Here is a 57,671-nt window from a genome sequence, read left to right on the forward strand (position 1 = left end):
AATCTGCCCCTTTCACGGGCAATTATTTTTCATCCCACTACTAAAGACAGTGGGCTTTCAAATAATATTTATCGTAAAACTACCAAACTTAACTAAATGCAGTAAATTCACAGAATTTCATCTTTAATTGTTGTGCCTCTTCAACAAGCAGGTACTACCTTCTTTTGGATTGCTTTATTTTTTATTCACCTAACAGGCACTCGGTCTATGCACTTGATACAACCTTAAACACTATATAAGATTGCCAACATGACAAGTATACATAGCATTATCTACAGCTTATTTATTGAGAGACAAGGCGCACAAAACATTGTGGCTCATTTGGTAACTGAACACGGGCTGGAAAAAGCTCAAGCTACTCAAATAGTGACCGATACCTTAAAAGAAATTGCAGAGGTGAGTAGCCACGCAAACATTCGCCCAGTGCTTTATACCAGGATTATACAGGCAATGGAAGGCAAGCAAGACCATAAAGCACGGGTAAGGCATTTGCTCAAAGAATACGGGAGTTTTGCCAACAATGACGATGATATAGAAGACACTATCTCAGCAATCATGGCAGGACGTAATATATACAAAACAAAAAAAGAAGCTAACGAAAAGTTGGCGAATGTAGATGATGAAATCAAGGAGAAAGTACTTTTCTGGCGAAACAATGCCTTCCCAAATAATGAAATTGTTGAAAAGCTCATTAAAAAATACTCCCTGCCAGAGGATGAAGCCAAGCATATTGTAAAAACCATTCACTTGTATAAGAGCAACGAAGTACGTACTGAAGTAAAAGAAATGGAGAAAGCCGCTGAACACTCTAACAACAAATATATAGGGGCTATATTGATGGTGATGGGTGTGCTTATTACAATTTTCCTGTTTGTTTTTGACGAAGAAGGCGACTTTGAGGACTATATTATTTATGCCATTGGCTTGGCTATAGGTGGGTTTATTCAAATGATGGCAGGGTGGAATAAACGAGCATATAAAAACGATTAGACGCCTATAAATTTCATTTATTTTGTCAACCTTCCCATTATGCTTGCCGTTTATTCAAGTAAGAATAATTTATCGATCAAACACTAAAATATATGCAACCCAAACCTTCTCCCCTTCTTATCATACAACATTGTCTTACCATACATCATACACATTTGAGCATAGGTAATAATATTTGAAATAAGCATTTTCATCAAACTTTGTATAATTTAATATAAGTACAAGGCAGAGTTAAACATACCCTAATGAGTAGGTGTCACTATCTTATGATGCGTGAGTTATTCTTACTTGTAGCTTATGGCTAATTGCTCGCTGCTACTTACCTCACAAAACTTTATAAAAACATGGAAAAATTTCAGGAAATAAGTGACGACATCAGAAACAAGGTAATTGATTGGAAAAGCAATGCTTTTTCACATACCGAAATCATTGACAAACTAATGACTGTATACCAACTACCTGAGTCTAAGGCAACCCATATTGTCAATAATATCTATACCATGCACGCATTATTGGAAATGGCCACGCACTCAGGAGGTCAGGCTGAAAATAGCGCCCGTTTAATGGGCACCTAACTCCGCCACAATAATTAACGATACCCGGCTACGACTTACCCCTTCAAACTCAAAAGTTTGCAGGGGTATATTATATCCATACGTCAGGTGTGCCACCCCAAACAGGTTAAACCCCACTTCGGGTATAACCCGCATATCTTGCTCAATCAGGTTGGTATAGTAAGCATAGCTCAAGCGTGCAGTCAGTGGCACCCCTCTTATCCAGGCTACTTCATAACCAAGCTTTCCTCCAAGCACAAACTCTTTCCGAAAGTTAAACTCTGTGGTTAAGAAAGTACTACTTACTCTTTCGGGAACATTGAGCGTGATAAAATCATGGGAAGGTTTTATTTTCTTGGTAATAAGGCTTACCCCTACTTCGGCAAAACTATTGTATTGATACGTATACCCTCCTCTGATTCCCCACTGTGCCTGAGTTTGCTGGATGGTACATATAACAACTAAAGCTATGATGATGAGCCTGATAGATTTCATAGAACTTTTCTGGAACTTGATAACTAATGAATACAATTTGACTATATCGTTTGATGGGTAGTAGCGTGCAAGTATTCATCTAACATTTGTATAAGGGCTCTAGTGTTATTTCCTACTTGCTTTTTATGAATCTTAAGTTCATCAATTTGTACTACTGGCATGATGCGTGTATTGGAGCCGGTTTTGAATGCTTCGGAGGCCTCTTTGAGTTCTTCAAGGTAAATGTCACGTTCTTCTACCTCAAATTTAGTTTTTGCCAATTCGATGATAATTTTACGAATGACTCCCCTTAATATATTGCTTTTGGGTGTAACCAAAGTATTGCCTTTAAATATAAAAAAGTTATTGCGGGTACACTCACTAATATTACCGTCCAGATGGTACAATGCATCAGTAGCTTTTTGTATTTGCGCTGCTTTGGCTATTACCAAGGCACGCGAATAGTTGGTGGTTTTTATTTCGGGTAACTCTCGTTGATACTCGTGCGTAATGATTTTTACTCCCTCAGTATACCGTGTAGGTGATATTGGGCGAAGGTCTTCTATTCTAATTAAGAAATTGGGCGATTCGGATGCATGAAAACCGCTTTCAGAGTAGCCACCTGTCATCAATAGTCTCACACCTACATCCAAGGCTTTATCAGCTCGCCAAAAGAGCAATTCTTCTATTTTTTCTTTGATCGTGTCACGGTCTGTCTGAAAGTTTATATCAAACGATTTTACAGAGTTTTCAAACCTTGTTAAATAATCGTCTAAGTGGGCAAAAGTGGTACTGTAGGTACGAAAAAAATCAAACACACTATACCCTCGCAATATGCCCAAATCGTTTACTTTAAATCTTACTTCGTCCTCAGGGAGTATTTGTCCATTGAAATAACAATAATTGCTCATGATATTTTTTATTAGGTGATATGGCAGCGGGTGAGTGGCTACCGAAAAGCTCGCCACATTTTAGGAATAAAAATCCATTTATTATTTACATAAGTCAATCCATCATAACGCATACCTGAGCTACTGCCTGGCCTTACATACCTAAAAGTATAAATGCTAATTCCTCTGGTAAACTTATCTAAGATTTGAATGTATCCTCCGGCAAATCTATCTTTTTCGCTCTTTGACTCATTGCCTGGAACCAGTACACTGACCAATACATCAGTTTGCCCCTCTTTAGCCTTGATCATTTTCTCATTTGCATATTTTTTATGCAAGCTTTCGCTGTAATCATATAACTTTTGAGCGTCTGCTTTGGTCTTCATGATTGCCTGGCAGTCTGTCAGTGTAGCTTTTAGGCCGATCACAAGCGCATTGTTTTTTGCCTTATTTATATCTTCGGCTATTTGCCTGACTCCTGTTTTGGTATTGGCATAATTTAGCCCTTTTTGGACTCGGCAGGCATTCAAACCAGTTATTAAAATGATGAGAAATAAAGAGATTTTTTTCATTTTGCTTAGGCGATTTGCCCCTCCTCTTTTTTCTTTCCTACTGCCTGAATTATCAACACTGCCAGTGCCCAAAATACATTGCCTCCTATCAACAAAACCAACAAATGTTTCCAGCTGCTTTTTTGTTGCTCATAGGGCGACATCGCTGGTTGTAATAACAAATAGTTTTGGGACTTTTTGATCGAGGGATTTAGGGTCTTTACTGCCCCAGCAAAAGTATAACTACTAGGATACTCTCGATAGAACAGGGTTTTACGCTTGAGGCGTTTTTGAAACATCTCTTTATAGTTAGGCTCTATCCCTACATAATGTTTGCCTACAAATACATTTGGCAAAGTTTGAGATGTATTGGTTGCTACTAAAGGGGCTACGTAATAATGAAAACTTCCTTTTTTAGGATCTGATTTGTCAACCAATGAATCTTTGACCAATTGATAACCAATTTTTTGGGCATCTATGGTATAGCCTTTAAAGCTGAAATAATCATATTTATTCTTTGCTTTTAGGGCAGTGTTAACGTCTAACGATTGGGCGACACGGGCATTGGAAAGGGTGCTGTAGTCGTGGTAATAAAACCTAAACAATACTGCAAACACAATAGACCAAAAAAAAGCAAAAACCCCTACCTGTGGCTTGAGCTTTGCTTTGTAAGCTACATTGGCTATCAATGTACCCACCCCTAATGCCACTATCACAAACAACAGCCAAGACCAAATAAAAGAAACCTCTTGTGAGAATAACTCTATGAGGTATACTGTGCATAAAATAGCTACATTGAATACCAAAGTAACCATCAAAAATCCTGTCAATTTCTTCTGCATAAGTTTATACCAAGATTTTAGGTAATAGAACTTGTTTAAGGTTTTTTCAAATAATTCAAAATGGTTCTTTTACCCATATACTTCGTTGTGAAAATGCTCATTTAGCTAGGCTAAACTCCGCCTTCTACGCCTCGTCTATGTGAAAAATCACTCATTTTGCTCTCAATGCCAAAACCTTAAACAAGTTCATAAAGAAGTGGTTTTATACTATGCTTCAAAAGAGCAAAATAAACTCTTGTGATGTGCTTGACAAAACCGCCCCAAAAGTAATACATTTCTCAGTATAATCTATTGTACAGGATAGATGTTTTGTATTTAGGCAAGGTTTACTACTGCTTGATACACCCCTCTGACTACTTCAGTCATTTTGTCAAAATCCAGTGTATCTATCGTGTCAGTGGTTTCGTGGTAATGAGGATTGCGATAAAAGGAAGTGTTATTAATCATGACAGCAGGGTAGCCTTCGTTCCAGTAACTGGCGTGGTCTGAAAAAGTAATGCCAACCATTTGCGGAGGAGCATTGATGGCTTGTACATCAATGTTTGCGACTTGTTTCATACTAGTTTTTACCTCTTGTACCAAGGTCTCTTCTCCGGTTTTGCCTACCACTACAATAAAGTTCCCTACTGAAGGGTAAATAGCCGCCAGTTCGGGAATAGGAAATTGTTGTGAATTGGGTTTATCGCTGTAGTAACCAATCATTTCGAGGCAAATCATGGCTTTGATGTCTACTTTATTTTGACTCATAGACCGGGCATGTACAGCGCTGCCCTGCAAGGGAGTTTGAAAAAACGGAGGTTCTTCTAAGGTATAAGCTACCAAGTCTACCCGACAATTAAGAGAAGGCTGTAGTTGGTCAATCAACCGTCCTACTTCGAGCAACCCTGCCACTGCACTTGCATTATCATCGGCTCCTGGTTGGTCGCCACATACGTCGTAATGCGCACCCAATACAATACGGGTATTATACCCCACACCAAACGAAGCAATGAGGTTTTGATAGGTGTTTCCTTCTGCGTCGTAAGTTTGTACTTCTGTAAGGCAATCCCATTTCTTATACTCTTCGTGGATATAATGAGCAATGGCATTCAATGACTCAAGATTTTGGTAATTTCGTGGTGGGTAGACTGATGTCAGCTTTTGCACATCGGCATATAGCCGCTCTTTACTTACCGGGATAGCATGCATGCTCATATAGTAATGACGGATTATAAAAGTAAAAATAAAGTAACCGATGTTACGAAGTTTGCATTTAGGGAATTGATGGCTTAGCACTACGTGGCTCAAAAGTAAGCGTAAGCCTGTTTACTAATTTCTTGATATGTGATATAATCTGGGGAAAAAATAAATACAATCAACCTCCTTTAGAGGTAAAACCCACCACCATTAGAATAAGCCCCAATATGCTCAAACCAATGGCTCCATACAAAGACATTTTGGCGGAGTTTTCTGCTCCTTGTACAAGTTCTTCTTCAGATTTGGTAGACACAATAAACTCTTCGTCTTTTTTGGTAGGCTTTACTACTGCCAAATGTCCATGGCTTTCGGCTGCCTGCCCCAAAACGTATAATTTATGATTGTTGGGAATGATCTCTTCTATGTATCGATACCCAGTAGTGGTACCACGAATACCGTAGGGATCATAACCAGTGGGCGGTTCAGGTTGGTATTCGTCAAGCGAGGTAATGGTGTGTCTTTGGGCTTTATCCATTTCAACCAAAATACGTCCACTGCCATCGTCTAAATAAAAAGGAGCAAACCGTTCATTGTCAGATACAGTTTCTTGGTGATTGTGCACCACTTCACGTTCATAGTAGTTTCCCTCATCGTCTTGTTGTCGGACTATTTCCAACGTTTCATACTCGTGGATTACTCTGGCACGGTAATAAACTACCTCGGCGTTGGTATGTTCAGATTGAAGGGGACTATCAGAGCGTGACATCCCTGATAGTTCCACTATATTTCCTCTGTAATTACCGTCTAATCCATCGCCTAGCTGTTTGTAAATATCTACCACATCAGCCACCTTTGAAGTCTCATGGTATTTGATATTCAAAGCTTTACTCAATTGTCTTTTGCGGTTGAACCACAACGCTACTGCTATAGCGATCAGGACTACTCCAATAATTACTAAGGCCATAATCTTTGTGTTTTCTAAAATTAGTTGATGGTCAAAGATTTGTTCTCTTGAATCAAATCATCGTACTCATCTGCTGTTTTTGCAACCATTTGTACAGCTGCCTCAAACTCATTCAAGTCAAGGTTTTTACCAGCCAATGAATAGCTAAACGATACAGTTCCATCAAAAGCTAACCCAAATCCTCCGAAAGGAATGTTAGCATTTAAACGAAGTAACTCTTCGGTAAGCGAAGCATTGATTTCTATGTCTTCGGCAAGGTAAGAGTATACTTTTACCAATACATCGTCGCTATGCCAGGGTAGCACCTGAATAGTAACAGTAACAGTACCGAAAGTAAAGGTATAGAAATCATCAATTTGAACTATTTCATAATCATGAAACAGTTTTTCCATAAATCCTTCTACTACTTCTTTGGTTTTGTTAATGAGCTCTTCATTAACGCCAGTTTTTAAAACAGTGAATTTTGGCATAGTTTATTTAAATTTAAATATTTGTTCTATGTAAAATAATTAAGACTTAACCACCCTGATTTAGTTTAGCGCGCAAACGAGCCAGGTCATCATCAACAGCCGAGTTTTGCTCGAGCATTTTGAAGTCATCATCCAGTGAGGCATTCTCACCTTCAGCCAGCTCGGTAAAAGCTTGAGCTTCTGCTTCTTGCTTAAGGATTTTTTCTTCAAACTTGTCAAACTTAGAGAAACTACTGCTAAAATCAAGGCTGCCTACCTCTTTAGCAATTTGCTTTTGAGCCTTGGCTGCTTCACTTCTTGCCTGTAATGTAGACTCTTTCATCCTTGCTTCGTTTAGCTTAGACTTAAGCATATCTACCTGGCTTTTGAGCTTGCTGGTAGTAGAAGACGCCTGATCATACATGCCCTTGTATTGATTGGCTTGTCCTTCTGAGTCTGCTTTTTTAGCCAACGCCTTGCGGGCTAAGTCTTCATTGCCAGCGCTAAGCGCCTGCATTGCTTTTTGCTCCCATTGTTGCGCAGCCTTGGCGTGTTGTTTATAATCACGTTCCAGCTTTTTTTCCTGTGCCATTGCAGTGGCAAGACCAGATGTGGCTTTAGAAATAGATTCTTGCATTTCTACCACCATCAACTTGATCATCTTGGAAGGATCTTCAGCTTTGTCAAGTGCGTCGTTAATGTTTGCTTTAAAAATGTCAGAAATTCTACCAAAGATACCCATATATTGGTTTTTGATTTAAGGTGAATGGTAATAAATTAAAGTTGTTGTAATAATACAAAATATCTTGATGATTCTAAAAAATATAAAAAAATATTATGATTTTACATAAAACATTACATTCACTGTATTTTTCATACTCTAGAACACTGTTTTTGGGCAACTTATATTTCACGGTATGAAAATATATTTTTGTATTTGTGCAGGTAGTTTTTGGTCTTACTGTCAAAAAACAAGGGTAATAAATCAACATATATAGAGGCTATGCAAAAAGCAATGTCTATAAGTTATGAGAAAAACCTCATAAAAGTACAAAGTACCTGATTTCAGTTTTTTTTGCACTTTATTACTTAAAGTAAATCACACTATTACTTTTAAGCATAGAAAAACAAGGTTGAACGTGAAGGTTATATAACAAAAAAACTCTTGCCCTATACAGCACAAGAGTAATAAATATATAATTATCTGAAGAGTTTATGCTAACAATAACACCTTAGGCGCGTTTCAGCTGGCGTTGTCCTTGGTTTGTTTTGATTTGTTGGTTCAACGATTCCATCAAATATATTTTAACAGTTCCTTTTTTATCTAGTGTCTGGCGGTTTTTCCAAAGGTCAAGGAACACTTCAACAATACATTCATCAATGATGGCATCATTGCTAGTAAACCTACGACCATATTTGACCAGCAAGGGCACATTGAGTTGAAATATTTCTTTGACTGTATTTTTATCTCCTTCTATCAGTTTTTGCCAAAATAACTCATCATTTTTCATTTGCCTAGATATTTAAAAAAGTTTGTTTATTAATTAATAGGGTTTAGTTCTCTATAATTTTTTTAAAATGCTTATTACATAATTCGTAAAAACAATGAACAATGGCTAATATCAGGTGTTAGCATTTTGTTAGACTGAGCATAATCACCTTAAAAATGACCAGTTTTATGATAAAAAAAATCAATTGCCAAGTAATTCACTGACAATTGATTGGGTAGTTTATCTTCAAATAAATAGTACAACTTTATATCATCACTTTTCAGCTTATCTCAAATAAAACAATCACCAAACATTGTCTGGTGATTGATTACGCATAATATATTCGAGATTAAGTCATTTTTAGTACTTCAAAAAAGTTTTATGGAGCATCCGTTCTCCGTTTTGTATTTTTATATAGTATTTACCCAAAGGCAACTTCAATACGTTGAGGTTAAACTGGGTACCTTGTTTTTGCAAGCTCCCCTGATATATGGTTTGTCCTCTTTCGTTGTATACTATGGCTTTCACTTCGTTGATGTCTTCCTCGTTGAGTTTAATTTTAAGTACGCGTGCACTAGGGTTGGGGTACATCTGTAGATCAGCCTTCAACTCCTGGAGGTTATCCATCACCAATACAGGTACTTTTACAGCATCGCCTTTGGCTCCATTTGTATTATAAGGCACTGCACTCAAAACATGCTCACCAGGAGTGTTCCAACTTATAGTTACTTGGTTGCCCGCTTGCTTTACTATTTTACCACCTTCTACCTGCCACTGAACTTTAGCATCTTTGGCTACATCGGCAGTATAGGTTTGGGTATTGGTAGCTGATAGGCGCACTACAGTAGCACCCGACACACCAAAACCGGCTGGGCGCAAACGCGTATCATACAGAAATTGGCTGATACGTGGCAAAACATCTGTGTGCAAGTGCCCTAAGTTGAGTACGCTACCAAAAAAACTGGAAATATCTCCACCTTTTACATGCACAAAATGTCCACGTCTGTTGTAAGAATAAAACTTGCGAGGGGCTCCTCTGTCTCGTGCCCTGCCATCTACCATACTGCCACCATACGACACAGGCAAGTCAAACCCCACTACTAAGGGAGAAATAATTTTAAACGGTTGTTTTGCTCCATAAGACACTGCAAGATCATTACTACTATGAAACATAAGGGTTGGTACGTCGGTACTGCCTTCTATATGTTCCAGGTAGCCTAGCGCCCCTGCCAAAGATACCACTGCATTGGCTTTTCCATCTAAGTGTTTGTTGTCTCCTACACAATCAAGACAACCTTGATCGGGCAGGTTGTACGACTTTGATCTAAACCAGCCTTTCCAACGGTACCGGGTGCTACGTGTAGCGGCTGGACGCTCTGCATCACGATCTAAGTAAGCATTTTGTAAGGCAATAAAACCGCCTGCGCTATGCCCTGCCAGAAATATTTGGTCAGGGTCTATGCCCAACCTTTCGGCATTGGCACGAAAATAACGCACTGCCGAGCGACCATCTTGTACGCCACGATAAACGGCTCTTAGTGCCGCCCCTTCATCAAATACATTCATCCCCAAACGATAATCAATGGCAGCTGTGACATAGCCTCGCTTTGCCATGCTAATTGCCAAGTCTCTAATATCGCCATACTTGCGGTTGCCTATCACAAAACCACCACCAAAACACACAATAAATACAGGGCGTTTCACCTTGGTATCGCCAAAGGGCTGAAAGATGTCCATGTACAAATCACGGTTATAAGTATCATGTTCCTTGACATTAATGGGCAAGCCAGCCGAAATGGTAGCATACCAACCTCCGCCTTTTTTGGGTTGGGGCACTTGCGTGCTAAACCGTACATTTTGAGTTTCGCTTACATTGGCAAACACCTCATCGAGGTATCGCTGCTGCGACCATACTGTAGAGCTCAACAGCAATACAAGACTTAATAGTGTGGTTACTCTTTTCATTCCAAGTAATAAATTTGATGTTTAAAATTATAGTGGTTGTATATTAAAATACATTTAGCTGCACCATACAGCTAAACGCATGTCCTTCTCCTTGAGCAATCCACCCTCAAGCATTGACTGGTGATGGACTGTTTACTTTCTTGAAAAAAATCAGCGAATATTGATAAATAACATTGGTCAATTAATGACTATAAGTACTGTATTAAGCAAAAAAAATCACCTAAAATGTAGCCAAGGTATTTACAACTATTTGTTGCAAACACCTTAGCTACTCTACACTATGATGGACTTAAAGTAATCATTAGTATTTTAGAAAGGTTTTATGGAGCATTCTTTCACCATTTTGTATTCTGATATAATATTTACCCAAAGGCAATTTCAATACGTTGAGGTTAAACTGGGAACCTTGTTTTTGCAAGCTCCCCTGATACACGGTTTGTCCTCTTTCATTGTATACTATAGCTTTCACTTCGTTGATGTCTTCCTCGTTGAGCTTAATCTTAAGTACACGTGCACTAGGATTAGGATACATCTGTAGGTCAGCCTTCAACTCCTGGAGGTTATCCATCACCAATACAGGTACTTTTACAGCATTGCCTTTGGCTCCATTTGTATTATAAGGCACTGCACTTAAAGTATGCTCGCCAGGGGTGTTCCAGCTTATAGTTACCTGATTGCCAGTTTGCTTTACTATTTTACCACCTTCTACCTGCCACTGAACTTTGGCATCTTTGGCTACATCGGCAGTATAGGTTTGGGTATTTGTAGCCGATAGGCGCACTACAGTAGCTCCTGAGACACCAAATCCGGCTGGGCGTAAACGCGCATCATATAAATATTGGGCAATGCGTGGCACAATGTCGCTGTGCAATTTTTTGCGACCAAGTGCACTGTTAAGGAGCCCGTCTACATGCAAGTCATGTCCACGTTTATCGTAAGAGTAAAACTTGTGAGGAGCATTTACACTATTGGCGCGGTTTTGCACCAGGTTAGTTCCAAATGCTTCTGGCAGGTCAAACCCTGCTATCAAAAAAGAGAAATTTTGAAAAGGCTGCCCTTTGTCATAATTGACTATGAGGTCATTTTTGCTGTGAAACATAATGCTTGGCACATCATTTTCGCCTTCTACATGCTCTAAAAAGCCCAGCCCACCTGCCAAAGATACTACCGCATTGGCTTTTCCGTTGACGTGTTTGTTGTCTCCTGCACAATCGAGGCACCCTTGATCAGGAAGGTTGTAGGTTTTTTCTACCAACCAGGCTCCCCAACGATAACTTGACTTACGGGTAGACGCCGGACGCTCCACGTCACGATCTAAGTAGGCATTTTGCAAGGAAATAAAAGCACCTGCGCTATGTCCTCCTATAAATATTTGATTAGGATCTACTCCCAACCTTTCGGCGTTGGCGCGGAAGTAGCGTACTGCCGAACGACCATCTTGTATGGCACGGTATACACCTCGTAATGAAGCTCCTTCATCAAACATATTGACACCCAAACGGTAATCAATAGCGGCTGTAACATAGCCTCGTTTTGCCATACGAATTGCCAGCTCTCTGATGTCTCCAAATTTGCGATTGCCTATTACAAAGCCACCACCAAAACACACAATAAACACTGGACGTTTCACATTATTATCGCCAAAAGGCTGAAAAATATCCATGTGCAAATCACGGTTAGAAGTCTCATGCTCTTTGGCATTGATGGGTACACCAGCTGCTATTGACTCATACCAACCACCACCTCTTTTGGGTTGGGGCACTTGCGTACTAAAGCGCACATTTTGGGTTTCGCTTATGTTGTCAAATACCTCATCGATGTATCTCTGCTGCGACCATACAGTTGAAGTAAACAACAGCACTAAGCTTAATAGTGTGGTTAACTTTTTCATTTTGTGTAAAATAATTTAAATGTAAAATTACATTGGTTGTATAATAAATTGTAATTCGCTGTACAGTACAGCTAAGCATAGAGATTGTTCTATATAGATATTTTCATTGGTATACAATTCTTAAGTTTTTTGATAAAAATCAACTATCAGGCAACACCTGACAGTTGATTGCACAATTCATTTTGCTTGAAAATTAGAATATTAAAAATATGAGAGTCGATTCACTGTTTAGGAATGGTGAGAAATTAAATTACCATTCTTGAGGTAGAGGTTTTGTTTTGAGACGAGGCTATTTTTTGCGCCCATAGCAGCGCTACGGGTAATAAAAATAACGAAGTATCAAGGCGAAAAATCACCCCTCAGAGTGTAAATTTATTTTTGAACAATTCCTTATTAGTATTTCAAAAACGTTTTATGTACTACTCGCCCACCATCTTGAATCTTGATATAGTATTTACCCAGTGGCAAGTTCAACACGTTTATATTAAACTGTGCTCCTTGTTTATTTACATCGTTCTGATATACTACTTGTCCCCTTTCGTTATACACCGCTATTTTTACTTGGTGAACACCTTCCTCGTTGAGCTTAATTTTCAGTGTATGGGCACTTGGATTGGGAAACATTTGCAAGTCAGCCTGTAAGCTACCACTTTCACCCATTACCAGTATTGGCACACTCACCATACTACCTTTTGCATCGTTGGCAGCATAAGGTATTGCGCTCAAACGATGTTCACCAGGGGTGTTCCAACATACAGTTACTTTGTTTCCTTTTTGTCTGATAATTTTACCACCTGTCATTTGCCATTTCACCTTAGCAAGGTGTTCAGCATCAATGGTGTAGGTTTGAGTATTGTTTTGCTGCATATTTACAATTGAAGCTCCTGCTATGCTCAATCCGGCAGGGCTTAGGCGGGTATCGTACAAATATTGGCTCATACGGGGTAAAATATCGCTATGTAGATTTGAGCGGTTGTTACCATTGACGTGCACGTCGTGCCCTCTGCTATCGTAAGAATAAAAAGCACGGGGGGCATTTACTTGGTTTGCTCTGGAGTCAATACGACTGCTACCATAGGCTATAGGCAGGTCAAAACCAGCCACTAACCACGAAATACTACCAAATGGTTGTCCAGAATCATAGGGTACAGTATTGTCATTTTTACTATGAAACATTACATTAGGAATATCGCTACTGCCTTCTATATGCTCTAAAAAGCCAACTGCACCAGCTAAAGACACAATGGCATTGGCTGCACCACTCACTTGCTTGTTATCTCCTGCACAATCAAGGCACCCCTGATCAACTAAATCATAAGTTCTTGAGCCAAGCCAGGAACCCCAACGATAGCTTGAGTTGCGGGTATCGGCAGGTCTTTCGTTGTCTTTGTCTAAGTAAGCAGTTTGTACGGCAATGAATGCCCCTGCACTATGCCCAGCAATAAAAATCTGGTTTGGGTCTACGCCCAAAGAGGCTGCATTGGCTCTGAAATAACGAATGGCGGAGCGTCCATCCTGAACTCCACGATAAACAGCTCTAAGGGCAGCTCCTTCATCAAAAACATTCATTCCCAAACGGTAGTCAATCGCCGCTGTAACATAGCCTCGTTTTGCCATACGAATTGCCATCGTTCTAATGTCACCCAAGTTGCGGTCTCCTGCCACAAAACCACCACCAAAACATACAATTAATACCGGGCGGTTTGTATTATTATCGCCAATAGGTTTGAATATATCCATGAATAAATCTCGCTTGCGGGTATCGTGCTCCTTGGCATTGATAGGCAACCCTGTAACCGATTCATACCATCCTCCACCGGGCTTAGGTTCAGGCACTTGCGTACTAAAACGCACTCCTTTGGTTTCGTTTACATTTGTAAAAATTTCGTCGATATAACGCTGTTGTGCCCACGCTCCGGCAACCGCCAACAACATAAGGCTTAATAGTGTAGTTAAACGTTTCATTTGTGTAATAAAATTGAAGTACTTATAAATTGTAAATTAATCTGATATGTAAAATCCTTGTTCGTATTGAATGTCTTCTATTCTTTCTGTACTATTTTATTCTCAGTCTGTATTGTGTATAATTTATTTCTTTATTGGCAGATCACTCCTTGATAATGTTCTATGTATTCTTGTTACTTTTTTTGCGAATTTATAAGGTCATATACCCTGTTTTGGAGAAAAGTACTTTGCTTGTACCTTTTCATAATAGTGTAATATCGTTCGAGCGTCATCCCTCTCTCTACTATGACCTTGTCATCTTCTACTTTCTGCTTAAGCTGTGTTTGCTTCACTGTATTGCGTATGCTGTTCAATGCTGTTTGCTCTGTTGAAGAGATTTCGATTTGTTGCTGAGTAAACTTGGCACGCATAATTTCACCAAACCTCTTTTCGCTTAGTGAGCTTTTGAGCACTGCATCACGTACCGCCATTTCGGGATTACCACGTGGACGTAACCTCAAATAGTTATAAATGGAGGCAAACTTTCTCAATTCTTTGTCCGAAAACTCCTGCTTGGAAGCCTGCTGTTTGGAAGGCACCTTTGTGCAAGAAAACAAGCATAAAATGCTCAGTAAAAAAACTATGTATTGTTTTGACATGAGTTAAAAGCTTAAAAGTTGTATAATACAACTATATGATTAATATCGTAGGTGCAAAAACAATTTTAACAGTATAGTTTATTGTACCATGTGGGTTTCCCCTTTTCTTATAATGAAAATACCTTTAATTAAACCTTCGCTAATTTAGAAGTGCCTGAATAAGTAAGAAAACATTACAATGTAACTTACTACTCAAAGAAGTTTTGCCTGGTGTGTAAAGTATAAAAATAGTATGAACGCATACTATAATATTATGAATGCATACTATTATTTACTGCGAATGTACAATAGCGTTTTTAATTACGCAAACAAAAACCCTAAAAAATCACATTTCAAGGAATAATATTACATAAAGCAATGAATGACCAATGGTTAGTACCCTAAAACAATCAAAAAACAAAATATCACTATACGTCAAAATATTAACTTTTGAAATACTTTGTATTCTTAGTAGCTTTGCCTTCATATTATCAATATATTCTACCTTATCTCTTATCTTACTGATCTATTACATAGCTTAACAACCTATCAACTTTTCAGTATGCGAAACATTTGAACGTAAGTATATGGCAAAAGTCGCATTAATTACAGGTATCACTGGGCAAGACGGTGCTTATTTGGCAGAGTTTCTCTTAAATAAAGGATATGAAGTTCATGGCATCAAGCGTCGCACCTCCCTTATCAATACAGATAGAATAGACCACCTGTACCAAGACCCACACGAAAGTGAAATTAAGCTTACCCTACACTATGGAGACTTGACAGACTCTACGAATATTATAAGAATTATTCAAGAGGTTCAACCTGACGAAATTTACAATTTGGGCGCAATGTCTCATGTAAAGGTAAGTTTTGACTCCCCCGAATATACTGCCAACGTAGACGGAATAGGCACACTTCGTATTTTAGAAGCTGTACGGCTACTTGGGCTTACCCAAAAAACAAAAGTGTATCAGGCGTCTACTTCTGAGTTGTACGGGTTGGTTCAAGAAGTGCCTCAGAGCGAAAAAACACCATTTTACCCCCGTTCGCCTTACGCTGTAGCCAAGCTATATGGCTACTGGATTACAGTAAACTATCGCGAGGCTTATCAAATGTATGCAGTCAACGGGATTTTGTTCAATCACGAATCGCCATTAAGGGGAGAAACTTTTGTAACCCGAAAAATTACTCGTGCTGTGGCGCGAATTGCTTTGGGACTACAAGAGAAAGTTTATTTGGGTAATTTGGACGCCAAACGTGATTGGGGACACGCTAAAGACTATGTGAAAGCCATGTGGCTGATGCTACAGCAAGAAACACCAGAGGATTATGTAATTGCTACTGGTATTACTACTCCAGTGCGTGAGTTTGTTAGAATGGCATTTTTAGAGCTGGGTATTGAAATTGATTTTGAAGGTGAAGGAGTAGATGAAACCGCAGTGGTAACTAACTGTAAAAACCCTGATTATCAGATAAAAAAAGGCACTCAAGTAGTAGCAGTTGATCCTCGCTATTTTAGACCAACAGAAGTAGATTTACTCATAGGAAACCCCGAAAAAGCCCAAAAGCAGTTAGGCTGGACTCCTGAATATGATTTACCTGCCCTGGTAAGCGATATGGTAAAATCAGATATCGAATTGTTTAAACGCGACCAATACCTAAAAAAAGGTGGACATAATATAATGAACTATCATGAATAAAAACAGTAAAGTGTATATTGCTGGACATAGAGGAATGGTGGGTTCTGCTATTCTGCGACGTTTGCAACAAGCAGGGTTTGACAATTTTGTATATAGTAGCTCAAAAGATTTAGATTTAAGAAATCAAGCAGCAGTAGCTGATTTTTTTGCAAGAGAAAAACCTGAATATGTGTTTTTAGCGGCCGCCAAAGTAGGGGGCATAGTTGCCAATAATACCTACCGGGCAGAGTTTTTATATGATAACTTGATGATCCAATCTAATGTGATTCATCAAGCTTATGTACATCAAGTAAAAAAACTATTGTTTTTAGGCTCATCTTGCATATACCCTAAACTTGCTCCTCAACCTCTGAAAGAAGATTACTTGCTTACGGGAAGCCTGGAACCCACCAATGAACCTTATGCCATAGCCAAAATAACAGGGGTTAAAATGTGTGAAGAATACCGCTTTCAGTACAAGTGCGATTTTATCTCAGTCATGCCCACCAACCTATACGGCACTAATGATAACTATGACCTGAAAACATCACACGTACTGCCTGCTTTGCTGCGTAAGTTTCACGAAGCCAAACAAAACAACGAGCCCTCAGTAGAAATATGGGGCACCGGCTCTCCTTTACGCGAGTTTTTGCATGTAGACGATTTGGCGGATGCTTGCTATTTTTTGATGAAAAACTACAGCGAAAAAAGTTTGATCAATATAGGTACAGGTACAGATATTAGTATTAAAGATTTGGCACTTCTAATCAAAGAAATTACTGGTTATAATGGTGAGTTACGTTTTGACGCCTCCAAACCAGACGGTACTCCCAGAAAATTAATGGATGTAACCAAGTTACACCAGCTAGGGTGGCAACATCGAATAGAACTAAAAGATGGCATAACATCTACTTACAAAGAGAAGTTTTTGATTTAACCTAATTTATACATGAAAATCTTAATCACTGGCGGAGCAGGCTTCATAGGCTCTCATGTAGTACGGTTGTTTGTAAACAAATACCCTGACTACCAAATATTTAACCTAGACAAGCTTACCTATGCAGGCAACTTAGACAACCTCAAAGATATTGAGCAAAAGTCTAACTATCACTTTATAAAAGGAGATATTGTAGACCAAAACTTTGTACAGGAGTTGTGTCACAAACATAAGTTCGATGGCATCATTCACTTAGCTGCCGAGTCACACGTAGATCGTTCTATTCTCAACCCTTTGGAGTTTGTTCAAACCAATGTGATAGGTACGGTCAATTTGCTAAATGCAGCACGCGATATCTGGAAAGAAAATTATACAAATAAGCTTTTTTACCATGTATCAACTGACGAAGTGTATGGCTCTTTGGGTAATGAAGGGCTTTTTACCGAAAGTACCGCTTATGACCCTCACTCGCCCTATTCGGCATCCAAAGCCAGTTCAGACCATTTTGTCAGGGCTTACCATGACACTTATGGTTTGCCAATTGTCATCTCTAATTGTTCTAACAATTATGGCGCTTACCAATTTCCTGAAAAACTTATTCCTTTATTTATTCATAACATTAAGAATAGTAAGCCTCTACCAGTATATGGCAAGGGAGAAAACGTGCGAGATTGGCTATATGTAGTAGACCATGCCAGGGCTATTGATTTGGTTTACCATCAGGGCAAACAAGGTGCTACTTATAACATTGGGGGGTTCAATGAGTGGAAAAACATTGATTTGATTCGCTTAATGTGTCAAGTGATGGACAAAAAACTAAACCAGACAGAGGGTACTGCCGAAAAACTCATTGAGTTTGTAAAAGATCGCGCAGGACATGATTTACGCTATGCCATTGACGCTTCTAAAATTAACCAAGAACTGGGCTGGAGTCCTTCTGTTACTTTTGAGCAAGGCATAGAACTAACTATTGACTGGTATTTGGAAAATACTCAATGGCTAGACAATGTGACAAGTGGTAATTATCAAACCTACTACGAAACTCAATATGTTAAACGATAACCTACAACTATAAAAGCGAACTACAATGAAAGGAATCATATTAGCTGGTGGATCAGGTACTCGTCTGCACCCTCTTACCTTGTCGGTAAGTAAACAATTGCTCCCGGTATATGACAAGCCCATGATTTATTACCCGCTTGCTACCCTTATGAGTGCAGGTATTCAAGAAATTCTTATTATTACTACTCCACAAGATAATCAATTATTTAGAACTTTGCTGGGAGATGGCAAGCGTCTGGGTTGCTCTTTTTCTTATGCCATCCAAGAAAACCCTGAGGGATTGGCACAAGCTTTTATTATAGGTGAAGAATTTATTGGAAGCGACAGCGTAGCGCTTATTCTAGGCGATAATATTTTTTATGGCACAGGGCTGGAAAAAATCTTGCAGGAGCAAAACAATCCCAAGGGAGGGGTGGTATTTGCCTACCACGTATCTGATCCTGAGCGCTATGGTGTAGTAGACTTTGATGCTAACAATAAAGCCATTTCTATTGAAGAAAAGCCAAAAAAGCCCAAGTCTAATTTTGCCGTACCTGGTTTGTACTTTTATGACAATCAGGTAGTAGCAATGGCCAAAAACCTTAAGCCTTCTGCCAGAGGTGAACTTGAGATTACAGACATTAATCGTATTTATCTGGAAAAAGAACAACTCTCGGTAGGCATTTTAGATCGTGGAACTGCTTGGTTAGATACAGGCACATTTACCTCGCTTATGCAAGCAGGTCAGTTTGTTCAGGTCATAGAAGAGAGGCAAGGACTGAAGGTAGGTTCTATTGAAGAAACAGCTTATACCATGGGCTATATCAATAAAGAAGAACTTATGGCAATAGCTCAACCATTGGTAAAAAGTGGTTATGGCAATTACTTGATTAATTTGGTAAAACAAGAATTTTAAGCAAAACAATATAAAACGTTTCACAATGCCTTTTAAAGAAACTCCTCTCAACGACCTTTGGTTATTTGAACCCAGAATTTTTGAAGATAACCGTGGTTATTTTTACGAAAGTTTTAACCAAAATGAATTTACCAAAGCCACTGGTATCACTTTGCCTTTTATCCAGGACAATCACTCGTTCTCAAAAAAAGGGGTACTGCGTGGATTACATTTCCAAAAGCCACCCCATGCTCAAGCAAAGTTAATCAAGGTGATTCAGGGAACTATTTGGGATGTAGTGGTAGACTTAAGAAAAGATTCACCCACATTTAGTCAGCACCTGGGGTTTGAGCTTTCGGCAGAAAATAAAAACCAGCTATATGTACCTCAGGGGTTTGCCCATGGTTTTATTGTATTGAGCGAGTCTGCTGAAGTGTTATACAAATGTGATGATTTTTATGCCCCACAAGCAGAATCAGGGATTATTTACAATGATCCTGACCTTGCTATTGATTGGAAAATAGATAGTAGTAATATAATTATTTCAGAAAAAGATGCAGTTTTAGCCACTTTTCAAACAGCTGATATACCGTTCTAGGCTATTTTAACATTATCTCCTTGTTTTAGGTCAGAAAATACCCTTAACTTTACTTGCTCAATACTGTCTCATGTTTTAACTATAAACTGAAATGTATAATCACCCCTTTCATCAAAATGATTTAAGCCAATGTGTTTTCTTAATTACAGGAGGAGCTGGCTTTATCGGTTCTAATCTTGTTGAATACTTGCTCAAATACCAAGCAAAAGAAGTAAGAGTATTAGACAACCTATCAACTGGTAATTACGACAATATCCAACCGTTTGAAAAACACAAACAATTCAAGTTTATAGAGGGTGATATACGAGATATAGAGGCTTGTCAAAAAGCTTGCAAGGGAGTCGATTACATTTCTCATCAGGCTGCTTTAGGGTCTGTACCCAGAAGCATAAACGATCCTGCTACTACCAATGCAGTAAACATCAGTGGGTTTCTAAATATGATGATTGCAGCAAAAGATAATCACATAAAAGGTATAGTATACGCTTCATCATCTTCAGTATATGGAGACAGCACGCTTTTGCCTAAACAAGAGGATAAAATTGGACACCCTTTGTCACCTTATGCAGTCACCAAACTTGTCAATGAGCAGTATGCACGAGTATTTGGTCAAGTGTATGGCTTGAAACTCATAGGGCTCAGGTATTTCAATGTGTTTGGTCCTCGTCAAAGCCCTAGAGGTGCTTATGCTGCGGTTATCCCCTTATTCATTCAAGCGCTCATGGACAACCAACCTCCTACTATTTTTGGAGATGGGGAACAAACCAGAGACTTCACCTTTATTGAAAACGTGGTTCAAGCCAATATAAAAGCTATGTTTGCAAGCAAAGAAGCTGCTTGGGGTGAAGCATATAATATTGGTGTAGGCGGACGAACATCGCTCAATGAGTTATTTAATATTTTGAAAGACAAATCTGGAAAACACTTTACCCCCACCTACAGTGAACCCAGAGTGGGCGATGTGAGGGATAGCTTAGCTGATATTAGTAAAGGCAACAATTTATTAGGCTATGCCCCTCAAATAACCATTCAAGAGGGCTTACAACTTACGCTTGATTGGTTCAAACAAAATACAAGTAAAGTTTAAGGTAAAATTTAGACAATTGGTGTAATGTATATTAATCTAATATTTTCTTCATAATATTGCACCTTGAATAAGTCTTAATATTTGATATTAATAATATAAGATTGATGGATAAAAAACTGGCGATTATAGGGTTAGGCTATGTAGGCTTACCACTTGCTGTGGCGTTTGGCAATAAATATTCAGTCATAGGATTTGATATAAACACCACAAGGATCAATGAACTCAAAAACGGTATTGATAAGACGCTTGAGGTAAGTACAGAAGAATTGAAAGCTACTCAACTACTTACATTTAGCGATGATGTAGAAGCTATTCGTGGTGCTGATATCTATATAATCACTGTACCCACGCCTATAGACCATTCCAAACAACCTGACCTCACACCACTTAGGAAGTCATCTGAGAGCATTGGTAAAGTACTCAAGAAAGGAGATATTGTAGTGTATGAGTCTACTGTATTTCCGGGCTGTACAGAAGAAATTTGTGTGCCCATACTAGAAGCTCAAAGTGGGCTAAAGTATAATGAAGATTTTTATTGTGGTTATTCTCCTGAAAGAATCAACCCAGGTGATAAAGTGCATACTGTAACTAAGATCAAAAAAGTAGTTAGCGGTAGTACACCAGAAGTAGGGCAGGAACTCAATGATCTATATGGATCTATAATCACTGCTGGGACTTACTTAGCTTCTTCTATCAAGGTAGCAGAAGCTGCCAAAGTGATAGAAAACTCACAAAGAGATTTAAATATTGCTTTTGTAAACGAATTAGCACTCATATTTGACAAGCTAGACATAGACACCCATGATGTTTTAGAGGCTGCTGGGACAAAATGGAACTTCTTGCCGTTTAGACCAGGGTTAGTAGGCGGGCACTGTATTGGGGTTGATCCTTATTATCTCACTCATAAAGCCGAAAGCATTGGTTATAACCCACAGGTAATTTTATCAGGAAGAAGGATTAACGATAATATGGGGCAATATGTAGCCAATAAAATTATCAAATTATTGATTCAAGGTAACTTTACTATTCGAGAGTCACGTGTATTAATTTTAGGTTTCACTTTCAAGGAGAACTGTCCTGATACCCGCAATACCAGGGTAATTGATGTAGTGAAGGAATTAAAAGAATTTGGAGTAAACGTAGAAGTTTATGACCCTCATGCAGACAAACATGAAGTAAAGGAAGAGTATGGCTTAGACCTTATTGACCAACCTAATGGGCAGTATGAAGGGATTATGTTGGCAGTTTCTCATACTGAGTTTGAGGGCTTCCCTTTGAGTACTTATAAAAAAGAAAATGCTATTGTGTATGACGTAAAAGCGTTTTTTAATAAGGAACAAGTTGATGCCAGATTATAAATATCCTAGTATCTGTTGGTATGGAAAAAATAACTAGTCAAAATATTCAAATGGTTGACCTTAATGGTCAATACAAAAAAATAGAGGTAGAAGTAAATGAGGCCATTCAAGAAGTTATCAACTCTTCTCGATTTATTAATGGTCCTCAAGTAAAAGCTTTTGCTGAGGATTTAGCGCATTACTTAAATGTAAAGCACGTCACTCCTTGTGCTAATGGTACTGATGCATTACAAATTGCCTTGATGGCATTTGACCTTCAACCTGGTGATGAAGTCATTGTTCCTGCATTTACTTATATAGCTTCAGTAGAAGTAATCGCTTTGCTAGGCCTTGTACCAATATTGGTAGATGTAGACCCAAGTACGTTTAATGTGTCTGTTGATGCTATCCGTCAAGCAATTACTCCACGAACCAAGGTTATTTTACCTGTACATTTATTTGGACAGTGTGCCAACATGGAAGCTATCATGAGTATAGCTAAAGAGCACAAGCTGTGGGTACTAGAAGATAACGCACAGGCAATTGGTGCACAGTATACTTTTTCTGATGGAAGTACCCAATCAGCGGGTACTATTGGGGATATTGGAACGACCTCGTTCTTTCCTTCCAAAAACCTAGGGTGTTTTGGTGATGGTGGTGCTATGACAACCAATAATGAAGTGTTGGCTCAAAGCACGCGCATAATAGCCAGTCATGGACAAACCAAGAAATATATTCACGATGTAATAGGAGTAAACTCTCGGTTAGACACTATACAAGCGGCTTTGCTACAAGTAAAGCTCCAACACTTAGACTCGTACATTGAAGCTCGCCAAAAAGCAGCCAATTATTACGATCAGGCATTTGCAGAATTTACGCACCTGAAAACTCCTGTACGTTCTGATGCATCTACTCACGTATTTCATCAGTATACTCTTCAAATGGAAGACTCCAGTAAAAGAGATCAATTGAAGGAGCATTTGCAAAAAGTAGGCGTACCATCGATGGTTTACTATCCACTACCTATCCACTTTCAAAAAGCATTTACGCATTTTGAAAACATTGAATACAAAAAAGGGGACTTTCCAATCGCTGAAAAACTATGTGACTCGGTCATATCATTACCTATTCATACTGAGCTTAACGAAAGCACCCAAGATTATATCATAGAACACGTTAAACGTTTTTTCAATTAAGGCTATGAATGATTTTTTTGCGCATGAAACCGCTGTAATAGATGAAGGGTGTTCTATTGGTAAAGGCTCTAAAATATGGCATTTTTCGCACATCATGCCCAATTGTACCATTGGAGAAAAATGTAATATTGGACAAAATGTGGTTGTTTCGCCAGAAGTAGTTTTAGGAAAAAATGTCAAAGTGCAGAACAATGTGTCTATCTATACAGGGGTTACCTGTGAAGATGATGTCTTTTTAGGCCCCTCAATGGTTTTTACTAATGTAACCAACCCTCGCAGTGCTGTTAATCGCAGAGGGCAATACACCAAAACCAATGTTGGCAAAGGAGCATCTATTGGAGCCAATGCCACCATTGTTTGTGGACATGACATAGGTAAATTTGCTTTTATTGGTGCGGGTGCAGTGGTTACTAAAAATGTGCCTGCTTACGCATTGGTAATTGGCAATCCTGCCAAACAAACTGGCTGGATGAGTGAGTATGGACATCGTTTGGAGTTTGACCAGAGCGGTTTTGCTATATGCCCCGAAAGCCAGGAAAAATACCATCTAGTAGGTGGTATTGTCAAAAAATTAAAGCCTTAAAAAATTATTACGATGAAAAACTTTGCCCTTATAGGAGCTGCTGGATACATTGCTGTAAGACATATGAAAGCTATCAAAGAGACCAATAATCATTTGATAGCTGCCTTGGATCCTAACGACAGTGTTGGAATTATTGACAGTTACTTTCCAAATGCAGACTTTTTTGTTGAATTCGAACGGTTTGACCGTCACATCAACAAAATTCATAAGACTAGCCAAAAAGTAGACTATGTAAGTATTTGCAGCCCTAACTATTTACATGACTCTCATATCAGGTTTGCGCTCAAAAATGGTGCAGATGCTATTTGTGAAAAGCCACTGGTGCTCAATCCTTGGAATATTGATGCATTACAGGAGGTAGAACAGGAAACAGGTAATAAATTACACACCATTTTGCAATTACGCCACCACCCTTCTATTATTGCACTCAAAGAAAAGATAGACAATGCTCCTGAGGATAAAATCTATGACATTGATTTAACCTATATTACTTCACGTGGTAATTGGTATTTTACCAGTTGGAAAGCCAATCATGAAAAATCGGGTGGTATTGCTACCAATATAGGCATTCACTTTTTTGACATGCTCACCTTGATTTTTGGCAAAGTAAAAGAGAACATTGTACACGTATCAGAGCCCAAAAGAGCTTCTGGCTTCCTTCAACTCGAAAAGGCGCGGGTTCGCTGGTACCTAAGTGTAGATTATGATGCACTTCCTGAAGAAGTAAAGGCTAAAGGCCAAAGAACCTTCCGATCTATTACTGTAGAAGGCGAAGAAATAGAGTTTAGCCAAGGCTTTACTGACTTGCATAACATATCTTACCAAGAGATTTTGAAGGGAAATGGTTTTGGTTTAGAAGACGCTCGACCAAGCATTGAGATAGTGCACCAAATCAGAAACGCTACTCCACTTGGGTTAGTTGGAGACTATCATCCTTTTGCAAATAAAGAAATTGAGTACCACCCTTTTTATAAAGGCTAACTTATCAGATTTTTATTCTTACAATCAATATACATTCACTCATTTTTATAGGTAAAATTTAACATTCACAATGGATTTAAAAGGCAAAAAAGTTTTAGTAATTGGAGGTGCTGGCTTCATTGGAAGTTTTGTAGTTGCTGAATTATTGAAAGAGCAAGTCGATCAAGTAGTAGTATACGACAATTTTGCTCGAGGCAAAAAAAGTTACCTCACAGAACAGCTCGAAGATTCAAGATGTAGTATTTACCCTAATGGAGGCGACATACGTGAGATAGACATTTTGAATGATGCTATGAAAGGGATGGACTTTGTAGTTTGTCTAGCAGCCATGTGGTTATTACACTGCAAAGACTTTCCGAGAACAGCCTTTGACGTAAACATTGCAGGTACTTTCAATGTACTTGAGGCTTGCGTTAACAACAATATCAAAAAACTGGTTTGGTCATCATCAGCTTCTGTATATGGCGATGCTGTGGAGCTGCCTATGACAGAGTCACACCCATTTAACAACAAGAACTTTTATGGTGCATCTAAGATTGCTGGTGAAGCTATGGCTACTGCTTTTAATGACCGTTATGGGCTGAATGTAATTGGGCTTAGGTATATGAATGTATACGGTCCTCATCAAGACCAAACAGCAGCTTATACTGGTGTAGTACCTATTATGCTTAATAAAATTGAAGCAAACGAAGCTCCTAGTATTAATGGCGATGGAAGCCAAGCCTATGACTTTATCTATGTAGAGGATGTGGCACACTGTAATGTACAAGCTTTAAAAAGCGATGTGGAGTTTGGCATGTATAATGTAGGAACTGAAGTACAAACAAGCATTAACGAACTTTGTGAACTGATCTTAGAGTTAAAAGAATCTTCATTAAAAGTACAGTACAACCCTTACTCAGAAGATGATGCCAGAGCGCTTGTAAAAAATAGAATTGGTTCAAGGGAAAAAGCAGAAAAAGAGTTAAACTTTAAATACAGATACGACTTAAGAGAAGGTTTGCAAAAACTGATTGAGTGGCGTATTGCCACAGGAGTAGATAAAAATAAGGTGAATGTTTAAGTACTAACCCAAGGTTGGCAGTCAAAAGTTTAGGGCATAAAAGTACCAACCAATCCACAAAAACTCACAAAGCAATCATTAGTGTATAATTATTATTATAATGAGCTCAAATACATTGAAAAAACGAAATATATACATATCGCAGCCCTCCATGGGGCAAGAAGAATGGGAAGCATTAAGAGAGCCTATTTTTAGTGGATGGGTTACCCAAGGTCCTAAAGTAAAAGAGTTTGAAAAGTTATTTGCCAAGAGACACCAAGTAAAACACGCTTTTGCTGTAACAAGCTGTACCACTGGGCTTCACCTTGCTCTAGCAGCTTTAGATATTCAAGCAGGTGACGAAGTTATTGTACCTGCATTTACTTGGGTATCGACTGCCAACGTGGTTCTTTACTGTGGGGCAACCCCCGTGTTTGTAGACATTGACCCTAAAACGTTCAATATAGACCCAGCAAAAGTAAAGGAAAAGGTCAACGAAAAAACCAAGGCAATTATTCCTGTGCATCTTTTTGGGCTTTGCGCCGACATTGACGCTATCAAAGAAGCTGCACCAGGAATTGCTATTGTAGAAGATGCTGCCTGTGCAGCAGGTGCGAGTTATAAGGGTAAACCTGCTGGTAGTTTAGGGGATATGGCCAGTTTCTCATTTCACCCAAGAAAATCTATTACTACTGGCGAAGGAGGAATGGTGACAACCAATGATGATGCATTGGCTGAAAAGCTCAACATGTTACGCAATCATGGCGCTTCTATTTCAGAGGAGCAACGCCATCATGGTCCTAAACCATATATATTGCCTGCATTTGAAGTAATGGGTTATAATTATCGCATGACTGACCTACAAGGAGCTCTAGGGGTTGTTCAATTTGGAAAACTGGATCAATTCATTGAAGAACGTAACAAGTGGGCTACTTTCTACAAAAAAGAACTCGCTGACCTTGAATGGCTTCAAGTACCTGAGTTTTCTGCTGATTATTCGCATGGCTGGCAGTCGTTTGCTTGCTTAATTCATGAAGATAAGGCTCCACATAGCCGCAATAAAATCATGGAATTGCTGCAAGAGCGAGGTATAAGTACTCGCCCTGGAACTCACGCAGTACACATGCTTGATTATTATGCCAATAACTTTGGTTTTAAACCTGAAGATTTCCCTGGTGCACAACTAGCCAATAACTGTTCTATTGCTATCCCTTTGCATAATAAAATGACAGAAGAAGATTATAAATATATCGTAGAAACATTAAAGGATTTATAAAGTTAATCAATGATATAAAAATGAGGGTTTAATGCACATAACTTATGAAAATCATTGATCAATCAATTATTGTTTTACTAGTATTTAGTCAAGGCCAAATTCAGGAATAGTTCTGCTCTTCTTTGTTATGAAAAAATCATGTAGCTGTTTATGGTTACGCTCATTTTTAGTGCCTAAAACTATTCCTTTCCCAATTCAATGCCTGACTAAGCATCAGCATAATTACAAAATAAAATCATTCATGAACTCTTTACCTTTTACCTTAAGTACATACTCTAAAACATTAGAAACAGCGTTAAACAGTGGCTATGAGTTTACTAGTTTTGACGATCACAAAAATGAAAAATCTCTTGTATGTCTCCTAAGACATGACATTGATGTAGATTTGGAAGCTGCTTTTGAGATGGCAAAAGTAGAAGCTAAGCTTGGCATTAAATCTACCTACTTTTTAATGCTTCGTTCTCCTGTGTATAACTTGTTTTCTCGTCACAACCAAGTGTTTGTCCAAAAGATCATTGATATGGGGCATTTTATAGGCTTGCATTATGATGAAGGCTTTCAAGGAGGCGACCACTTAGACTTAGAAAATTGGATTGATTTTGAGGCTAAAGTAATAGAACAAAACTTTAATGTTAAAATAGAGGTAGTCTCTTTTCACCAACCCAGTCACAGAATTCTCAACAATGAGATAAAGCTTTCTAACTTTATAAACACCTATGATAAAGAGCAACTAGCACACTTTCATTATATATCTGACTCTAACAAAGTGTGGAAAGAGCAACACCCTTTAAATATTTTTAAAGAAAAAACATATTCTAAGCTTCACTTACTCATTCACCCTATGTGGTGGTTTACACCTCAAGATTTATCTACTGAGATAATTTGGGATAATAGCATTCGAAGAAATCTACAAAATGCACAACTACAAATATTAAACACAGAAAGGGCTTACGGTCAAGCTCGTGACTTCATAATCGTACAAAAAGAAAGTAAAAATGCATAAAATAGTTATGTGCGCCTGTTGTGAGTTTGGGCAAGAAATTGCAGAATATTTACTTCAACAGAACATACACATTACCCGTATTGTTAGCCTTACTTCTGACATGGCTCAGAAAAACAAGGTCTCAGGGTACACTTCATACGAAAATTTTGCTGCCAAACATAATATTCCTATTTATTACCCTAAAAGTTATGCTTTGAAAAATGAAGTCGACTACAGTTTTTTCCAAGAAAACGCCTTCGATTTGCTCATTTTAGGTGGCTGGCAAAGGCTTATTCCTGAGAAAATTCTAAAAACCTTAGGAATTGGTGGAATTGGCGTACACGGTAGTTCCGAGTTTTTGCCCAAAGGTCGTGGAAGGTCCCCTATCAACTGGTCTTTAATTGAAGGGAAGCAACGGTTCATTATGCATACATTTTTAATGAAGGCAGGAGCAGATAATGGCGATATCATCAACTTTAAATTCTTTGATATTAACAAGTGGGATACTTGCCAAACTCTATACTACAAATATAGTATAGTTGTAAAAAAAATGCTTGTAGCTGATATACCTAAACTACTACAAGGTCAATATAAATTAACGCCTCAAATAGGAGAAGCAACCTACTACCCCAAGAGGACTCCAGAAGATGGTTTAATTGATTGGTCTCGAACAGTGTTTGAAATCTATAATTTTATAAGAGCCTTAACTAAACCTTACCCAGGGGCCTTTTCTTACTATAATGATAACAAAGTATTTTTGTGGAAAGCTCAACCTTTTGATACGCAAATTAGCTACTATGGTGCACAAATTGGGGAAGTAGTAGAAGTTTTTCCATCAGGGGAGTTTGTGATTAATTGTAATTCGGGTTTACTTTTAGTAACCAGTGCTGATATAACCCCTGAAGTAGGGTATTTATTTAAATCTGCCCCAATTCAAAATGAGGCCTAAAATATTTTAGTAGTATAACTTTACAATAGAAAGTTGTAGTTTTTTTTAGTAAAATATTGGGTAACTATTTATTTTTTTTAATACTGGGTAAAAAATGCTTAGCTTTGAAAACTAAATTCAATTGATATTTAACTTCAATTAAACAATCAATAAAGTATGTGTGGTATTGCTGGTATTTTTAATCTCAATGAAGAACCTGTTTCTCTACAACTCATCAAAAAAGTAACAAGAGAATTAAACCATCGAGGTCCTGATGGAGAAGGCTTTTTTGTAGAAAAGAATATTGCATTAGGGCACAAACGTTTGGCTATTTTAGACACCTCTTCACGTGGAGCCCAACCTATGACATCCAAAAACGGTCAATGGGTAATTTCTTTTAATGGGTGCATTTATAACTTTTTAGAACTTAAACAAGAGCTTAAATCCAAAGGACATGAATTTGTTTCTTCTTCTGATACAGAAGTTTTGGTAGAAGGACTTGCAGCCTATGGTTCAGCGTTTTTTACCCGCTTAGATGGCATGTTTGCCATTGCTGCTTGGAACAAAGAAACCAAAACGTTAATACTTAGCCGAGATCGTTTTGGTGTAAAACCATTATACTATTGGTTTAATGGTAAAACGATCGTGTTTGCCTCAGAGATAAAATCTATTATCAAACATCCTAAATACATAAAAGGGGTTAATTTATCAGCACTCAACGAATATTTTACTTTTCAAAACCTATTTCGTTACCATACCCTATTCAAGGATGTATATATGTTGCCTCCTGCCAACACCATTATGATTGATCGTCACTCGACTTCTATTCAACATACTTCTTGGTGGGATTATGACTTTAATGCCCCTGACAACAACATTACGTTTGAAGAGGCTAAAGAAGAGACTCAACGCTTAATTGAAAATGCTGTGACACGTCAAATGATTGCTGATGTGCCAGTAGGTTCTTATTTATCAGGAGGAATGGACTCTGGATCCATGACTGCATTGGCTTCTCGCCATGTAAATCGCCTCACGACTTTTACGTGTGGGTTTGATATGTCAGAAGTATCAGGAGTAGAAGCAAACTATGATGAAAGGCGGGATGCTGAGCTTATGGCAAATCACTTTAAGACCGAGCACTATGAGCAAGTAATCAATGCGGGTGATTTGAGTTGGTCATTGCCTAGAGTTGTTTGGCATCTCGAAGATTTAAGGGTAGGCATGAGTTACCCAAACTATTACGTAAGTCGCTTGGCATCTAAATTTGTAAAAGTTTGCTTACAGGGTACAGGTGGAGATGAGTTATTTGGAGGTTACCCCTGGAGGTACTACCGGGTATTTCAAAGCCTTAACCAACAAGAGTTTTTTGACAACTATTATGGTTTTTGGCAAAGACTTGTTCCTGACGCTGACAAAGCCCAATTATTCCAACCTGCCGTCTCTAAACAGATGAACCTGCAAAGTATAAGAGATGTTTTCGAACGTGTATTTACATTTAATGACCATCTTAAATACGATACTGCTGAGCATCACATTCAAAACAGCTTGTATTTCGAGATTAAAACATTTTTGCCTGGTCTTTTGCTGGTAGGTGATAAACTATCTATGGCAAATGGCTTGGAGGAGCGCTTCCCATTTTTAGACAATGCTTTGGTAGATTTTGCTCAGAAAATACCTGTTCGTCATAAGTTAGGAAACTTGGAAAACTTTAAAAAAATGGACGAAAATGTATTTGGGTATAAGAAAAAAGCTTACCAAGAATTTAACGACGGCAAGAGTGTCTTGCGCAAAGCAATGAGCGAGTTTTTACCTGATAAAATCATTAATCGAAAAAAACAAGGCTTTTCAGCACCTGATGAGTCTTGGTACCGAGGAGAAAATGCTCAATACATTAAGGACTTGCTCTTAAATAAAAAAACAGTTTCATCAGAGTTTATCAATCCTGATTATATGCACAAGGTCGTTGATGAGCATATTAATCAACGTGTTAATCACCGTTTGTTGATTTGGTCCTTCATGAATTTTGAATGGTGGTGCCGTTTATTTCTAAACAACGAAAAATTAAATGGCATACTCTAATGAAAATCTTAACTTTATATAAAGCAAATTAATAGTCATACTTACAAGTTTACTTTCTAAAATCTCAGTAATCATTGGGACAATACATTATATTATATAGTACAGGTAATTTTCAACTATTATAACAGTACTACTCCATCAATTTAGGAATCACTGATTTATTTTTGAGTATTGTATTTAAGCAAATAGATTGTTTAGATGCTCAATATTTTATCTTTGATAGTGGTGGAATATTTATTTTGAATAGTTCTAGCAAATAATGACTAAAAAAGCATTAGTAATGGTTGAAAAATGAAAGAGTTTATTTGAAGATAGAAATCTGCTATCAAGATGAAACATTTAGCAGAGCCCAAAATCAAGTTCACATAGCAAATTTTTGTATTCATAGAGCTTGACTCAGAACAATACTAAAAATAACGAGGTTCACTGTCTTGGCGAAGCTCATAGGGTAACAAAATCTTGATCATAAAATTTTTTCCAGAATCTAACCCCTGACATATGCGAGGAATTGGGGTTATTTTTTGTCCATTACTTATAGGAAAGTAGGTAAAGCAACTGTCTCTAAGACAGTAAATCAATTTCACTCAAAGCTTGATGAAAATATATTTTATATGCGAATGAATCTAACGCTATAAAATTGTCTATCACAGAATAAATTGATGGTTTATCAACAACTCAAATGTAGGTCTGTAGAACTGTTCATAAAATTTACATAGATGAAAGAAGTAAAAAAAATATATCAAGATGCTTATGCCAAACATGGCAATTCTATAAAATCTATTTTGATCCCTAAAGGGCGTCAAAATGAACGATTTGACTCACTCGCAATGTATATCAAAGATGCAGAGGTTTCGGTTTTGGATTTTGGCTGTGGCTTAGGGCATCTAAATCATTATCTAGCAAGTAAGTTCTCAAATCTTCATTATACTGGAACAGACATTGTCGATGAGTTTATTCAGGAAAACACAAAAAACTACCCTAAAAGTACGTTTTACAAAATCTCAAGCTATAAAGATGTTACCGAAAACTATGATTACATCATAGCAGCAGGTGTATTCAATATAAAGTATGATCCTGATACTGCTACTCACAAAACCATTGTTTATGACCATTTAAAACATTTACTAGATAAAACCAATAAGGTATTATCAGTAAACTTTATGACTGATCAGGTAGACTTTATTCAGGAGGGGGCTTATCACCAAAATGTGACTGAGCTATATGAATATGCTACTCAAAACCTATCTAAGAGAGTAGTCATTGACCAATCTTATATGCCCTACGAATTTACCATTCATATTTTTAAAGATCAGGAAATAGTACGCCCTGACAATATTTATAAGTCAATTTAAATGCTATGAATATAGAGTTTGTTAACATTAGTAAAGAATTACATGAACAGTGCGAAGCATTTGTACTCCAACAACCTAACACTCTACTTTATCAAACAATAAAATACCAATCGTTAATCACTGCTTTGCTAAATGTTCCAAATGAAACAATTGTAGCTCTAGTAAACAATGAAGTAAAGGGTATTTTCCCTTTAATGGCAAAAGATGGAAAGTTTGGCAAGGTATATAACTCTTTGCCTTTTTATGGTAGTAATGGAGGACCAATTGGAGCTGATGAAACCATTACACAGGCGTTAATTGAAGAATATGTTAGAACTACAACTCAAGACAATGTAGCAGCATCAACCTTAGTAACCAATCCTCTAGATGAGGTAGATTACAGTAAACTTTCCTACCATTTGCTGGATGAGCGAGCTGGACAATTCACAAAATTAGATTTTGACAACCCCAAAGAAGACCTAATGCAATCTTTTCACTATAAGACCCGCAACATGGTCAGGAAGGGTATGAAAAATGACATTGAGGTTATTGTTGATAACAATGCGCTTGATTTTTTATATGACACCCATGTAGAAAACATGAAAGCCATAGGAGGGATACCTAAATCAAAAAAGTTTTTTGATCTTATAGCAACCTTTTTTAAAGGTGATGTTGATTATAAGATTTACACCGCGTCCAAAGATGGTAGTCCAATATCTGCTTTACTATTGTTCTATTACAAAGGAGTTGTAGAGTATTTCACCCCTGTTATTAAGGTTGAGTATAGAAATCTACAACCTAACAGTGTGCTTATTTATCAAGCAATGACTGATGCTGCTAAAGAAGGCTTTAAATGGTGGAATTGGGGTGGAACCTGGCCCTCGCAAGAAAACCTTTATCGTTTCAAGAGTCGTTGGGGTGGACAAGACTTTGTTTATAAGTACTTTGTTCATATAAATAATAAAGATATCTATAATGCTACTCCTGAAGAACTCTTAAGTGAATATTCGAATTTTTATGTGCTTCCTTTTAATGCCTTAAAGTCTTAAACAATGGAATTTGCAAATCTGAAATCTATTCAATTAAACAAGCCTGAGACTTGGCAAGATAAAATATTTCTAACCTTTGATATTGACTGGGCAAGCGATGAAGTTTTAAATTTTACCATTGATATACTGGAAGAGAGTAAAGCAAAAGCTACTTTTTTTTGTACTCACGAAACGAAAGTATTAGATAGAGTTAGAAAGAATCCTGATTTTGAAATTGCAGTACATCCTAATTTTAACTTTTTGCTAAATGGAGATCATAGGTATGGCAGTAATGTAAAAGAGGTGGCTCAATACTACATGGACATTGTACCAGAATCGGTTACGCTTCGTTCTCATTCACTTACCCAAAATAGTCAAATCTTAGAAGTGTTTTGCGATTTGGGCATTCGCAGTGATTGTAACCTACTCATTCCATTGGAAGCTGGGGAAACAAAGCCTTTTTTGTACTCCAATAATCGTTTGCTTCGTATTCCTTATATTTGGGAAGATGACACGGCAATACTTTACAGGAATAGTACTAAAGTTACTGATTACTTACAACATGATGGTCTTAAAGTTTTTGATTTCCACCCTATCCATGTTTTTCTGAATACAGAAACCTTGGACAGGTATAATCGCTGCCGAAAACACCTGCAAAATTACACAGAATTGAAAAGCTTTGTAAATCATGAAAGTTTTGGTACCCAAAACTTCTTCAAAAACCTTATACAACAATCCAAACTTGTAACTTTGTAATCTTATTTTTCAAAATATATCTACTAGGTAAATATTATATTACATGAAAACAGTCATCGCAGGAGGTGGAATTGCAGGCTTAATATCAGCCCTCAGTTTGTCTCTTCATCAGGATCAAGAAGTAATTCTTATAGAAAAAGCAGATCACCCTGGAGGGTTACTTAAATCTTTTGACTACGGCGAACAAGGACTCTTTGACCATGGGGCCCACAATGTATGCGAAACTGGAAATACAGCCATAGACAAGGTTATATTTGACCTATTGCCAAAAGGTGGGTGGGATGTGCTGGAAAAAGATAAACGAGATTTAGCAGGAATTTTTTACGATGGTCGTTTGCAATTGAACACACCTTATATTGATATTCGCCATAAAGACCAATATAAACAATACATTGCCGATTTCTTCGCAAATATTGAATCAACGCCCTCGTACAATGGTCCACAAAATGCCTATGAGACTATTTTTCAAAAATTTGGAGAATCTATCACTCAAGAAGTAATTTCACCTGTAGTAAATAAGATATACAAAAAAGATATTCACGACCTAGACCTCTTATCTATATTACTCACTCCCCTTACCAGAGTGAATATGTTTTCAAGTTTTTTAATGGAAGATCTCCTCCATACAAAACACCTCAAAAACTTGCTTTCTTTTCCTGAACAAAGAGAGTTGCCCTTGCAGCACTCTTCTGGAAGACGCTCACTCTACCCAAAAAACTTTGGGATGCAAAAAGTAGTAGATGCTATTATCAAAAAGCTACAAGAAAATAATGTGAAAATTTTGACAAATACAGGCATCAAAAAAATTACTACTCAAAACCAGAAAATTAGTGAAGTCACGATTGAAAACGCTCAAGGAAATATTGAACAAATTAGTTTAGATTACTTTGTATGGTCTGTGGGCATTCCTCAACTTTCTTTTATGCTGGGGTTAGTGAATGGAAAACCTGACTTTGACCCTCCTCTGAAAACTATAGTGACAAATCTAATTGTTGAAAAACCTATAGCTATGGGGGATTTGTACTACCTCTACTGCTACGATGATGGATACCATACCTTTAGAGTAAGCAACTACGCTAACTACTGTTCTACTGCCAAAAGATCTAATGGTTATCCTATCTCCATTGAATTGCTCATGGAACCTACACAGGTGGAGTCACCTGAAAAAATCACAGAGATTGCTATTTCTGAATTAAGAAAAATGCAAATTTTGCAAGAAGATAATCGGGTAAATTTTGGTAAGACAGAAATACTGGCAAGTGGTTTCCCAATGCCTACCCTCAAAAACTCTTTATTTATTAATCAAAAAAGAAAAGAGATTGAGAAGCTCGATTTGCAAAATCTAGTACTTACAGGAATACTCTCTGAGCCTAATTTGTTTTTTCAAACTGACATTATCAGAGATACATACGAAAAAATGCTAGACAGAATCATTCAAAAATAATGACCACTCCCCTTTTTTGATATAAACAAAATGAACATAGCGATTATAGGCCGACATGAGGTACTTTACAACACCATCAAATTATTAGCCGATAAGGGATTTAATATTGGACTAATTGTTACAACAAAAGCATCTCCTGAATATAGAATAAAAGAAGATGATTTTGAAAAAATAGCCCAAAGTTTGGGTGCTGAGTTCTTTCATACATCTAAAATTAACTCGCCAGAGTTTTTATCTATTTTAAGGGACAGAATTAAAAAGTATAATATCCAGGTGGCTGTAAGTTCTAATTATGCCAACTTGATTTCTCAGGATGTAATAGATCTTTTTCCACTTGGCATACTCAACGCTCATGGGGGAGACTTACCTCGTTATCGTGGTAATGCCTGCCAGGCTTGGGCCATTATTAATCAGGAAGAAAAAATTGGCTTGTGTATTCATAAAATGGTAGGAGCTGAAGTAGATGCAGGCGACATTATTGCTCGCAAGTACCTCCCTATTGACATTAATACAAGAGTAGGGCAAGCCTATGAATGGATGGAAAAAGTAATACCAGTAATGTTTCTTGAGGCGCTTTCAAAACTTCAGGAAAATCCAACATATGTTCTTGCTTACCAATCAGAGAACCCTAAAGATGCTTTGCGTTGTTATCCAAGAAACCCTGACGATGGAAAGATTGATTGGTCAATGCCTAACGATTCTATTCTTAGGCTGATCAATGCATCGAGTGAACCTTTTAATGGTGCATTTTGCCAATACAAAGGGGAAAAAATTATTATTTGGCGAGCCGAAATTTATCAAGATGAAGAAGTTTACCTTGCAATGCCTGGTCAGGTAGCTTTACTTGACAAAAATAGTGGATCTGTAACAGTTATTTGTGGTCAAGGCAAACTGAAAATCACAGAGGTACAACTTGGCGATAGAAGAGACTCGCCATTCGCTTTCATAAAATCTTTTCGTGCGCGTTTGAGCTAATGTCTTCTTTGCATTACTTGTAGTCTTTTTTTAAGAAAATGAAATCATTTATAAAAAAAACAAGCATTTACATTATCCAGTCAATACTAACACCATTTTTTATAATTGGCTGGATAATAATTTTACTTATCAAGAAAAAAAGGTCACAGCCTCGTCTAGTTTGGGGGCCAATCCCTATTATTAACAATAAGTACTTCTCTAATGCTCTGAAAGCTGATCAGCAGTATGAATCTGTGACCATTATGGATGGTTTTTTTTCAAGCATTAATTCAAAGGAAGATTTTGACCTCTATTATTCAGATTTTTTACCAGTATTTTTATCAAAAAACCAATACTTAGTAAAAATATGCAAGAACACTTTTTTGCCATTTGTCATTTTTCTGTATGCGATTTATCGATTCGACATTTTTCACCACTCTTTCGAGGGGGGCTTTTTGAGAGGAAGTATTTTAGCAAAAGTAGAGGCTACTTTGATTAAGTTAGCAAAAGGCAAAATAGTTATCATGCCTTATGGTGCTGATTTTTACCGTTATTCAAAGCTTGAGGTTATTAGTTTTCGGCATGTGTTATTACTGAATTACCCACAAATGGCTTTCAAAGAAAAAGAAATTAATAAAAGGATAGAGCTTTGGACAAAACACGCTGATGTAATTATGGCAGGGTATGATATTGATGGTTTAGCTCGTTGGGACATCTTACCTTTTAACTATATAACTATTGATACCAAACTATGGCAAAAGAAATACAACTATTCAACGAATGATGGTCATAATGGACCAGTATATATAATGCATACTCCTAATCATAAAGGAGTCAAGGGAAGTGAATTTATTATGAAGGCAATAAAGGAGTTACAACATGAAGGTCTACAAGCAGAGTTAATACTTATAGAGAAGATTCCCAATACAGAAGTTAGGAGACTGATGCATGAAAAGGCAGACATTTTAGCCGAGCAACTTATATTTGGTTATGGATTGAGTGGAGTGGAGGGAATGGTAACTGGTATACCTGTATTAAGCAACCTAGACAATGAAGCTTATACCAGGGTATTTAGACGTTACTCTTATCTTAATGAATGTCCTATTCTGTCTACTACTCCTGAAAACGTAAAAACTCATCTTAAAATTTTGATCACTAACCCTCAGCTAAGAAAGCAGCTAGGCGAAGCGGGAAGAAAATATGTAGACAAATACCATTCAGAAAAAACGGCTCAATACACATTTGGTGCCATTTATAGCAAAATATGGCACAAGCAAGAGGTTAACCTCATGAACTTATTTCATCCAATCACAGGAGAGTATACCAATAGTTCCCCAATAATTCAACACCCTCTTCATGAGAATCACCTTCCACAGCAATACTTTGACAATTCAACGACACTCTCAAAGCATAGATAAGTACTTAGCAAGAGTTGATATTTGTTTACCAATAAATTAGATGTAATAAAAGTTTAAATGCTAAAAAAATTCGCAAAAGATATTTCCATTTATGGCTCTGGTGATTTTGTCTTCAAAATAATTGCTTTTGTTTTTTTCATTATATACGCCCGCTTTCTCTCTGTTGAAGATTTTGGGTTAATGACATTGGTAGTAACAGTTGTAAATGTGCTAGTAATGATCTCTAATGTAGGTTTAAACAATGCTATTTCAAGATATTATTATGACAAACACACGCTAGAAGAACAACGCCCTTCATTGGTAAGTACTGGTTTAACTATTCAAACATTGGTCACAGTAGGACTTACTCTTCTAGTTATTATAGGCCTATACCCTTTTCAGGAAGCCATCCAAAAAGAGTATGGCATTACCTATCTATTATTTGTACTTGCCTTGCTTGGGGCTATTCCTACTCAACTTATTCAATACGCCCTTGATGTAATCAGGATGCATTTCAAACCTTTAAGGTTTACCATCACATCTTTTTTGAAAAACCTACTAGGGGCACTTATTGCTACAATCTTATTGGTTTATACAGATTTGAAGGTAACGGGTTACTTTATGGGGCTTCTGATTGGATTGACTGTTGCGGTTCCCATAAGTTTATGGATGATCAGAAAAGATTTATCTTTCAACTTTAATAAAAAACTTGCTCGAAATTTAACCGTTTTTGGATACCCTTTCATTTTTGCCAACGTTGCCTATTGGCTCTTGTCATCTATTGACAGATGGATGATTGTCGAAATAAGCAATAAAGAAGAGCTAGGCCTGTATGCTATTGGATTCCGTATCTCTCAAGTTATTGGTTTTTTGAGTAGTGCTTTTGGGCAAGCATGGTCACCATACTCTATAAAGTTATATGCAGAAAATCCTGACTATATCAGAATAGTAAGTCAAATACTTACTTATTTGAGTTTGGTATTAGTACTGGCAGCAATTTCTATTAGTATATTTAGTGCCGAAATTTTAATGGTTACAACGCCTAAAGAATATTGGCCAGCTGCCAATTCTTTAGGGATTATTGTAATTGGTTTATGTTTTCAGGGTACTACTCAAATTACTGTATATGGAATAGCCATCGAAAAGAAAACATATTTAATCACTCTAGGCTCTTGGCTTACTGTAATTCTTAATTTTGGTTTAAACTATTGGCTCATTAATAAATACAATGGAGCTTTCGGAGCCTCATTAGCTACCATGTTTTCATTCTTGTTTATGACCCTTTTTTACCTGTTCCATACTCAAAAATTACACCCTTTAAAATTAGAAAAAAAGAAGTTATTGGTGTTATTTGCATCAATTTTTGTGATAGTTCCAACAACTATATACATAAATTCACTTGATTGGACATTTTTAACACTTCTTTACAAAACACTACTTCTTGGTCTATTTATTAGTACAGTATTCATTACTAAAGTAATAGATGTTAAACAGTTAAAAAATATTTTAAAAGTTAAGTTTTCATGAAAAAACACTTAATTACAGGAGCAGGCGGCTTAATTGGTGCAGAACTTATTAAACATTTGTTGTTGGATCAGGAAAACCAGGTTTTTGCCATTTCTCGTCAGCAACCAACTACAGACCAAGATCGCCTCACATACATCACCCTTGATTTCAGTACAGAGTGGAATACTAGTGTGCTTCCAGAAAACATAGATACAATTATTCATCTAGCACAATCGCCTGACTTTAGAGATTTCCCTCAAAAATCAGAAAGTGTATTCAATGTCAACACTATTAGTACCTTAAAGTTGTTGAATTACGCCCAGCAAACAGGTGTGAAAAAGTTTGTGTTGGCTTCATCTGGTGGTATTTATGGCAATGGCAACAATGGGTTTACCGAAAATACCCCCATCATAACAAATAAAAACCTGGGTTTTTATTTAGGAACCAAGTTATGTTCTGAAATCATAGCTGATAGCTATGCTCAGTTTTTTGATTTAGTTATGCTTCGTTTTTTCTTTGTTTATGGTGCACACCAACGAAAAGACATGTTGATACCCAGACTAGTAGGTTTTGTAAAAAATAAACAACCTATTACACTACAAGGACACGACGGCTTGAAAATTAACCCAATATATGTGTCAGATGCAGTAGAAGCAATTATCAAATCTTTCGACTTGAAAGGTAACCATAAAATAAATATAGGAGGCCAAGAGATTCTCAGCCTTAGAGAAATTGGCCATATTATTGGCGAAGTAACAGGGGTTTCCCCAGAGTTTAAAACGGACTTAGAAAGTTCTGCTAAAAATGTAATTGGTGACATCACTAAAATGTCAGACATCTTAACTCCTCCTAAAATAAGTTTCAAAGATGGCATTAAACTTTTAACAAGTCAAAGTTAAATATTATGAAAAAAAGAGTTGCTCTAGTAGCTTTTGGGATAAGTTCCCTTGCTGGTGGTGGTGGAGCTGAGCGACAATTCACCGATACTTATGAGTATTATCAGAAAAAAACTGACCGCAAATTTGACCTTTACTATATACTCGACCCTCAATCTTATGAGGCACTTACCCAGTTAGGTATTTTACATTTCAAAGAAAACGTGATTTTATTAAAAAAACACAGTTTTATCCCTCGAAAGTTTCGGTCATTTTTTTGGAGTATAGAGTTTATTTTCAAAGCGAAAAAAAGAGGCATTCATTTGGTTCATGCTTATTTACCTAGCATTACTTACGGGCTATCTATACTTTTTTCTCGTCTAATCCCTAAGCGCCCACTCATTACAGTGAATATAAATGATTGTACACTTGCTCATGCATATACTAGTGCTTATACTTTCGATTCAGCAGGTAATACAAAAAAAACCATTTTTTTGTATAGAAACTTTTCTTTTGATGGATATTTTTCTTGGTACACTTTATTTACAGAAGTCGCCCAAAAGCACAATGTAGTAAAAGGGAATCCTATCATTAAATCTGCTAAATATTGTTTTGCCAATCAAATTTATAAGCCTGGCAATAAACAAAATCTAATTGTATATGCAGGTAGACTTGTGGAGCAAAAAGATCCTATTTTTTTTATTCAAGCTATCTTACACCTCTACAAACAATACCCCGAAGTTACTAAAGAATGGAAGGTAAAAATGTTTGGTAAAGGACCTTTATACAATGCCTTAACTGATTTCATTGAACAAAACAATTTACAACAAATAGTGGAAGTCACCTCTACTGATAATATGTTGGAGGTTTTTAGTAAATCTAAGCTTTTTATATCATCTCAATTGTATGAAAACTTCACATCACTTTCTATGCTAGAAGCCATGTCGGCAGGTAATGCAATCATTGCCCGTAATGTAGGACAAACAGATTATTTTGTAAAAGATGGTCAGAATGGATATTTACTAACAAAAGATACTCCTGAAAATATGGGAGATTTAATTTATCAATATACTAGTCAACCAAAGCTTCAACAAGAGATGCAAGACCGCAGCCTCTATATTGCAAATGAAGTACACAATGTCCACAATTTTTTAAATGATATAGAAGATTTTTGGAACACATTTTTTTTACCAGAAAAGCCTTACTAATTACAACTATTAAGCCACCACTCTAACAAATGTTATTATGCAACATAAACATCTGGCTTTTCTTCGTAACCCGAAGAATGGCAACTTACTTAAAATAAAGGATGAAGTACTAGAAGGAAATCGTATCAAATCTGGAACCCTATATGATGAAGATAGTAATGAGGAATACCCAATTATTAACTTTATTCCACGTTTTGTACCTCTTGAAAATTACGCCTCCGGATTTGGTCTTCAATGGAATATCCATAGCAGAACTCAGTATGATGACGAAAGCAAACACAATTTTTCAAAAGATCGCTTTTTTTTTCAGTCAAAATGGGATGAAAATCTCGAAGGTGAAACAATACTAGAAATAGGGTGCGGATCAGGTAGATTTACAACGGTAGCCGCTGATACAGGGGCTACTCTCGTTACCTTTGATTATTCTAATGCAGTAGAGGCTTGCTATCAAACAAATGGACACAGAGACAATGTATTAATTGTTCAAGCAAGTGTATATGAAATGCCTTTTGAAAAAAACTCGTTCGATAAAGCCTACTGCTTTGGAGTGTTACAGCATACTCCTGACCCTAAAGCGTCATTTATGGCTATACCACCTTTTGTAAAAAGCAAAGGAGAGATTTCAACTGATTTGTACCATAAGAGTTTTGCAAAATGGATTTTAGGAACCAAATATTATGTCAGACCATTTACCAAAGGTAAAAATCCTGAAAAGCTGTATAAAAACATCAAAGCTTATATTGATTTCATGTGGCCTTTAGCCAAAGTAATAAGAAAAATCCCTAAAATAGGGCCTTCTATTAATTGGAGGTTGCTCATTGCTGACTATTCTAGAGAGTTTTCTAATACAGATAATGAAACTTTAAAAGAATGGGCATATTTAGATACGATGGATATGCTGTGCCCTATGTATGATTACCCACAAACAATGAATACATACAAAAAATGGCATAAAGAAGCTCATTTGACTGGCTCTCACTTTGAGTATGGTGGGAATGGTATATATGCAACAGGAATAAAACAATAATTAAAGAATAAAATGTGCGGAATAACTGGCATTTTCCATTTCGACAAAGACAGAAGGGTTCAACAGAATATTTTGAAACAAATGACTGATATTATCCACCACCGGGGTCCCGATGGGGAAGGGTTTTACTGTCATAATAATATAGGTTTGGGGCACCGTCGCCTTTCTATTATTGATCTCTCAACTGGAGATCAACCCATGTTTAATGATGATCGTTCGATAGCGCTCATTTTCAACGGTGAAATCTATAACTACATAGAGCTTAAGGAAGAACTTAAAACATTAGGGCATCGGTTCCACACCACTTCAGATACAGAGGTGATCATTCGAGCTTACGAGCAATGGGGCATTGACTGCCAAAATAAATTTAACGGCATGTGGGGTTTTGCGCTATGGGATAAACACAAGCAACAGCTACTCTTATCTATTGATCGGCTCGGAATCAAGCCTCTACACTATGGAATACATGACAATACCTTGCTCTTTGGCTCTGAGATTAAAAGTCTACTAGCTTACGGTTTTCCAACAAAACCTAATGACGAGGTATTGGGGCTTTATCTTACGCTTAGTTATTTGCCTGCTCCTTATACTTATTACAAAGACATCAAAAAGTTGCAACCAGGACATTGTCTTATTATCAGAGAAGGACAGGTAACCGAAAAAAAATATTGGGATATACCTCAAGTACCAGAAGCCCAAATGCTTACTGATAAAGTACAAGTCTATGAGCAGTTTGAAAGTATTCTAAAGGATGCTGTTAAAATAAGAATGCGTAGTGACGTTCCTTTCGGAGCGTTTCTTAGTGGAGGCTTAGACTCCTCAAGTGTAGTGGCTTTAATGTCCCAAATAGCTTCGCAACCTGTAGAAACTTTTACTATTGGCTTTCAAGACAAGGCATATGATGAAAGTCACTTGGCTCAAGAGGTGGCTACTAGATTTAACACTAAGCATACCCTTAATTATGTACAACCTGACAGTTTTGAAGAAGCTCTAAAGCACATTTTGTTTCACTATGACGAACCTTTTGGAGACTCTTCTGCCATTCCTACCGGGTATGTGTCTAAATATGCTCGCCAAAATGTCAAAATGGTGCTTACTGGTGATGGTGGAGACGAGGTGCTGTCAGGGTATACTGTATATCAAGGAGAAAAATTTGCCCACCAATACCAAAAGCTCCCAGGCTTTATCCGCAAGGGCATACCCAATGCTGTAAATGTTTCTTCAAAACTTATGAGAGGAAGGCTAAAATATACACTTAACCGAATAAGTGCTGTCACTGAAGCGTCAAATCAAGGCTTTATCCCCCGTTTAATTAACAAAGTCTCTTGGGTAGAAAAAGGTGTTTTACAGAATTTAATGGGTGATTCTTCAAAATATATGACTATTGAAGATTATTTCCATGATGTGTTTGCTCAATGTAACTATCAAGATCCTTTTTATCAAGTGATGTACTTTAATCTAAAAATCTCACTACCTTTTGATATGTTGACCAAAGTAGACCGAATGAGCATGGCACACTCACTGGAAACTCGCATTCCTTTTTTAGATTATCGTTTGGTTGAGTTAATGGTAAAGGTTTCTAAAAACATCAAAATGCAAGGTTATGAACGTAAGTCTGTGCTCCGTAATACAGTGGGTAAAGCATTGCCCAAAAACATTCTCCATGCACCCAAAAAAGGGTTTGGAGTACCTTTACGCGAATGGTTTAAAGAAAAATCGTTTGAAAATCACTTGAATTCATTGTCTAACCAAGATTTTGGCCTCAATTCTAACACCATCCAGACCATAGTAAAAGAAAATCAACTAGGAAAAAAAGACTATGGCAATTTTATATGGATGTTGTTTGTCTTAAGAAACTGGCTTGCAAGACCTTAAATGTAAGAAATAAGTTGTTTTATTTGTCATTTCTATACTCTAAAAAAGACACAAATACAAGCTTATAATCAGATACTTACCTTAAAGCTTTGTTTTCCTATTTATTTTATTGGACTAAATTATAAATATTTAACTTTGCATTTCAAAAAAGCAAATTTATGAACTGTCTATTCATCTTTGGCACGCGTCCTGAAGCCATAAAAATGGCTCCATTGGTAAAACAATTTCAGAAAAATGACCACTTTCAAGCAAAAGTTTGTGTAACAGCACAACATCGTGAAATGCTAGACCAGGTATTAGATTTTTTTGGCATACAACCTGATTACGATTTAAACCTGATGCAACCTAACCAAACCTTGTTTGACATTACAGCAAAAGGCTTAAAGGCTTTAGAAGCTGTTCTGGATGATTGTCAGCCAGATATAGTTTTTGTGCAGGGAGATACTACTACCTGTTTTATTGGAGGCTTGGCTGCTTTTTATAAAAAAATTAAAGTTGCTCATATTGAAGCAGGGCTACGAAGTGGTAATAAATATTCGCCATTTCCAGAAGAAATCAACCGTGAACTTACCTCAAAAGTGGCTGACTTTCATTTTGCTCCAACCATCAAAGCTGTTCAAAATTTAGCTTTAGAAAATATTTCTTCAAATGTACACTTGGTAGGTAATACAGTAATTGATGCATTGTTGTTAGGGCTAGATATCCTAAAAAATGATAACAAAATAAAGGACAGCTTTCAAAATATAGACTTCAACAAACGCGTGATATTGGTTACTGGTCACCGCAGAGAAAGCTTTGGTAAACCTTTTGAAAACATTGCTTCAGCTATCAAAACATTGGCTGAATCTTATAGAGATATTGAGGTTGTATACCCTGTACATTTAAATCCTAATGTACGCCAAGTAGTTAATAAGACTTTGGGAGATGTGCCAAATATCAAATTAATAGAGCCCCTTCCCTACCCTAAACTCATATGGCTGATGAACCAATCTTACCTTGTATTGACAGATTCAGGGGGAATTCAAGAAGAAGCCCCTGCTTTGGGTAAGCCTGTATTAGTAATGCGTGAAGTAACAGAACGTACAGAAGGCATTGATGCTGGCACAGCAAAACTAGTGGGTACTTCAAAGGAAAAAATTATTGCTGAAGCTTCTAAGCTTCTAGATGACGCTGAGGCATACGCTCTTATGTCTAATTCTGTTAACCCTTATGGAGATGGTACAACTAGTCAAAAAGTCTCAGACATACTTAGCAATATTGAACTAACAAAGTAAAAAACACAGGTAACTGTTAACAGTCGCCTTCAGTTAGGCAACCAGTATTGATTGGAAGTGTACCTAAAAGGAAGAATAAGTTTTAGGTACACTTTATCAACTAAGTGATATCTCATCAAACCGCAAACTTATGGCACCACATTCATCATTTAAACCTTTATCAATTCCTCGCAATTTTGATAGCTTAATATTTCTTATGTTATTTTGCTACAGCATCAATGCGACTTTAGTTGATGTAGTTGGTTTTCCAAATATATTTAAACCTCTTTTTTTGCTATGTAGTGTTACAATATTAACTTGGTCTTTATACTCCCACAAACCACCTATATATCAACTAAAAGTAATCATTGGTTTTTGTTTTCTAGGCATAGAACAAACTCTATTTATTTTACCGCTAATTATTTTACCACAAATGATGAGGTCTACAAAGAAGCTGAGTTTTCAGATTCCTCATCTTATTCTTTTACTTTACCTTACATATTGCTTGGTTTTAATGCTTTTTTATACAATTATTGATTTTTCTTTTTTCACACCCATCCTCTGGTATTTAATTACAGGTGGACAATTGATTTTGTTTCTTCATTATTACCGCTACCAATATGATTCTCAAGATTTGATTGAGATTCTGTCATTTTTTAAAAAGCTGATTTTACTCCAAGTAATTTTTTTAGCTGCCCAATTAGTAATACACCGCTCGTTTTATCCAGGAGATTTATGGTCGGGTAGCTTTCATGACGCTGATAAAGCAGGCTTTTTCCTATTACTATTACTAATCTATTATATTATTCCTCCTTTTTTATTAAAAAACCAATCACTGCTCAAGCTCAAATCCCGTAAGGGCGTAGTAGTGCTTGCTATGGCCTTAGCTGTACTACTGTGTGATGCTAAAATTTTGAGTGCAATTACAATTGTATCTAGTGTATTATATGTTATTTTAACAGTGTTTAGCCAATTATTTAATAGACACACTCAAACTTCTACTAACAAAACTACCCTAACTACCTTGTTAATATTTATGTCCTCGTTTTTTGTTTTATCAATACTTAACCTATACCTCAACCGCATATCAGCAGGGCAAATAAATAATATTTTTGAAATTACGTCTACATATACAGGATCAACCCTGAAAGAAGCAAGTAAAAAAGTATTAGCTGGCACAAATACAAAAGCAGTATTATACCACCGAACATATAGTCAATGGGCTCGTGACAATCCATTCACTTGGTTTTTTGGTGCTGGTCCTGGAAGATTTGATAGTCGTACATCTAATATTTTGGCTTATGACATTCTATACAAAGATGAAAATCAATTCCGTCTACCTTCTGTCATCCCACCCTATTCATCTTATTGGGTAAAAAAATACATGAATGATGTATGGACTAAGGAAATATCTGAAGCTGCTCGGTGGAGATCTGCTAACTTATCTTTTCCTTTTGCTGGGTTAATTGCCATCAAAGCTGAAACAGGATTGGTAGGCTTGGTGTTATTTCACTTATTTATTTTTTCATGCATCTACTTTCTCAAAAAGAAACTAGATGCCTCCAATACGCCAATAATCCAAAATTGGACAATTATTATCAGTATATTTTGGCTATCTTTGCCGCTTCAAATGTTGATAGATAATATCCAAGAAAAGCCACAAATCATGTTACCAATGTTACTATTAACTACCATTATTCTAAAGACAAATATGTCAGCTCAACCAAAGTAGTTTATTTATAAAACTATAAAAAAGTATATGATACCCGAAAAAGTAAAGAAATGATATTAAACTCAAATCATGTCCCTCCTTCTTTTATTAACATCCGATCAGGCATAAAGTATAATAACAACATTTTTAAAAGCAATAAAATACAACTTCTAGAAATTATGCATACTATGCAAATTTTAAATGTTTTTATTATAAAGATCCAATCACATCTAAGTTTCTAAAAATGAAAGTTTTGCACATTACCAATGCTTACCCAACAGATGATCATCCAGGGTTTGGCATATTTATAAAAGAACAAATACACTCGCTTGATAAGAAGCTTTCAAAGAATGATGTAGTTGTAATTGATGCAAGAAATAAAGGCAAAATGGCATACTTCAAGGCTTTTCTAAAGTTAAGAAAACTTGTCAAAGATTATGACATATTACATTGTCATCATGCCTTTGCAGCTTTTGTTACACTTATGGTCAAACCTCAACAAAAAGTTGTAGTATCATTCTTGAGTAATGGGACTCCCGACTCCCTCAACTTACCTAAAAAAATAAGTGTCCGTTTAACAAAATATATCACCTCAAAATCTGATGCTATTATCTTTAAGTGTGACATACCTACACAGTATCAACATCACCCAAATGTTCATTATTTACCCAACGGTGTAAACACAGTTTTTTTTAGCCCAACCGATAAAAATATAGCTAAGGAGAAGCTTAACTTAAACAAAGACAAAACATACATTTTATTTGTCAGTGCAGGTAATTTACATCGTGCAGAAAAAAGATACGATATTTATAAGCAAGTACTTATTTTATTAAAAAATAAATACAAGTTAGCAGATGTTGAGGAATTACACCTTGTTAACTCTTCAAGGTCATTGGTACCATATTACTATGGTGCTTCTAATGTACACATTCTTACCTCTGACTTTGAAGGTTCACCTAACTCTGTAAAAGAAAGTATTAGTTGTAATGTACCCATAGTATCTACAGATGTTGGAAACGTGGCGTCAATGCTAAAAAACGTATCTAACTGTTATATTTCAAATAACTCTACACCTGATGAGTTAGCCTACTTGGTACATAAATGTTTACAAAAACAAGCAGCAAATGATTTCGCTTTAAGGCAAGTTTTATTTGAACAACAGTTGGACATGGACTCAACAGCCCAAAAGCTTTTCAACATATATAACAACTTATTGCCTTAAAATAATCTAATAATCAACAGTAATAAAAATAGTCATAAAAGATATGAAAATATTAGGAGTACATGACGGTCACAACGCGTCTGTTTGCTTAACAATAGATGGTAAAATTGAATATCTAATTCAAGAGGAACGAATAGCGAGAGAAAAAAATATGGCAGGGTTTCCTGAAAGTTCCCTCAGGTTAGTACTTGAAAAAAGTGGCTTAACCCCTAATGATATTGATATTGTAGGACTTAATGGCGATTATATGCCCAAACCTACCAACCGCCAAGGTACTTTAGATTACTATAAAAGCCTTATAGGTAAAGGGAAAGGTATTAGCATTAGTAAAGTCAAAAATAAACTTAAATCTGTCAAGGCAATTGCTGCTCCTTATGAAGAACTTAACAAAAGCCAGCGCATAAAAAAGCTTGTAGATTTTGGCTTTTCCCAAGACAAGATTGAATTTGTAAACCATCACCTAACTCATGCCGCAAGTGCATACTTTGGTAATGCTAACCTTGACGACAAAGTTTTGGTGTTAACCAATGACGGAGCTGGTGATAGAGTATGTGCCACAGTAAATATTGGTGAAAAAGGAGAAATCACGAAACTTTCTGATGTTCACGAAAACCACTCTATTGGGTTAATGTATGCCATTTTCACTTTTTTAACTGGAATGGTTCCACTTGAGCATGAATATAAACTTATGGGAATGGCCCCTTATGCTGATAAGAAAGGAACAAGAAAGGTAGCCGATCAACTATGGGACATGTTTGAGCTATCAGAAGATGGTACAAAGTGGGAATTTACCAAAGGATACTCAATGTATGGGTCATTAGACTTTTTCCACGAGTTTATGTTTCTAAAAAGGTTTGATCACCTTATGGGAGGCTTACAACTTTTTATTGAAGAGTTTTTGGTAAAGTGGGTAACAGCTTGCATAAAAAAAACTGGTATTAAAAAAGTTGCCTTAGCTGGTGGTACTTTTATGAATGTAAAAGCTAATAAGCTATTAATGGAAATACCTGAAATAGAAACAATATTCGTTACTCCATCTGCTGGCGATGAATCTAATCCTATTGGTATTTGTTATTATCTCTCAACAAAACACCAAGGTGTTCAAGCAGTTAAACCATTTGACAGTATTTATTTTGGTATTTCCTTTAGCAATGACGAAATCCAGCAAGCTTTTGACACCTATAGCTTTAAGCACCAGTACAGTATTTCTAAAGAAGAAAATATAGAAAAAAAATCCGCAGAAATATTAGCAAAAGGATCTGTGATAGCAAGGTTTAAGGGACGTGAAGAGTTTGGCGCCAGAAGTCTTGGCAATCGAGCGATCATTGCAAATCCTAATGTACCAGATGTTGTCAAGGAAATTAATTCTATGATTAAGAACCGTGACTTCTGGATGCCATTTGCTAGTTCTATCATAGACGATGACATGGATAAATACCTCTCTTGGAAAAAAGATAAAGATAAAAATGCCCCTTATTACATGATCATGACCTATGATACCAACCCTATTGCCCATACAGAGCTGGCTGGAGGCATACACCCGTATGATAAAACAGTAAGGCCTCAAATGGTTACCAAAGAACATAACCAAGACTATTGGAACCTCATCAATGAGTTTAAAAAAATAACTAACATTGGGGGAGTACTCAACACCTCACTTAATTTACATGGCCTACCGTTGGTTCATGCTCCCGAGGATGCATTTCATGTAATGGAAAATTCTAGCTTAAAATACTTGGCTATTGGAGATTTTTTAATCACTAAACAAGCATAATACAATAAAGCTTAATATATCAGTTAATACTTAGCTCGACTTTGGCCTTTAGTAACATTAGCTAAATTGCTTTATGTGCCCTTAGCATATAAACATTATTACACTGTCGCCTTTTTTAAACGACCGTACAAAATTAGATTTAACACAAAGGTTTTTGTAAAAAACATCTTAAGTGCTAACCAAATTTTTAGCTATTATATTACTGAAAATGAACTGTTTACTAAAATTCAATTTCAGAATAAGTTCCTTTAAAATGGCTAAAGTCAAGCTTAGTACATTGTTAATTAAGTTATTGTTTAGTTCGAGGTTCGCTTGGTTCCTGACGATGGTCAAAATTTATCCTGCAGGAAACTAGCATAGTTCGCTTTTTCAAATTCCGATGCATATTGGAACCGTAGCTACGCGATATTTTTGATAAGAAGTCAGACCCAGCCCTCCGAGAACAAGTACGCTTACTCTTCGAATGCGAGCTCGGAGCTCTAAGCCGAACTTGATTCGAAAAAGCTGAAAAAAACGTAAGAAATTGAGTTTACAATGTACTTAGTTCCCAAAGCACTGGTTTTTTATGTTGCATTAAACAAGAAAAGAAACGTTGTGGCACCAAAATATAAGCTAAAAACCACCTAAAAGCTATTTGACAAAATGGGCATACTAAAACAAGATAACCTTTTATTTATAACTACCTTACTAGTAACCATCACTTTACCTATTTCTATGCTTGCTAATAACATTAGTATTGTATTAATGTTGCTTGTTTGGATAAGCGAAGGCAAATGGCGAACAAAAATTCAAAACCTACAATACAATAAAATTTCTTTAATTTTCCTCAGCTTTTATGTGCTACACCTGATTGGCATGTTATATACCAATAACAAATCAGAAGGGTTCATTGAACTCGAGAAAAGGCTAAGTTTACTTATATTTCCCTTGGTATTGGGCTCTACTACAAAACAGTTTACAAAATCCCAATTCCATTTCATTTTAAAAACATTTGTGTTCAGTTGTACTTTAGCATCCGCCACAATGCTGTTACATGCTGTATACCGCGTTACTGAGCAAAACCAAGATATAAAGGTGCTATTTTATGATCTTCTATCTATGTCATCTATTATAAAAATGCACCCTATCTATATTGCCATGTACATGGGTTTCTGTTTATTTATTATTCTTTATTTTTTACAAAGTTTTTGGAAATCTATCTCTATTCTCACTAAAATTGGTAGCATAATTTTATTTATTTATACTTTAGGGTTCATATTTCTCACAGGTGCACGCATGCCCATCATCAGTACAGTTTTAATTATTATAATACAATTTATCACTGGTTATAAAAAGCAAACGTTAACTACCAACGCTGCTTTAATCAGTTTATTCATTGGAGTTGTTATTATTGTTATTATGAAATTCGATGTTTTGCAACATCGTTTTAAAATTATCTATGAAACCAATATTTCACAAATTTTCTCTAAAGACTACCAATACCACAACGACCATCAAAATGCTTTCTCTATGAGGCTTGTAAAATGGCGTTGTAGCGTTGAGATTATTTATGAAAATTTTTTGTTTGGTGTTGGTACCGGTGATGCAGAAGACCAACTTGTGATTTGTTATGATCAAAAAAAATTTTGGGGAAGATTAGCAGGTTATCGTTTTAATTCCCACAACATTTACCTCCAAGATTGGCTTCGCCTTGGCTTGATTGGATTCACTCTATTAATGCTTAGTTTTATACTCCCTATTATAAAAGCTGTTAAACACAAAAAAGGACTATATCTTGCATTTATAACACTCTTTATGCTTTGTGGTACCACTGAGTCATTAATAAATGCTAACAAAGGAATTATCTTTTTTGCTTTTTTTAGTTGTATATTTGCTTTCAAATCAGATATTCAAAGTTCATCTACCTAGTTTTTCAATCACAAACAAAAATCGTATTAAGGTTTGTCTTTGTAAAAAGCACGCTTAAAATCAACATAAGACTATAAATGCAAAAAATAGATAAATTAGCAAATTATGCAAACCCTAAATCGCTAGGCAATAAGTTTAGGGAAAAACGATTTAACTTCTTTAAAAGTAAAATCAAAAATCTACCAAAACCTATGAAAATTCTTGACGTAGGTGGGACACAACTCTTCTGGGTAAATAGAGGATTTCACAATAACCCAAATTATCATATTACTCTACTGAATCTTCATAAAGAACCTAGTGACTACTCCAACATACAAAGCATTGTAGGTGATGCTACCAACCTATCAGACTACGAGGATAATCACTTTGACTTAGTGTTTTCGAACTCTGTGATAGAACATTTATTCACATACCAAAATCAGGAAAAAATGGCAGCAGAAGTTCAGAGAGTAGGGCATTACCACTACATCCAAACTCCTAATTACTACTTTTTTATCGAGCCACATTACTTATTGCCTTTCTTTCAATTTCTTCCAAGAAGCCTACAATTATTTATTCTTACTAAAACTCGCCTTAGTCGAGGCATAAAATACACCAAAGAAGCAGCTAATGCATACCTTGATGAAATTCAACTTTTATCAAAAAAACAATACAAAAGACTTTTTCCTGAAAGTTTATTCTACAAAGAAAAATTTTTAGGGATGACTAAATCAATCACAGCTCACAACATTATAAAAAAAGGGTAAACATACACTTTGATTACTCAAAATTAATATAGATAAAATGCAAGCTCGTACAACTAATAAAACCCAAAGGGTTCATTTTCTTTCTACTCCTGTTGACTGTTTGACCCTGAGGGAAACAATAGATAAAATAGAACATGCTATTGATAATCACCAACAAATACATAGAACAGATGTAAACGCTGGTAAGATAGTAATGATGCATGAAGATAAAGAGTTGCATAATAGTGTTGTAAATGCTGATATTATCAATGCTGATGGTCAATCAGTAGTCTGGGCATCTAAAATTTTAAAAAAGCCAGTACCCGAACGTGTCACAGGAATTGATTTAATGGAGGAATTAATGGTTACAGCCAATAAAAAGAGTTATTCTGTGTTCTTCTTTGGTGCTACAGAAGAAATTGTAAGTAAAGTAGTTCAGATTTACACCAAGAAATACGGGGAAAGAATTTTAGCTGGATTTAGAAACGGGTATTTTTCAAAAGATGAAGAAGAAAGTATTGCTCAACAAATCGCCCAGAGTAATGCTGACCTATTATTTGTAGGTATGGGGTCTCCTCAAAAAGAAAACTTTCTTTATAAATACCGTAAAACGTTTTCTAACGTAAGTTTTGTAATGGGTGTAGGTGGTAGCTTTGATGTAATAGCAGGTAAAGTTAAACGTGCGCCAAAGTGGATGCAAAAGGCGGGTTTAGAATGGTTTTATAGACTTATTCAAGAACCCAAACGTTTATGGAAAAGATATGCTGTTGGTAACTATAAATTCATCAAACTTGTACTTGCAGAAAAATTTTCAAGAAAAAAATAATCAATGCTTAAGGTAGTACAAAGTAATCACAGATAACTTAGATTTACCCACGAAAAAACACAAACTTTGTAATCATTTTGTATTCAACCTATCAATTTATTCTAATACAGCATTTTATTAAAAATGTAAGTAGTGTCACATACCAAAATGAATATAAAAATCACTTCAAATACATTCATAAACATTAAATCATCGCTTTTTTTCAAAAACAGCTTGCAATACCATATATCATACTTCCTTTTAGTGTGCATTGCTTTTACCCTCCCTTTACATACACAGCTCAATAGCATTTTAATTATCAGTTTTTGTCTAAGCCTCTTTTTTCAAAAAAAACTCAAGAAAAGGTTTGCTAATCTGTTAGACAATCAATTTTTCTATTTATTCATTAGTCTCTACCTCATTCAACTAATTGGCTTAATATATACAACCAACTTTCACGATGCCTTATATAAATTAGAAACCAAGTTATCTCTTTTGATTCTCCCTATTGCATTAGGAGTTTTACCCAAGCTCAATAATAAACAAATCCATATTATTGTCGCCAGTTTTGCCTTATCTTGCCTTCTTACCACTTTCTACTATTTTATTATTACTACCCAGGCTTTTTGGCTGGGTCAAGCCCCCTCTTTTCCAGAATCAGCAGTTTTCTTAAAAAATATTTCTCCTATAGGTACCGTGTATGTAGGTATGTATAACATATTTGCCATATTTTCTATCTTATACATTCTACTCAAGGACTGGAAGCCCACTCCCATTTTTCTCAAAGTGTTCTCTATAGTAGGGATACTGGTGCTTTATGCTTTTGTCATTCTGATTGGAGCTCGTACAGCATTGTATATCTCGTTTTTATTTGTTGTAATATACCTCGCCTATAACTTCTATACACGCCAAAACTATCATCTTAGCACTATTCTACTCGCCATCGTATCATTAACCATTACTGGGTACTTTGCCTACAAAAATGATATCAATAATAAAGTTACCTCTGTATTTGACGCAAAACCTGAGTACAACACGCTTGACCTTAGAATGGTGCAATGGGGATGTGCCGCAAAAATACTCTTGGACAGCAACCACTCTTTATTTTTTGGTGTAGGCACTGGCGATGTTCAAAAACACATTGGTGATTGTTATGTAAATCAAAATTATGGCAGCTTAAAAGACTCTTTTAATGCTCACAATGAATATATAGAAGAAGCTTTGCGACATGGGCTGATAGGTCTTTTTGTCTTCTTATCAGCATTACTCATTCCTTTTTACCTCAGTATCTACGAAAGACGTAGCTATTTGTACTTCTTATTTCTACTAATTTTTATTATTTGGAGTTTTACAGAATCTACGCTTAGCACTCAAAAAGGGACTGTATTTTATGCTTTTTTTAATTCTTTGTTATTTTTTCATTTTGTCAATAAGCATAAGACAAAATAATATTTCACGCCTCAACATTCTCTTAGAAAAATGCAACCTCAGGAAATTTAGGATTATTGAGCCCTTTAGTTCTAAATTTGCGTATACAGAATAAAAATGAGTGAAAACCATGACACACCAATACTCTAAGTTTCTCCATCCATTGTATCTAATTGGAGACTTACTCTTATTAAATTTATCTTTTATAGGGGCTTTTGCATATCAATTTGCAAGCCTAAAACTAACTCAAACACCTTACTTTTTCCTGATGATATTCTTCAACATCATCTGGATTTTTGTATCAGTATTATTAGACAACCATGAAAAAAACCGCATGGCTACTGATACTGCTATTGTCAAAAAAATAGCTAAAGGGTTGGGGTTACATATAGCTACCATAGCCACTATTTTACTATTTCTTAAGGCTGTGTACTTTTCTCGTTTACACCTTGTATGTACCTATGCCCTGTTTGGCGCACTAATCATTGCTTGGAGAATATCTTTTATCTACTTTCTGCGAAGTTATCGTACTAAAGGGTACAACTTTAGATCTTATGTTATTGCAGGTATGAGTTCTTCGGGGCAATCACTGCTTCAGCTATATAACAAACATCCAGAATTTGGTTATCGTTTTATGGGTTATTTTGACAATAAAGTAACAGGAGATAAAGTTTTAGGTAAAATCTGTGATATTCAAAACTATGTCAAAGAAAATAATATAGATGAAGTTTACTGCTCTGTATCAGATATAGATAAAAGCTATGTCAAAGATTTGGTAAAATTTGGCGATCAAAATATGGTCAGAGTAAAACTATTGTCGTCATCACAAGACAGCACAACTGCTCAAAAACTATTTGCGGTACAATATGGCAATTTAAACGTATTCTCATTTAGAAATGAACCTTTAAATGACTCCTTTAGTAAAGTCTCAAAACGAATTTTTGATATTGTGTTTTCATCGCTTGTAATGATTTGTATACACTCTTGGCTAGTGCCTATTATAGCCATATTAATAAAAATGGATTCAAAAGGCCCTGTGTTTTTTAAGCAAAAAAGAACAGGGCGTGATGGCAAAGAATTCTGGTGTTTGAAGTTTCGTACAATGAAGGTGAATAACGACTCAGATTCTAAACAAGCCACCAAAAACGATCATAGAATTACACCTCTAGGGGCATTCCTTCGTAAATCGAGTATAGATGAATTACCTCAATTTATCAACACTTTTCTTGGGGATATGTCTGTAGTTGGTCCCAGGCCTCATATGCTCAAACACACAGAGTATTATTCTCAGGAAGTGGACAAGTTTATGGTTCGTCACCTTGTAAAACCAGGCATTACAGGCTTAGCACAAACCAAAGGTTTCAGGGGAGAAACCAAAGAAGTCTCTGCAATGAAAAACCGAGTAAGAATGGATGTTTTTTATGTTGAAAACTGGTCATTATTTTTAGATATTAAAATCATATTTATGACTGTATTTAACATGATTCGTGGAGAAAAGAATGCTTACTAAGCGATTGAAAAAAGCTCGTTAAAAGTATTGATTACTTTTAGCCAATCATCATATAATATCGTATCATTACAATGGTAACCATCCTATAATGATGCGATTTTTTTTTATACTGCCATTACAAATTTAATTATATATAAAGTATATTACTTCACAATCCGATATAAATGCCTTACCTTCAAGTAATTGGTTTCATTCATTTATAAATTTTCACTTTATTAATGACTCTTTTTTTAACGTTTGTTACCTCTCTAATTATTACTTACCTAAGCATACCATCTATCATAAAAGTGGCAGATGAAAAGCACCTTTATGACCTTCCAAACGAAATAAAAACTTCACACAGTACAGGTATTCCAACATTAGGTGGCATTGCTATTTTTGGTGGAACCCTCATTACCAGCACCTTCTTTATAGAGTTTGACACCATCCCCCGATTCAATTATATATTATGCGCTATGACTTTACTGTTTTT

At 36.4% G+C, this 57,671-nt stretch carries 51 protein-coding genes (1 of these 51 running past the window's edge); 38 read left to right on the top strand and 13 right to left on the bottom strand.

Annotation, left to right across the window (positions count from 1 at the left end):
- Window positions 1-249: 249 nt before the first annotated feature.
- Together Q0954_RS07490 and Q0954_RS07495 are read left to right on the top strand one after the other, a co-directional pair.
- A complete protein-coding gene (locus Q0954_RS07490) occupies window positions 250-990 on the top strand; it encodes a hypothetical protein (RefSeq protein ID WP_299455546.1) in 741 nt (246 codons plus the stop codon).
- A 344-nt stretch (window positions 991-1,334) separates the two neighbouring features.
- Window positions 1,335-1,565, top strand: a complete 231-nt coding sequence (locus Q0954_RS07495; RefSeq protein ID WP_299455548.1) for a hypothetical protein — start codon at window positions 1,335-1,337, stop codon at window positions 1,563-1,565.
- On the opposite strand, the gene Q0954_RS07500 is transcribed toward Q0954_RS07495, so the two are convergent.
- The 13 genes from Q0954_RS07500 to Q0954_RS07560 form a co-directional block, all read right to left on the bottom strand.
- On the bottom strand, window positions 1,551-2,039 hold the full coding sequence (locus tag Q0954_RS07500) for a hypothetical protein (protein ID WP_299455550.1): 489 nt from the start codon (window positions 2,037-2,039) through the stop codon (window positions 1,551-1,553). The two genes, Q0954_RS07495 and Q0954_RS07500, sit on opposite strands and share 15 nt — an antisense overlap.
- A gap of 41 nt (window positions 2,040-2,080) precedes the next feature.
- Window positions 2,081-2,929, bottom strand: a complete 849-nt coding sequence (locus tag Q0954_RS07505) for an aminotransferase class IV (RefSeq protein WP_299455552.1) — start codon at window positions 2,927-2,929, stop codon at window positions 2,081-2,083.
- Between the two features lie 38 nt (window positions 2,930-2,967).
- Window positions 2,968-3,480: a hypothetical protein gene (locus Q0954_RS07510; protein WP_299455554.1), complete on the bottom strand. Its 513-nt coding sequence runs from the start codon at window positions 3,478-3,480 to the stop codon at window positions 2,968-2,970.
- Window positions 3,481-3,485: 5 nt separating this feature from the next.
- Complete coding sequence (locus Q0954_RS07515) at window positions 3,486-4,301, bottom strand: hypothetical protein (protein WP_299455556.1); 816 nt, start codon at window positions 4,299-4,301, stop codon at window positions 3,486-3,488.
- Window positions 4,302-4,616: 315 nt separating this feature from the next.
- A complete protein-coding gene (locus Q0954_RS07520) occupies window positions 4,617-5,495 on the bottom strand; it encodes a M28 family peptidase (RefSeq protein WP_299455558.1) in 879 nt (292 codons plus the stop codon).
- 160 nt (window positions 5,496-5,655) lie between these two features.
- A complete protein-coding gene (locus tag Q0954_RS07525) occupies window positions 5,656-6,441 on the bottom strand; it encodes an E3 ubiquitin ligase family protein (protein WP_299455560.1) in 786 nt (261 codons plus the stop codon).
- A gap of 20 nt (window positions 6,442-6,461) precedes the next feature.
- On the bottom strand, window positions 6,462-6,911 hold the full coding sequence (locus Q0954_RS07530; RefSeq protein WP_299455562.1) for a YbjN domain-containing protein: 450 nt from the start codon (window positions 6,909-6,911) through the stop codon (window positions 6,462-6,464).
- A 46-nt stretch (window positions 6,912-6,957) separates the two neighbouring features.
- Entirely contained in the window at window positions 6,958-7,632 is a 675-nt protein-coding gene (locus Q0954_RS07535) for a PspA/IM30 family protein (RefSeq protein WP_299455564.1), read from the bottom strand.
- 490 nt (window positions 7,633-8,122) lie between these two features.
- Entirely contained in the window at window positions 8,123-8,401 is a 279-nt protein-coding gene (locus Q0954_RS07540) for a sigma factor (RefSeq protein ID WP_299455566.1), read from the bottom strand.
- 339 nt (window positions 8,402-8,740) lie between these two features.
- The gene (locus tag Q0954_RS07545; RefSeq protein WP_299455568.1) at window positions 8,741-10,345 is read right to left on the bottom strand and encodes a carboxylesterase family protein; all 1,605 of its coding nucleotides are present in this window, start codon (window positions 10,343-10,345) and stop codon (window positions 8,741-8,743) included.
- A 301-nt stretch (window positions 10,346-10,646) separates the two neighbouring features.
- Entirely contained in the window at window positions 10,647-12,236 is a 1,590-nt protein-coding gene (locus Q0954_RS07550) for a carboxylesterase family protein (protein WP_299455570.1), read from the bottom strand.
- Between the two features lie 393 nt (window positions 12,237-12,629).
- Entirely contained in the window at window positions 12,630-14,201 is a 1,572-nt protein-coding gene (locus Q0954_RS07555) for a carboxylesterase family protein (protein WP_299455571.1), read from the bottom strand.
- Between the two features lie 173 nt (window positions 14,202-14,374).
- Entirely contained in the window at window positions 14,375-14,839 is a 465-nt protein-coding gene (locus tag Q0954_RS07560) for a hypothetical protein (protein WP_299455572.1), read from the bottom strand.
- Between the two features lie 566 nt (window positions 14,840-15,405).
- On the opposite strand from Q0954_RS07560, the gene gmd reads away from it, so the two are divergent.
- The 36 genes from gmd to Q0954_RS07740 form a co-directional block, all read left to right on the top strand.
- Window positions 15,406-16,521 (top strand): GDP-mannose 4,6-dehydratase, encoded by a 1,116-nt coding sequence (gene gmd / locus Q0954_RS07565; RefSeq protein WP_299455574.1) that lies wholly within the window; start codon window positions 15,406-15,408, stop codon window positions 16,519-16,521.
- A complete protein-coding gene (locus Q0954_RS07570; RefSeq protein WP_299455576.1) occupies window positions 16,514-17,437 on the top strand; it encodes a GDP-L-fucose synthase in 924 nt (307 codons plus the stop codon). Before gmd ends, Q0954_RS07570 begins: the two co-directional genes overlap by 8 nt.
- 12 nt (window positions 17,438-17,449) lie before the next feature.
- Entirely contained in the window at window positions 17,450-18,499 is a 1,050-nt protein-coding gene (gene rfbB, locus Q0954_RS07575) for a dTDP-glucose 4,6-dehydratase (protein WP_299455578.1), read from the top strand.
- A gap of 25 nt (window positions 18,500-18,524) precedes the next feature.
- Window positions 18,525-19,394, top strand: a complete 870-nt coding sequence (gene rfbA, locus Q0954_RS07580) for a glucose-1-phosphate thymidylyltransferase RfbA (RefSeq protein WP_299455580.1) — start codon at window positions 18,525-18,527, stop codon at window positions 19,392-19,394.
- A 25-nt stretch (window positions 19,395-19,419) separates the two neighbouring features.
- Complete coding sequence (rfbC, locus tag Q0954_RS07585) at window positions 19,420-19,971, top strand: dTDP-4-dehydrorhamnose 3,5-epimerase (RefSeq protein ID WP_299455582.1); 552 nt, start codon at window positions 19,420-19,422, stop codon at window positions 19,969-19,971.
- Window positions 19,972-20,062: 91 nt separating this feature from the next.
- Window positions 20,063-21,058 carry an SDR family oxidoreductase gene (locus Q0954_RS07590; RefSeq protein WP_299455584.1) on the top strand — a complete coding sequence of 332 codons (996 nt, stop codon included), beginning with the start codon at window positions 20,063-20,065 and terminating at the stop codon, window positions 21,056-21,058.
- A gap of 104 nt (window positions 21,059-21,162) precedes the next feature.
- A complete protein-coding gene (locus Q0954_RS07595) occupies window positions 21,163-22,416 on the top strand; it encodes a nucleotide sugar dehydrogenase (RefSeq protein ID WP_299455586.1) in 1,254 nt (417 codons plus the stop codon).
- 20 nt (window positions 22,417-22,436) lie between these two features.
- A complete protein-coding gene (locus Q0954_RS07600) occupies window positions 22,437-23,591 on the top strand; it encodes a DegT/DnrJ/EryC1/StrS aminotransferase family protein (RefSeq protein ID WP_299455588.1) in 1,155 nt (384 codons plus the stop codon).
- A 4-nt stretch (window positions 23,592-23,595) separates the two neighbouring features.
- Window positions 23,596-24,174 (top strand): DapH/DapD/GlmU-related protein, encoded by a 579-nt coding sequence (locus Q0954_RS07605; protein ID WP_299455590.1) that lies wholly within the window; start codon window positions 23,596-23,598, stop codon window positions 24,172-24,174.
- Window positions 24,175-24,186: 12 nt separating this feature from the next.
- Window positions 24,187-25,155: a Gfo/Idh/MocA family oxidoreductase gene (locus Q0954_RS07610; RefSeq protein WP_299455592.1), complete on the top strand. Its 969-nt coding sequence runs from the start codon at window positions 24,187-24,189 to the stop codon at window positions 25,153-25,155.
- A gap of 70 nt (window positions 25,156-25,225) precedes the next feature.
- Entirely contained in the window at window positions 25,226-26,218 is a 993-nt protein-coding gene (locus Q0954_RS07615) for an NAD-dependent epimerase/dehydratase family protein (RefSeq protein WP_299455593.1), read from the top strand.
- A gap of 115 nt (window positions 26,219-26,333) precedes the next feature.
- The gene (locus Q0954_RS07620) at window positions 26,334-27,473 is read left to right on the top strand and encodes a DegT/DnrJ/EryC1/StrS aminotransferase family protein (protein WP_299455595.1); all 1,140 of its coding nucleotides are present in this window, start codon (window positions 26,334-26,336) and stop codon (window positions 27,471-27,473) included.
- A 241-nt stretch (window positions 27,474-27,714) separates the two neighbouring features.
- Window positions 27,715-28,476, top strand: a complete 762-nt coding sequence (locus tag Q0954_RS07625) for a hypothetical protein (protein WP_299455597.1) — start codon at window positions 27,715-27,717, stop codon at window positions 28,474-28,476.
- Window positions 28,469-29,404 (top strand): methionyl-tRNA formyltransferase, encoded by a 936-nt coding sequence (locus tag Q0954_RS07630; RefSeq protein WP_299455599.1) that lies wholly within the window; start codon window positions 28,469-28,471, stop codon window positions 29,402-29,404. The genes Q0954_RS07625 and Q0954_RS07630 overlap by 8 nt, the downstream gene beginning before the upstream one ends.
- A gap of 156 nt (window positions 29,405-29,560) precedes the next feature.
- Entirely contained in the window at window positions 29,561-31,462 is a 1,902-nt protein-coding gene (gene asnB, locus Q0954_RS07635; RefSeq protein WP_299455601.1) for an asparagine synthase (glutamine-hydrolyzing), read from the top strand.
- 716 nt (window positions 31,463-32,178) lie between these two features.
- Window positions 32,179-32,814, top strand: coding sequence for a trans-aconitate 2-methyltransferase (locus Q0954_RS07640; protein WP_299455603.1), 636 nt, complete (start codon window positions 32,179-32,181; stop codon window positions 32,812-32,814).
- A gap of 5 nt (window positions 32,815-32,819) precedes the next feature.
- Window positions 32,820-33,842 carry a GNAT family N-acetyltransferase gene (locus Q0954_RS07645; RefSeq protein ID WP_299455604.1) on the top strand — a complete coding sequence of 341 codons (1,023 nt, stop codon included), beginning with the start codon at window positions 32,820-32,822 and terminating at the stop codon, window positions 33,840-33,842.
- A gap of 3 nt (window positions 33,843-33,845) precedes the next feature.
- Window positions 33,846-34,577, top strand: coding sequence for a hypothetical protein (locus Q0954_RS07650; RefSeq protein WP_299455606.1), 732 nt, complete (start codon window positions 33,846-33,848; stop codon window positions 34,575-34,577).
- A gap of 43 nt (window positions 34,578-34,620) precedes the next feature.
- Window positions 34,621-36,021 carry an NAD(P)-binding protein gene (locus Q0954_RS07655; protein WP_299455608.1) on the top strand — a complete coding sequence of 467 codons (1,401 nt, stop codon included), beginning with the start codon at window positions 34,621-34,623 and terminating at the stop codon, window positions 36,019-36,021.
- Window positions 36,022-36,051: 30 nt separating this feature from the next.
- Window positions 36,052-36,996 (top strand): formyltransferase family protein, encoded by a 945-nt coding sequence (locus Q0954_RS07660; protein WP_299455610.1) that lies wholly within the window; start codon window positions 36,052-36,054, stop codon window positions 36,994-36,996.
- Window positions 36,997-37,034: 38 nt separating this feature from the next.
- Entirely contained in the window at window positions 37,035-38,393 is a 1,359-nt protein-coding gene (locus Q0954_RS07665) for a glycosyltransferase (RefSeq protein ID WP_299455612.1), read from the top strand.
- Between the two features lie 57 nt (window positions 38,394-38,450).
- Window positions 38,451-39,899 (top strand): oligosaccharide flippase family protein, encoded by a 1,449-nt coding sequence (locus Q0954_RS07670; protein WP_299455614.1) that lies wholly within the window; start codon window positions 38,451-38,453, stop codon window positions 39,897-39,899.
- On the top strand, window positions 39,896-40,777 hold the full coding sequence (locus tag Q0954_RS07675; RefSeq protein ID WP_299455616.1) for an NAD(P)-dependent oxidoreductase: 882 nt from the start codon (window positions 39,896-39,898) through the stop codon (window positions 40,775-40,777). The genes Q0954_RS07670 and Q0954_RS07675 overlap by 4 nt, the downstream gene beginning before the upstream one ends.
- 5 nt (window positions 40,778-40,782) lie before the next feature.
- Window positions 40,783-41,961, top strand: a complete 1,179-nt coding sequence (locus Q0954_RS07680) for a glycosyltransferase (protein WP_299455617.1) — start codon at window positions 40,783-40,785, stop codon at window positions 41,959-41,961.
- A gap of 37 nt (window positions 41,962-41,998) precedes the next feature.
- A complete protein-coding gene (locus Q0954_RS07685) occupies window positions 41,999-42,988 on the top strand; it encodes a class I SAM-dependent methyltransferase (protein ID WP_299455619.1) in 990 nt (329 codons plus the stop codon).
- Between the two features lie 12 nt (window positions 42,989-43,000).
- Window positions 43,001-44,863, top strand: a complete 1,863-nt coding sequence (asnB, locus tag Q0954_RS07690) for an asparagine synthase (glutamine-hydrolyzing) (protein ID WP_299455622.1) — start codon at window positions 43,001-43,003, stop codon at window positions 44,861-44,863.
- 158 nt (window positions 44,864-45,021) lie between these two features.
- Complete coding sequence (gene wecB / locus Q0954_RS07695) at window positions 45,022-46,137, top strand: non-hydrolyzing UDP-N-acetylglucosamine 2-epimerase (protein WP_299455624.1); 1,116 nt, start codon at window positions 45,022-45,024, stop codon at window positions 46,135-46,137.
- Between the two features lie 130 nt (window positions 46,138-46,267).
- Entirely contained in the window at window positions 46,268-47,848 is a 1,581-nt protein-coding gene (locus tag Q0954_RS07700; RefSeq protein ID WP_299455626.1) for a hypothetical protein, read from the top strand.
- Window positions 47,849-48,071: 223 nt separating this feature from the next.
- On the top strand, window positions 48,072-49,049 hold the full coding sequence (locus Q0954_RS07705; RefSeq protein ID WP_299455627.1) for a glycosyltransferase family 4 protein: 978 nt from the start codon (window positions 48,072-48,074) through the stop codon (window positions 49,047-49,049).
- 43 nt (window positions 49,050-49,092) lie between these two features.
- Window positions 49,093-50,823, top strand: a complete 1,731-nt coding sequence (locus Q0954_RS07710) for a carbamoyltransferase C-terminal domain-containing protein (protein WP_299455629.1) — start codon at window positions 49,093-49,095, stop codon at window positions 50,821-50,823.
- A gap of 642 nt (window positions 50,824-51,465) precedes the next feature.
- Window positions 51,466-52,731 (top strand): O-antigen ligase, encoded by a 1,266-nt coding sequence (locus Q0954_RS07715; RefSeq protein WP_299455630.1) that lies wholly within the window; start codon window positions 51,466-51,468, stop codon window positions 52,729-52,731.
- Window positions 52,732-52,808: 77 nt separating this feature from the next.
- Window positions 52,809-53,477 carry a class I SAM-dependent methyltransferase gene (locus Q0954_RS07720; protein WP_299455631.1) on the top strand — a complete coding sequence of 223 codons (669 nt, stop codon included), beginning with the start codon at window positions 52,809-52,811 and terminating at the stop codon, window positions 53,475-53,477.
- A 37-nt stretch (window positions 53,478-53,514) separates the two neighbouring features.
- On the top strand, window positions 53,515-54,282 hold the full coding sequence (locus tag Q0954_RS07725; protein WP_299455633.1) for a WecB/TagA/CpsF family glycosyltransferase: 768 nt from the start codon (window positions 53,515-53,517) through the stop codon (window positions 54,280-54,282).
- 474 nt (window positions 54,283-54,756) lie between these two features.
- Window positions 54,757-55,710 carry an O-antigen ligase gene (locus tag Q0954_RS07730; protein ID WP_299455635.1) on the top strand — a complete coding sequence of 318 codons (954 nt, stop codon included), beginning with the start codon at window positions 54,757-54,759 and terminating at the stop codon, window positions 55,708-55,710.
- A gap of 109 nt (window positions 55,711-55,819) precedes the next feature.
- Window positions 55,820-57,199, top strand: a complete 1,380-nt coding sequence (locus Q0954_RS07735) for an undecaprenyl-phosphate glucose phosphotransferase (protein ID WP_299455637.1) — start codon at window positions 55,820-55,822, stop codon at window positions 57,197-57,199.
- Between the two features lie 218 nt (window positions 57,200-57,417).
- Window positions 57,418-57,671 carry the 5' portion of an MraY family glycosyltransferase gene (locus Q0954_RS07740; RefSeq protein WP_299455639.1) on the top strand. Its footprint extends 808 nt past the window's final position, so only the first 254 of its 1,062 coding nucleotides appear in the window; the start codon lies at window positions 57,418-57,420; its stop codon lies off the right edge, out of view.

Origin of the sequence: uncultured Microscilla sp., from assembly GCF_947493425.1 — a bacterium.
Classification (GTDB): domain Bacteria; phylum Bacteroidota; class Bacteroidia; order Cytophagales; family Microscillaceae; genus Microscilla.

What these genes read in the sequence shown, in the direction of transcription:
- Q0954_RS07490 (WP_299455546.1), top strand. Translation starts at nt 250, where the DNA reads ATGACAAGTATACATAGCATTATCTACAGCTTATTTATTGAGAGACAA.
- Q0954_RS07495 (WP_299455548.1), top strand. Translation starts at nt 1,335, where the DNA reads ATGGAAAAATTTCAGGAAATAAGTGACGACATCAGAAACAAGGTAATT.
- Q0954_RS07500 (WP_299455550.1), bottom strand. Translation starts at nt 2,039, where the DNA reads ATGAAATCTATCAGGCTCATCATCATAGCTTTAGTTGTTATATGTACC.
- Q0954_RS07505 (WP_299455552.1), bottom strand. Translation starts at nt 2,929, where the DNA reads ATGAGCAATTATTGTTATTTCAATGGACAAATACTCCCTGAGGACGAA.
- Q0954_RS07510 (WP_299455554.1), bottom strand. Translation starts at nt 3,480, where the DNA reads ATGAAAAAAATCTCTTTATTTCTCATCATTTTAATAACTGGTTTGAAT.
- Q0954_RS07515 (WP_299455556.1), bottom strand. Translation starts at nt 4,301, where the DNA reads ATGCAGAAGAAATTGACAGGATTTTTGATGGTTACTTTGGTATTCAAT.
- Q0954_RS07520 (WP_299455558.1), bottom strand. Translation starts at nt 5,495, where the DNA reads ATGAGCATGCATGCTATCCCGGTAAGTAAAGAGCGGCTATATGCCGAT.
- Q0954_RS07525 (WP_299455560.1), bottom strand. Translation starts at nt 6,441, where the DNA reads ATGGCCTTAGTAATTATTGGAGTAGTCCTGATCGCTATAGCAGTAGCG.
- Q0954_RS07530 (WP_299455562.1), bottom strand. Translation starts at nt 6,911, where the DNA reads ATGCCAAAATTCACTGTTTTAAAAACTGGCGTTAATGAAGAGCTCATT.
- Q0954_RS07535 (WP_299455564.1), bottom strand. Translation starts at nt 7,632, where the DNA reads ATGGGTATCTTTGGTAGAATTTCTGACATTTTTAAAGCAAACATTAAC.
- Q0954_RS07540 (WP_299455566.1), bottom strand. Translation starts at nt 8,401, where the DNA reads ATGAAAAATGATGAGTTATTTTGGCAAAAACTGATAGAAGGAGATAAA.
- Q0954_RS07545 (WP_299455568.1), bottom strand. Translation starts at nt 10,345, where the DNA reads ATGAAAAGAGTAACCACACTATTAAGTCTTGTATTGCTGTTGAGCTCT.
- Q0954_RS07550 (WP_299455570.1), bottom strand. Translation starts at nt 12,236, where the DNA reads ATGAAAAAGTTAACCACACTATTAAGCTTAGTGCTGTTGTTTACTTCA.
- Q0954_RS07555 (WP_299455571.1), bottom strand. Translation starts at nt 14,201, where the DNA reads ATGAAACGTTTAACTACACTATTAAGCCTTATGTTGTTGGCGGTTGCC.
- Q0954_RS07560 (WP_299455572.1), bottom strand. Translation starts at nt 14,839, where the DNA reads ATGTCAAAACAATACATAGTTTTTTTACTGAGCATTTTATGCTTGTTT.
- gmd (WP_299455574.1), top strand. Translation starts at nt 15,406, where the DNA reads ATGGCAAAAGTCGCATTAATTACAGGTATCACTGGGCAAGACGGTGCT.
- Q0954_RS07570 (WP_299455576.1), top strand. Translation starts at nt 16,514, where the DNA reads ATGAATAAAAACAGTAAAGTGTATATTGCTGGACATAGAGGAATGGTG.
- rfbB (WP_299455578.1), top strand. Translation starts at nt 17,450, where the DNA reads ATGAAAATCTTAATCACTGGCGGAGCAGGCTTCATAGGCTCTCATGTA.
- rfbA (WP_299455580.1), top strand. Translation starts at nt 18,525, where the DNA reads ATGAAAGGAATCATATTAGCTGGTGGATCAGGTACTCGTCTGCACCCT.
- rfbC (WP_299455582.1), top strand. Translation starts at nt 19,420, where the DNA reads ATGCCTTTTAAAGAAACTCCTCTCAACGACCTTTGGTTATTTGAACCC.
- Q0954_RS07590 (WP_299455584.1), top strand. Translation starts at nt 20,063, where the DNA reads ATGTATAATCACCCCTTTCATCAAAATGATTTAAGCCAATGTGTTTTC.
- Q0954_RS07595 (WP_299455586.1), top strand. Translation starts at nt 21,163, where the DNA reads ATGGATAAAAAACTGGCGATTATAGGGTTAGGCTATGTAGGCTTACCA.
- Q0954_RS07600 (WP_299455588.1), top strand. Translation starts at nt 22,437, where the DNA reads ATGGAAAAAATAACTAGTCAAAATATTCAAATGGTTGACCTTAATGGT.
- Q0954_RS07605 (WP_299455590.1), top strand. Translation starts at nt 23,596, where the DNA reads ATGAATGATTTTTTTGCGCATGAAACCGCTGTAATAGATGAAGGGTGT.
- Q0954_RS07610 (WP_299455592.1), top strand. Translation starts at nt 24,187, where the DNA reads ATGAAAAACTTTGCCCTTATAGGAGCTGCTGGATACATTGCTGTAAGA.
- Q0954_RS07615 (WP_299455593.1), top strand. Translation starts at nt 25,226, where the DNA reads ATGGATTTAAAAGGCAAAAAAGTTTTAGTAATTGGAGGTGCTGGCTTC.
- Q0954_RS07625 (WP_299455597.1), top strand. Translation starts at nt 27,715, where the DNA reads ATGAACTCTTTACCTTTTACCTTAAGTACATACTCTAAAACATTAGAA.
- Q0954_RS07630 (WP_299455599.1), top strand. Translation starts at nt 28,469, where the DNA reads ATGCATAAAATAGTTATGTGCGCCTGTTGTGAGTTTGGGCAAGAAATT.
- asnB (WP_299455601.1), top strand. Translation starts at nt 29,561, where the DNA reads ATGTGTGGTATTGCTGGTATTTTTAATCTCAATGAAGAACCTGTTTCT.
- Q0954_RS07640 (WP_299455603.1), top strand. Translation starts at nt 32,179, where the DNA reads ATGAAAGAAGTAAAAAAAATATATCAAGATGCTTATGCCAAACATGGC.
- Q0954_RS07645 (WP_299455604.1), top strand. Translation starts at nt 32,820, where the DNA reads ATGAATATAGAGTTTGTTAACATTAGTAAAGAATTACATGAACAGTGC.
- Q0954_RS07650 (WP_299455606.1), top strand. Translation starts at nt 33,846, where the DNA reads ATGGAATTTGCAAATCTGAAATCTATTCAATTAAACAAGCCTGAGACT.
- Q0954_RS07655 (WP_299455608.1), top strand. Translation starts at nt 34,621, where the DNA reads ATGAAAACAGTCATCGCAGGAGGTGGAATTGCAGGCTTAATATCAGCC.
- Q0954_RS07660 (WP_299455610.1), top strand. Translation starts at nt 36,052, where the DNA reads ATGAACATAGCGATTATAGGCCGACATGAGGTACTTTACAACACCATC.
- Q0954_RS07665 (WP_299455612.1), top strand. Translation starts at nt 37,035, where the DNA reads ATGAAATCATTTATAAAAAAAACAAGCATTTACATTATCCAGTCAATA.
- Q0954_RS07670 (WP_299455614.1), top strand. Translation starts at nt 38,451, where the DNA reads ATGCTAAAAAAATTCGCAAAAGATATTTCCATTTATGGCTCTGGTGAT.
- Q0954_RS07675 (WP_299455616.1), top strand. Translation starts at nt 39,896, where the DNA reads ATGAAAAAACACTTAATTACAGGAGCAGGCGGCTTAATTGGTGCAGAA.
- Q0954_RS07680 (WP_299455617.1), top strand. Translation starts at nt 40,783, where the DNA reads ATGAAAAAAAGAGTTGCTCTAGTAGCTTTTGGGATAAGTTCCCTTGCT.
- Q0954_RS07685 (WP_299455619.1), top strand. Translation starts at nt 41,999, where the DNA reads ATGCAACATAAACATCTGGCTTTTCTTCGTAACCCGAAGAATGGCAAC.
- asnB (WP_299455622.1), top strand. Translation starts at nt 43,001, where the DNA reads ATGTGCGGAATAACTGGCATTTTCCATTTCGACAAAGACAGAAGGGTT.
- wecB (WP_299455624.1), top strand. Translation starts at nt 45,022, where the DNA reads ATGAACTGTCTATTCATCTTTGGCACGCGTCCTGAAGCCATAAAAATG.
- Q0954_RS07700 (WP_299455626.1), top strand. Translation starts at nt 46,268, where the DNA reads ATGGCACCACATTCATCATTTAAACCTTTATCAATTCCTCGCAATTTT.
- Q0954_RS07705 (WP_299455627.1), top strand. Translation starts at nt 48,072, where the DNA reads ATGAAAGTTTTGCACATTACCAATGCTTACCCAACAGATGATCATCCA.
- Q0954_RS07710 (WP_299455629.1), top strand. Translation starts at nt 49,093, where the DNA reads ATGAAAATATTAGGAGTACATGACGGTCACAACGCGTCTGTTTGCTTA.
- Q0954_RS07715 (WP_299455630.1), top strand. Translation starts at nt 51,466, where the DNA reads ATGGGCATACTAAAACAAGATAACCTTTTATTTATAACTACCTTACTA.
- Q0954_RS07720 (WP_299455631.1), top strand. Translation starts at nt 52,809, where the DNA reads ATGCAAAAAATAGATAAATTAGCAAATTATGCAAACCCTAAATCGCTA.
- Q0954_RS07725 (WP_299455633.1), top strand. Translation starts at nt 53,515, where the DNA reads ATGCAAGCTCGTACAACTAATAAAACCCAAAGGGTTCATTTTCTTTCT.
- Q0954_RS07735 (WP_299455637.1), top strand. Translation starts at nt 55,820, where the DNA reads ATGACACACCAATACTCTAAGTTTCTCCATCCATTGTATCTAATTGGA.